Below are 56,094 nucleotides of genomic sequence, written 5' to 3' on the forward strand. Positions count from 1 at the left end.
CGTTGCTGATCTTTTTCATAATGCAACTTTACGAAGTAATCACCGGCCAGGAAATATGGGGTTTATCGGATGGATACAAAACATTGGCCCTGGACTTGCCAAGATTTAGAAAATACCTTGCACTTACATCCAACCTATGGTATGCCGGCAATCTTTCGCCATTCCGTTCAGGAATCTGGATCTGAATTATCTGAGGCCCATTCTGGGAATTTGATGGCCTGGTGACAACCTCCTCAAAGGAGGAAAACGGCTTTCCGGAACCATAAATCCAAGTAGCCGAAAACTCAAAATTCTTGAATGCATATACCCCAAACCAGTTGATCTCGTGACGCTGATCGTGGTCTGCAAAAAAGGCCCTGCCCTGATTAATCCTTGGAAAGGTATATTTTACCTGAGACAGGGTATAAGTCACCCAACTTGAAAAATTTCCCAAATCTCTTTTGACCATCATTTCCACCCCTTTGGCTATCCCATCTCCTGAAGTGAAGACCCTGTTTTGGTCCTCAAATTGGGTTATCAGACTCCCATTTCTAAACGCGTATTCCATCAATCCTTCAAAGTTTTTTTGGAATAAGCTCAAAGTGAAAAGGTTTTTGTTTACCGCATATTCAATCCCCAACAAGCCATGCCAAGCCATCTGAACCGGAACATTCTTGCCATTGGCCAAAATCCAGAAATCACGGCTTCCCTCCAGGACATTCTTGGTATTGGATTGGTTGATAAACTGGTTATAAATCCCTGTCGCTCCCTTTAATTGAAGTGACTCATTTAGTTTATGGATAAATGAAAATCTGGGCTCAAAATAAATTTTCCCGGTGGAAGAAAAATAACTGCTACGAAGTCCCGGTGAGATAGAGAAGCTAGGACTCAGGACAAAAGTCCCTTGTAAATAATGTGCGAATAGGTATTCGTTTAGCTCGGATTTGTCCACCAGCAAAGAATCATTTGCCACGTATTGCAGCTGATTGTTATACAGAGAGCCTGATATTCCTGTTTCGATGGTGCTTGAATTTCCAAGGGTCCATTCATGATCGAGTTTGATGGTAAGATCCTCGATATTATTGAGCTGATCCTGTGATGCTACAGTCTGGAAATTTCCATGACTGGATGATTTGACGTCAGAAGTTGCTATTTCCTGAAAAGTGCTTTCGTAAAATGAATAAGAAATAAGGGCGCTTGAATGATTGGTGCTATTCCATTGCCTGGAAAAATTCAGGGAGGTTCCCACGTTTCCCCAGTTTATTACCCCCAGCTTTTTTGTTGACACTAAAAGGGTATCTCTAAAATTTACCTGTGAATTTTCCGTATAGTTCAGCAAATCATTGCTGTCATAAAAGCTAAATGAAATTTGATTTTTGGCGCCTACTTTGGAAGATATTTTGAAGTTGATATCTGAATAGTAAAAATCAGGTTTTACCTCAGTTTGGATATTCCGCGGGAATAAAGTACCCCGCGCGCCTTCGGTTATGCTGCTCTCGAAGATGGAAAAAATATCCTCAAACAACGAAGAAGACCACACATCAGTGTAAGACCTTCTACCCGAAAAGAATAAAGTGGCGCCTTTGTCAGACAAGGGGACTTCCAGGGACGTATTGACGCTGAGCAAATTAAATCCCAAGGAACCTTTTGTCTCATTTCGGTTCCCATCCTTTCCCGAAATATCGACAACACTTGACGCCCTGCCCCCATACTTTGCTTCAAAACCGCCTTTGTAAAGTCTCAAAGACTTGATAGCATAAGGATTAAAAGCGCTGAAGTACCCAAAAAAATGGTCAACGTGATACACGGTGAATCCATCGAATAAAAACAGATTCTGGTTGTTGGTCCCGCCATTGATATTGAGTCCGGAAGAAATTTCATTGGTCGCATTTACCCCCGGTAATAACTGAAGGGATCTCAATACATCCACCTCTCCCACGGAAGGAGTCTGCCTGGTATTGATGGGGTTGTAAGTGATTTTGCCCGCCTGACCTCCTGTGCTGAAATGGTCAATTTCCTGATCTGCAATAATGTATTCTGCCAGCTCTGTCAGCTTGGCTTTCAGCCCAATCCTTATTCTTTTATGTTGGTTTTGTTCACTGAGTACGATGACAGTATCCTGATACCCAAGATAGGAAACACGGATCTTGTTGATTTTTCCGGTATCTGAAATGAAAAAATAGCCTTCCTCATTTGACAGAAAGTTTCTTTGGTTTTCCTCATTCCAAACCGTCGCGTAAGGTAAGTTTTCACCTGTAAGGGCATCACTGATGACTCCTGAAAATTCAGAAAATGCAAGCGGTTCATTTTGCCGTTGCTTCTGCTTTTTGATGATGATGGTATTCTCATCTATCAGTTCAAAGCTGAGGTTTGTATTTTCCAAAATCTTCACAAAGGCTTCCTCAATCGAAAGATTCTGTATGCTTACATTGACCAAAACATCCCGGACATTTTTTTCACTGAAAGCGACCTTGAGTCGGTAGTTTCTTTTCAAAACCTGAATGACTTCTTTGAGGGGAACATTTCTAAACTCCTCATTGACCACAGTTGCCCTATTTGCCAACGTGACATTGGCAATTAGAAGAAAAAAAAGTACAGGAAAGAGGGTTCTCAGCATGCGGGTTTTCGATGATTGAAACTCATTTTGTTGTGGAAACAACAAGCTCTATGGGGAAGCGGCCATCAGTATTTTGGATTTAGATGATATTTTGATCTGTAGGTTTATTTGGTAAATGTAAACTCCAATAAATTGCCGTTGCGGACGTATTGTAAACCCAGGGGTTCACAAATCAATTTGAGCGCTTTGTCCAGGTCCTTATTGTCGAAGTATCCTGTATATTTTTGATTTCTTAATTCCTTAGGAAACGAGATTTCAAGGTCAAATTGTCTTTCTAATTCTGAGATGACATCTTCTACATTCTCCTCTTCAAAATAATATTCACCCATCAGCCAAGTGGGGCTGCTTGAAGTAGAAAGGGAATAAGACTGCAGATCAGATTGGACAATAGCCACCCCATCACCCGGTAAGAGTACCACTTTTTTCTGTGTGGCATTGGAAGTGACTGCTACTTTGCCGCTGAGGCATTCCACCTCATATTTTCCCGGCCGGGAATAAATGTTAAAACTCGTGCCCAGGATTTGAGTCAATCCTAAAGTGGAATGGATTTCAAATTTTTCACCTTTTTGGATTTCAAAGAATCCTTCCCCCTCAAAGGTCACTTTTCTTCTGAAATTCCATAAAAATTTATTGTACACGATTCGGGAATCAGCATTCATATTGACGACCGATCGGTCAGGCAATTCTACTTTTTCAAATGCCATTTTGCCCACTTCGACAGTTATTTCATTGAATACGATCAGGGCATAAAGGGAAATGACGATCAAGGTCAATGAGGCTGCTATTTTATAGACAATGTGAATTGGTTTTTTGGCGTCAGCTATGGGGTGAAAGACCCGGGTTTTGGACTCCAAAGGAAGCTCCTGATCAAGCAAATCCATCATGTTTGAAACGGCATCCTCATTTGGCTTTTCCACAGTAGGAAAGGATAATAGCTTGTCTTTAATTATTTTATCAAACTTTTCCATTTTTCTTTAATTGGATTTTTCCAAAAGTGCCCGCTTTAATTTTGCCCTTGCGATAGACAGATTGGATTTAGATGCCCCTTCAGAAATCCCGAGTTTCTCTGCGATTTCATGATGTTTGTACCCTTCCATGACATAGAGGTTGAAGGTGATTTTGTAAGAAGGTGAAAGACCTTGGACCAGCACCATTATTTCCTCTGCCGAAAGGGCTTCCAATGCATCTTCGGATCCGCTTGACACATCGTATGCCTGATCGATATCATCCTGGAAGTAATGTTTTTTATTCTTTCTGAAATGATCTATGGCTGTATTGACAAAAATCCTGCTCATCCATGCTTTGATTTCAAGTTCAGGATTGTAGGTTTCTATGTTGGTAAATACCTTCAAAAAGCCATCATTGATCATTTCTTCGGCTTCGGCCTTGGAGTGGGAATACCTCAGACAAATACTCATGGCAAAGCCATAATACTTCCTATAAAACGCTGCCTGTGCATTTCTTTGGTTGGACTTGCATCCCAAAATCAAGTGCTTTTCCTCTTCTGTCATTCGAAATGTTGAAATGACTCCGGAAATATTTCGATCCCCGGAGTCAAAGCCAAACCAAATATATACTTATCCTTTATGCATTCCACAGGTTTTCAATTCAATAAACTCTCCGCTTTCGTCAAAAATCAAAGCGCCTATGCCGGCCACCAAGACATGAATCTCCACTTCTCCTTTTCTCGTACCCTTGCGTGCTCTCAAAATTTCATTGTCGGGATAATTCTCGGCGACGTAGGAGGCAATGGTTTCAGGAAGGTCTTCAATTTCAATTTTTTGGAAATTTGCGCAGATTCTTACCGGTCTTTCCCTCAATTTCAAAAACTCTCCGTCTGCATCGAAAATCACGATCCCTATTTCCTTGACAAGGACATGGTATTGATTCAATGCCCCCCTCTCAATGAAAATGACCTTAATTATTACATTTTCTGAATAGTTTTCCCTCAAGTATTCTTTAGCAGCATCCGGCAAATCAGCAGGGTCGATAACATTTGGCTTAGGTCCATCTTCTCCCGGCCTTCTCGGAGGACGGCCAAAGCCACCTCTTTTTCTGTGTCTTCCTTCACAATCCACTTCCGCGCCATCTTCTCCGAAAGCCTGGATCCTGCCATTTTCGGAAAACACCAAATTCATCTGATTGGTGAGATTTGCTTCAAATGAAACTTCCCTACCGTCGGTAATCCGAAAAGCGGAAGTTACCACCTCTCCTTCAAAATTGTCAGAAATAAATGTTACCGCCGATTGGGGAAGATCAACGTCGGTTATTTCTGTGACAGATATATCCTCTCCCGGCAATCCTTCTTCCTGTTGGCATCCACTGATAATTCCCATAAAAATGGAAGCCATTAAAATTTTCTTTAACATGTTGTTTTCAGTTTTTGTGGAACATAAAATTTTTGAATTTGAACCAATACGGAGGCTGTTGTAGAAATGGTTGGTAGGGTGATGAAAAATATTTTTCACTAGTATAACTTTAAATCAACCGGAGTTTTAATCAGACTTCATACTTTCATTCGAAAACGCTTTCAGGTTAATTGGAATCTGAATTTTGATTTTTTCTATTACTTAGTTCTCTCTGACTAAAGTAGGTTCCCAATAACTCAAGAATTCCTACCTTGGGGAAATTTTACAATATGACCTCACCATCCACGCTTACTTATGCTGAGCAAATTGATTTTGCTTTTGACTATATCAAAAGATTATATCCCAAAACTCCTCAAGTGGGTATTATTCTAGGCACCGGTTTGGGACAATTGATCCAAAATATTGAGATTGAATTGGAAGTGTCCTACGACACTATTCCATTTTTCCCCATTTCCACGGTAGAAAGCCATAAAGGAAAATTGATTTTTGGGAAGTTGTCGGGTAAATCTGTCGTCGCCATGCAGGGAAGATTTCATTATTATGAAGGTTATTCCATGAAGGAAGTGACCTTTCCGGTGCGTGTGATGAAAAAATTGGGTATCGGACATCTTTTTGTCTCCAATGCGGCAGGAGGTTTAAATCCTGATTACAACATCGGCGAACTCATGATCATCAATGACCATATTGATCTCTTTCCTGAAAATCCCCTAAGAGGCAAAAACCTCGATGCATATGGGGTGAGGTTTCCGGATATGTCCGAACCCTATGACCTGTCTTTAGTCAAAAAAGGTTTGGATATCGCTACCTCCAACGGGCTGAAAGTCCATCAGGGAGTTTATGCCGCTGTGCAGGGTCCAAACCTCGAAACCAAAGCCGAATACAAATACCTCAGAACGATAGGCGGCGATGCGATAGGAATGAGCACAATCCCTGAAGTCATCGTGGCGAGACATATGGAATTGCCTGTTTTTGCGATATCCGCAATCACAGACCTTTGCTCTCCCGGAAAGGTCAGGAAAATCAGCCTTGCGGAAGTCTTGGCAGGAGCTGCCAAAGCCGAACCGGGCATGAGTCTGATCATACGGGAATTGGTAAAATCACTTTGAAATTGACTATCTGATTCACTCAATGCTATGATAAAGGAACAGGCTGCAGTTGATTTTTTGAAATCACAGATTATCGAATTCCCCGAGACTGCTATCATCTTGGGTTCAGGTCTTGGAGGATTGGTGGATGAAATCGACATTAAGAAAAGGATTCCTTACTCGCAGGTTCCTCACTTTCCTGTTGCGACCGTCGAAGGTCATGGTGGGGATTTGATTTTTGGAGATTTGGAAGGTGTGGCCATTTTGGCAATGAACGGCCGCTTTCATTATTATGAGGGCTACGACATGGCAGATGTGGTTTTTCCCTTGCGGGTGATGAAATTGGTTGGGATCAAAAGATTGGTCATCACCAATGCTGCCGGGGGATTAAATGAAGAATTTGAGGTTGGGGATTTGATGCTGATAGAAGATATCATCAGTCTGCTTCCTGAAAATCCCCTGCGTGGAAAAAACACTGAAGAGTTTGGCCCAAGGTTTCCCGATATGAGCCAACCATTTGATCTAAGCTGGTTGGAAAAGGCCAAGTCCGCTGCCATAAGAGTGGGGATCAAGCTGAAAACGGGAACCTATATCGGATTGCCGGGGCCAAAGCTGGAGACCAAAGCTGAAATCAGGTATTGCAGGATTATAGGGGGAGATGCTGTCGGGATGAGTACTATTCCCGAAGTGATCGCCGCCAACCACATGGGCATAAAAGTTTTGGGGATATCTGTGATTACCAATGAAAGTATTCCAAAAGTTGCCAAAGAATTTACCCATGCTGACGTTGTGGCTACTGCAAATAAAGCGGGAAAGAAGTTGGTGGAGTTGGTTAAGGCTGTTTTATAGGATGAGATTTCAAAGTGATCGGATATTGATTGATATTAGATATTAATGGATATTAGTTTGTACACCAACCCATTAACAGGTTTTGACACCAACTCACATTATTTCGCTCCTGTCCAAAAAGAAATAATTAAAAAAGGCTCCCACGGTATAATGGAAGCCTTTTATAGATTTTGCAATCTTCAAATTAACTTGAATAAACAATAATCACGTTTGAATCTGAACCAATATCAATCAATATCCAGTATCAATTAATATCGATGATATTGATCAAACCGTCATAATCTCATGTTCTTTCTTCACAAGAAGTTCATCGATTTTGGCAGAATAGCCATCAGTGAATTTTTGGACGGAATCTTCTGCTCTTTTGATTTCATCCTCAGATGCTCCTTCTTTTTGGAGTTTCCGGAGTGATTCGTTTGTTTCTTTTCTCACGGTTCTGATGGAGATTTTCCCTGATTCACATTCGTTTTTGGCTTGTTTTACTAAGTTTCTTCTCCTTTCCTCGGTCATAGGCGGAATCGTCAGGATGATGATTTCCCCGTTGTTTTGAGGAGCAAGGCCAAGGTCAGAGTTGATGATAGATCTTTCGATTTCGTTGATCAGGTTTCTTTCCCATGGCTTTATGGTGAGGGTTCTCGCATCCGGTGTGGTCACTGAAGCTACTTGCTGAAGTGGAGTAGGAGAGCCGTAATAGGCGACCATGATTCCATCCAACAGGTTGGGCATGGCTTTACCGGCCCTGATTTTCAACAGTTCAGCAATTGTGTGGTTGACCGCTTTTTGCATCAATTCTTTGGCTTCTTCCAGGTACAGTTGAATTTCTTCCATAGTTTTGTCTGTATTAGTTTGAAGTGATTAATGTTCCGATATCTTCTCCTATGACAATTTTGTCAAGATTGCCAGGTTTGTTCATGTCAAAAACGATGATAGGCAAGTTGTTTTCCTGACAAAGGGTAAAGGCCGTCATATCCATGATATTCAGGTTTTTTTCGTAGGCTTCTTGGTAAGAAAGTGAACTGTACTTGGTTGCGCTTTTGTCTTTTTCAGGATCTGCTGTATATACTCCATCTACCCGCGTTCCTTTCAGGACCACATCAGCTTCGATTTCTATTGCCCTCAAAGCTGCGGTGGAGTCAGTAGTGAAATAGGGGTTGCCTATGCCTGCTCCGAAGATGACGATTCTGCCTTTTTCTAGGTGACGGATAGCCCTTCTCCTGATAAATGGCTCGCATACACTTTCAACTTTGATTCCTGACATCAATCTGGTGTACATGCCTCCCTGCTCAAGTGCGCTTTGAAGAGCCATTGCATTGATCAATGTGGCAAGCATTCCCATGTAATCACCTTGAACCCGGTCAATTCCGGCATTTTCTGCCTGAACTCCTCTAAAAATATTGCCTCCTCCGATGACAATGGCGATTTCTACTCCTAAGTCCTTTACTCGTCGGATTTCTTGGGCATATTGTTCAAGTCTTTTGGAGTCAATTCCGTAGTTTTTTTCTCCCATCAGCGCCTCTCCGCTAAGTTTCAGCAATATCCTTTTATACTTCATTGTTGGTTTTTAAATGTGAAAAAGAGCTAACTCAATCAGGTTGGTAAATTGATAAATCCGACAAATATAAAGCCTTACTTTAGAAATCTAAACCCATGGCTTCTTAAAATTGGATCAGAACCTGATTTTTCTCCACACTTTGTCCTTTTTTTATTTTGATGGCTTTGACGGTTCCGTCTCCAGGGGATTTCAAGATGTTCTCCATTTTCATGGCTTCCAGAATCAGTACCGCCTCTCCTTTTTTTACCTCATCGCCTTCTTTGACTTTGATATCAAATATCAGCCCCGGCATGGGTGCTTTTATTTCCTTGGCAGTTTGACTCTTGAGGTTGTTCATTCCAAGTTTTTCCAACAACAGGTCAAATTTGTCTTTTATCGTTATCTCACAAGGTTTATTGTTGAGTTTGAGTTTTACTGTTTTGGTTTCTACATCCAGACTGACCAATTCCAGGTTGAATGATTGGCTGTTGTAAAGGACATGGTAGTGTCCGGTTCGAATTTCAGAAATATCCCAATCAAGGATATTTCCGTTTACACTTACCGTTTCTTTTGATTTTTCTACCTCAAAAACCGAATTCTTGATACTAACTGAATACATTTCCTTTATTTTGCGATAAATATACAATTAATCTTTAAAAAGCATTTTCATGGTATTCAATAAACCCAAGGCACTTTTTGCCATTTCTGTTTTCTTGATTTGGTCATGTCAAAGTTCAAAACCCGTGGCGGACCAGGAGGTCCAAAAGGCAATAGAAGCCTCCAATGAGGCAATTGAAGATCCTGTATCCATCGACTCTTCCTCAATCAAGGCTTTGATTCCGGCATTAGAATATAAGATTGCTGCCTATAGAGGTTCTGACACAAGGCATTTTGACTTGTTGCATACAGCTTTGGATTTGTCATTTGACTATCAGAAAGAGTGGGTGAATGGTGTCGCTGTCCTTACATTGAAACCTTACTTTTATCCACAAAGGGAGCTAGTCCTTGACGCACAGGATTTTGATATCCATGTTTTCTCCTTGATAAATAAAGGAAAGGAAACTGAGTTGAATTTCCGATATGACAGTCAAATAGTGACTGCTTATTTGCCCCAAACATATACTTCAAAAGATACCCTTACTGTCAGAATAAAGTATACAGCCAAGCCAAATGAAAATCCCCAACTTGGAAGCGCGGCCATTACCGATACCAAAGGGCTGTACTTTATCAATCCACGGGGAGAGGAACCCAATAAACCTACGCTTATTTGGACGCAGGGGGAGACCGAACATAATTCCAAGTGGTTTCCTACCATAGATTCTCCGAATGAAAGAATGACCCAGGATATCAGAATGACGGTTGATAAAAAATACAGGACAATCAGTAACGGTATTTTGAAATCAAGTAAAGAAAATGGAGATGGTACAAGAACGGACCATTGGGTGATGGACTTGCCCCATGCCCCCTATTTGGCAGCGGTGATTGTCGGGGACTATGTGGAGATCCAGGACGAGTGGGAAGGAATGCCTGTAAGGTACTATGTTGAAAAAGAATTTGAAGAAGGAGCAAAAACGGTATTCCAAAATACACCTGAGATGATCGGTTTTTTCTCCAAAGTCCTTGGAGTCAGGTATCCTTGGCAAAAATATGATCAGGTTGTTGTCCGCGATTTTGTATCAGGAGCGATGGAGAATACCACGATCTCGGTATTCATGGAGGAACTAAACCTGGACGCCAGGGGAGCGATTGATTCGGAGTGGGACGGTATCATTGCGCATGAATTATTTCATCAATGGATTGGAAATTATGTTACCAATGAATCTTGGGCAAACCTGACATTGAATGAAGCTTTTGCTAACTATTCCGAATACTTGTGGTATGAATATAAAAACGGAAAGGATGATGCAGACATGCACCATATTTCTGAAATGGAACAATATTTTGAGGAATCACAAGAAAAACAGGTTGATCTGATCCGTTTTTACCATGAAGATTCTGAAGATATGTTTGACAGCCATTCCTATGCAAAAGGAGGAAGGATTCTTCACATGCTTAGAAGACATATTGGAGATGAGGCTTTTTTTGAAGCTATAAAGCAATACCTGACCAAGCATGCATTTTCGAGTGTTGAAGTTCACGACCTAAGGCTGGCTTTTGAACAGGTTACAGGACAAGACTTCAATTGGTATTTCAACCAATGGTTCCTTGGTTCAGGGCATCCCATTCTAGCATATGAGGTGGATTACAGCCAACCTGAAAACCTTCTGCTGACTGTGTCCCAAAGGCAGGATTTGACCAAGACTCCTTTGTATAGGATTCCGTTTAAAGTAAGTTGGTACCATGAGGGCAAGAGATATGAAAAAGAATTGGTCTTGGACAAAGCTTGGCAACAATTTGCAATAGAAAACAAAGTTCCTTTGACTGAATTGTATGTGGATGAAGCCTTGGAGTTGTTGGCGCAAAAAAGATCCTCTAGGGGCGCTGACCATTTCAAAAAACAGTTCAACATTTCAACTTTGGGAGTTTCAAGATTCGAAGCATTGGACAGTTTGGCTAATTCATTTGCAGATGATCCGGAAGTTGCTTCCTTGGTTGGAAAGGCATTGAATGACCCTTTTTGGGCGATCAGGGAAGCTGCTATCATGCATGTAGCCCAGCATCCGGATTGGTTATTGGAAATTTCAGGTCTTGAAGAGAGATTATTTGAAATGGCGGAAACAGATCCCAAGAATACAGTGAAGCAAGGCGCCATTGAAATGCTGAGTTTGTTAGACCCGGATAAATATGCTCCTTATTTCATGAAATGGTTGGATCATCCTTCCTATTATGTGTCAGGGGCTGCATTGGCGGCGTATTTGGAAAATGAAAACAATGCACAAAGAGGAGAATTGGCAACAAAATTTGAATCCGAAAAAAACATCAGGTTATTGGTGCCAGTGGCGGAATACTATATCACAAATCTTGTTGCGGGTAAATCGGATTGGTTTCACGACAAATTAAGTGTGCAAAGTGGCCAATCACTTTATTATTTCCTCGGATATTACAGCGAATATTTTGTACAGAATCCTGGTGAAGGAACCGAGAAAGCAATTAATAATTTATATGCCATTGCAAAAGATAACACCTCCAATTACGTCAGGATTGGGGCCTTTATGGGACTGTTTGGATTCATAGATGAGCCGGGAGTATTGGAAAAAGCAAAAGAATTATTCTCACTCGAAAAGGATGAATTAGCCAAAAGATATGAGGAATTTTTCCTCTCTCAATACCTTGAAAAAAATTAAATCATTGATTTTTATGTGATTAATGCAGGCATTTAAAAAATACCTTGAAATTTTCAGGCATAATTTTGAATGTTTAGGAAAAGGGTATAATTTTGCCATCCGTTAAGAATACAAAAACTCGATTTGGGTTAAATTCTTAGCAAAAAGTCAGTTGGGGGAATACCAAAGCGGCCAACTGGGACGGACTGTAAATCCGTTGACTTATGTCTTCACAGGTTCGAATCCTGTTTCCCCCACAAAGTGTGAATTGCAAAATAATTTATTACTTTTGCACAGCATTTCAAAAGCGGGAGTAGCTCAGTTGGTAGAGCGGCAGCCTTCCAAGCTGCAGGTCGCGGGTTCGAGCCTCGTCTCCCGCTCTATGCTTTTATAAGCAGAGCGAATGTTATCAGCCGACGTAGCTCAGGGGTAGAGTACTTCCTTGGTAAGGAAGGGGTCACGGGTTCAATTCCCGTCGTTGGCTCTGAAACATTTAAAAAAACTTAAATAAATTATAACCTTAACTAAAACAGAGGATTTTCACGCATGGCAAAAGCAACCTTTGACCGTTCAAAACCGCACGTTAACATCGGTACGATTGGTCACGTAGACCATGGAAAGACAACTTTGACTGCTGCCATTACTACAGTTTTGGCGAAAAAGGGTCTTTCTGAATTAAGAGATTTTTCTTCTATCGACAACGCGCCGGAAGAAAAAGAAAGAGGTATTACAATCAATACTTCTCACGTAGAATACTCTACAGAGAAAAGACACTACGCTCACGTAGATTGTCCTGGACACGCTGATTATGTGAAAAACATGGTTACAGGTGCTGCTCAGATGGACGGTGCTATTCTAGTAGTAGCTGCCACTGATGGACCTATGCCTCAGACAAGAGAGCACATCCTTCTTGCACGTCAGGTAGGTGTTCCTGCGCTTGTTGTATTTATGAACAAAGTTGATATGGTGGACGATCCTGAGCTTCTTGAGCTTGTGGAAATGGAAATCAGAGAACTTCTTTCATTCTACGATTTTGATGGAGATAACATCCCTGTAATAGCGGGTTCTGCTCTTGGTGCACTTAACGGTGAAGCTAAGTGGGAAGATACAGTTATGCAGTTGATGAATGCTGTTGATGATTATATTCCAATTCCTGAGCGTTTGATCGACAAAGATTTCTTGATGCCTGTGGAAGACGTATTCTCAATCACCGGACGTGGTACTGTTGCTACTGGTAGAATTGAAAGAGGTGTAATCAACTCTGGAGATCCTGTAGATATCATCGGTATGGGTGCTGAGGGACTTAAGTCTACAGTAACTGGTGTGGAGATGTTCCGTAAAATCCTTGACAGAGGTGAAGCAGGTGATAACGTAGGTCTTTTGTTGAGAGGTATAGAAAAATCTCAAATCAGAAGAGGTATGATTATCTGTAAGCCAAACTCTGTGAAGCCTCATGCTCACTTCAAGGCCGAAGTTTATGTTCTTTCCAAAGAAGAAGGTGGACGTCATACACCATTCTTCAACAAATACCGTCCACAGTTCTATTTGAGAACGACTGACGTTACCGGAGAAATCATGCTTCCTGAAAACGTCGAAATGGTTATGCCAGGTGATAACGTTACAATTGAAGTTAACTTATTGAACAAAGTAGCACTTGAGAAAGGTCTTCGTTTCGCTATCCGTGAAGGTGGTAGAACAGTAGGTGCCGGTCAGGTGACTGAAATTCTTGACTAACAAGTTTTAGAATTTATATAATTTCAAATGCGATCCTGAATAAAATTTTAGGATCGCATTTGTATCTCATCCCATTTCTGACTACCTTTGCGTTCCTTTTGGGGACTTAAAATTCTACGGGCATAGTTCAATGGCAGAATAGCGGTCTCCAAAACCGTTGATGGGAGTTCGAATCTCTCTGCCCGTGCACAAAATGTAGTAAACCATGAATATTAAGAGTTTTGTTATCGAATCAATCGACGAAATGAAAAATAAGGTCACATGGCCTTCGTATTCGTTTTTGCAAAACAGTGCTGTTTTGGTAATAGTCGCATCTCTCATTTTTGCCCTTGTAATCGGGGCGATAGACTTGGGATTCGAAAAGTTAATGAAATGGTTTTACGATCTATTCTAATTGAATAATACTGATGGCTGAACATAAGTGGTACGTACTTAGGGTGGTAGCCGGACAAGAGAAAAAAACCAAGTCTTACTTGGATAATGAAATTGTCCGTCAAAAACTTGAGGAATTTATTCCTGAGGTTTTGATACCCTCCGAAAAAGTTTACGAAATGCGTAATGGCAAAAAGAGAGTCCGAGAGAGAAATTTCTTCCCCGGCTACGTTTTGATCAATGCGGATTTGACTCACGGTGAAGCCAATCACGTTATTACAAGTATCCCGGGTGTCATCGGTTTCTTAGGATCAAACCAGGGGGGAGCTTCCAAAACCCCTGAGCCATTACGCCAGTCTGAAATCAACAGAATCTTAGGACGAGTTGAGGAGATTGATGAGTTTGCCGTGAAGCTCGATACACCATTTATAGTTGGAGAGACAGTCAAAGTAATGGACGGTCCTTTCAGTGGTTTCTCGGGAGTTATTGAAGAGGTGTTTGAAGACAAGAAGAAATTGAATGTTATGGTCAAGATCTTCGGTCGAAATACACCGGTAGAATTAAACTTTATACAAGTAGAAAAACAAGATTAAGAAATGGCTAAGGAAATCACAGGTTATGTGAAATTACAGGTGAAAGGTGGCCAGGCAAATCCATCACCTCCGGTTGGTCCGGCTCTTGGTTCCAAGGGTTTGAACATCATGGAGTTCTGTAAGCAATACAATGCCCGAACCCAAGATAAAATGGGTCAGGTATTGCCTGTTTTGATTACTGTTTTCTCTGACAAAACATTTGAATTCGTAGTAAAAACTCCTCCTGCTGCAAACATGCTGCTTGAGGCTGCGAAGGTCAAAAGTGGTTCCGCAGAGCCTAACAGGAAAAAAGTAGGTTCCGTTACTTGGGATCAGGTAAAGGAAATTGCTCAGGTGAAAATGCCTGACTTAAACGCTTTCAAAGTGGAATCTGCCATGAAAATGATTGCAGGTACTGCTAGAAGTATGGGTATCACTGTTTCGGGTAAAGCCCCTTGGGAGATATAATAATACAATTATGGCTAAGTTAACAAAAAAGCAAAAAGAAGCTCTTTCTAAGTACGACTCAAGCCAGCTGTACTCCCTAGAGGAAGCTTCTTCTATCGTTAAAGAAATTACCAGTGCAAAGTTTGATGCTTCTGTAGATATCGATGTCCGTTTGGGTGTTGATCCTAGAAAAGCCGATCAGATGGTGAGAGGTGTGGTGGCATTGCCACATGGCACAGGTAAAGACGTTAAAGTGTTGGTGCTATGTACACCTGACAAAGTAGAGGAGGCTAAAGAAGCTGGTGCTGATTATGTAGGTCTTGATGACTACATAGCTAAAATTGAAGGCGGTTGGACTGACATTGATGTCATCATAACAATGCCCAACGTGATGGCTAAAGTAGGTAGACTTGGTAGGGTTTTGGGACCTAGAGGCTTGATGCCTAACCCAAAATCTGGTACAGTTACTTTGGAAGTTGGAAAAGCTGTCAGAGAGGTTAAAGCTGGTAAAATCGATTTTAAAGTAGACAAATTCGGTATTATCCATGCAAGTGTTGGAAAAGTATCTTTTGAACCTGAAAAAATTCAGGATAATGTAAAAGAACTTATCAACACCATCTCCAAGCTGAAACCATCTTCTTCTAAAGGAACATATTTCAGGAGCATTCATTTGTCAAGTACACAATCTCCGGGAGTGAAAGTAGATAAAGGAAGTTTTCAAGGTATTTAATCATGACTAGAGAAGAAAAATTAGAAATAATCGAAGGTCTTACCGAGAAGTTTAAGGAAAATCCCTACTTCTATATCACTGATGCTTCAGGTTTTACAGTGGCACAGGTAAATGCCTTCAGAAGAGCTTGTTTTGATAAAGGTGTAGAGTACAAGGTTTACAAGAATACGCTGATCAAAAAAGCGTTGGAAAACCTTGATGCAGACTATACTGAATTTTCAGAAGTAGCTTTAAAAGGATTCACAGGTATTATCTTCTCAAAAGAGACCGGTAATCTTCCTGCAAAAGTAATCCTAGATTTCAGAAAGAAACTTGGTAAAAAAGAAGTGAGACCTTTGTTTAAAGGTGCTTCAATAGACTCAGGAATTTTCTTAGGCGAAGATCAGTTGGATGTATTATCCAACCTCAAGTCCAAGCAAGAGCTTATTGGAGATGTTATTGCGCTTCTTCAATCTCCTGCCAAAAACCTTATTTCTGCCCTTCAAAGTGGTCAGAATACGTTGGCAGGTCTTGTCAAGACCCTTTCCGAAAAAGAGTAAAATATTATAGTTATCAAATCAGTTAAAAAAAAATCAACAATTTAAATATTAATACAATGGCAGATCTTAAACAACTTGCTGATCAGTTAGTAAACTTGACTGTAAAAGAAGTAAAAGAATTGGCTGATATATTGAAGGATGAATATGGCATTGAGCCTGCAGCTGCTGCTGTTGCTGTTGCCGGTCCTGTTGGTGGTGCCGGTGCCGGTGCTGCTGAAGTGGAAGAAAAAACCTCTTTTGATGTAATCTTGAAAGCTGCTGGCGGTCAGAAATTGGCTGTTGTGAAGCTAGTGAAAGAATTGACCGGTCTTGGCTTGAAAGAAGCTAAGGAATTGGTTGACGGAGCTCCTAAAGCTGTTAAAGAAGGTATCGCTAAAGATGAAGCTGATGCTTTGAAGAAGTCTCTTGAAGAAGCTGGTGCCGAAGTAGAGATTAAATAATTTGAATAACCTTTCCTTCTAGGCAAAGGTTATAAATTAGGACCTGACTGAATAGTCAGGTCTTTTCCTGTTTGTGCACAGGTAATAAATTGCATTATTCTAAGCGAAAATTGTCGCATTTAGTTATTCATTATCACTAAAACATATACTGCCTTGGCTATCCAGAATCAAACCGTAAGGAAAAGTTTCTCATCTATTAAGGTAGTCAAAGACTATCCGGATTTCTTAGATATCCAATTACAATCTTTCAAAGACTTTTTCCAATTGGATACTCCCGCTGAAAAAAGAAGGCAAGATGGTCTGTTTAAGGTATTTTCAGAGAATTTTCCAATTTCGGATTCCCGTGAAAATTTCACCCTTGAATTTATTGACTACGCAGTTGATCCTCCAAAATATAGCGTTGAGGAGTGCATCGATAGAGGCCTGACTTATTCTGTTCCTCTCAAAGCAAAATTACGTCTTCTCTGTCACGATGAAGACAATGAAGATTTTGAAACCATTGAGCAAGAAGTATTCCTTGGTAATCTTCCTTACATGACCGAAAAAGGGTCATTTGTGATCAATGGTGCAGAAAGGGTAATTGTATCTCAGTTACATAGATCACCGGGTGTATTCTTTGCACAAAGCAAACATACCAACGGTACCAAGCTTTACTCTGCCAGAATTATTCCTTTCAAGGGTAGTTGGATCGAATTTGCTACTGACATCAATAATGTCATGTATGCTTACATTGACAGAAAGAAAAAATTCCCTGTTACAACCTTGCTAAGAGCCATTGGTTTTGGATCAGATAAGGAGATTCTTGATTTGTTTGGCCTTTCCGAAGAAATCGATGCTACAAAAAACAACCTTAAAAAAGTGTCAGGTAGAAAACTTGCAGCAAGGGTACTCCGCACTTGGGTTGAGGATTTTGTGGATGAGGATACAGGTGAAGTAGTGTCGATCGATAGAAATGAAGTCTTGTTGGAGCGGGATTCTATTCTAACAGATGAAGATATATCCTTGATATTGGAATCAGGCGCTAAGTCAATTATTCTTCATAGAGAAGATGTGAATGTAGCTGATTTCTCTATTATTTATAATACCCTACAGAAAGACAACTCCAACTCCGAAAAAGAAGCAGTTGAAGTTATCTACCGTCAACTAAGGAACACGGAAGCCCCTGATGAGGCAACTGCCCGTGAAGTTATTCACGGCCTTTTCTTCTCTGATAAAAGATACGATCTAGGTGAAGTCGGTAGATACAGAATCAATAAAAAATTAGGATTACAGATTGATCCTGAGAAAATTGTTTTGACAACTGAAGATATCATTAGCATTGTGAAGTATTTGATCGGCTTGATCAATTCCAAAGCAGTTGTAGATGATATCGATCACTTGAGCAATAGAAGGGTTCGTACAGTAGGAGAACAGTTGTACAGTCAATTCGGAGTTGGTCTTGCACGTATGGCAAGAACAATCAGAGAAAGGATGAACGTCCGTGACAATGAAGATTTCAAGCCTGTTGACTTGATCAATGCCCGTACATTATCTTCTGTAATCAATTCCTTCTTTGGTACCAACCAACTTTCTCAGTTCATGGACCAGACCAATCCACTTGCGGAACTTACTCACAAGAGAAGATTATCAGCATTGGGTCCGGGTGGACTTTCAAGGGAAAGAGCAGGATTTGAAGTCCGAGATGTTCACTATACGCACTATGGGCGTTTGTGTACGATCGAAACTCCGGAAGGTCCAAACATTGGTTTGATATCCTCGCTTTGTGTTCATGCTAAAGTGAACTCAATGGGTTTCCTCGAAACTCCATATAGAAAAGTGAAAGAAGGTAAAGTAAGCATGAATGCCAATGATATTGTTTTCTTGACTGCAGAAGAAGAAGATGACAACAACATTGCACAGGCAAATGCGCCATTGGATGCCAATGGAATCTTTATCAACGAAAAAGTAAAAGCAAGATTTGAAGGTGATTTCCCGGTTTTAGAACCAAAAGAAATCAGCTATATGGATGTTGCTCCCAATCAAATTGTATCAGTGGCAGCATCTTTGATTCCCTTCTTGGAGCATGATGATGCCAACCGTGCCTTGATGGGATCTAACATGCAGCGTCAGGCTGTTCCATTATTGAAGCCTGAGGCTCCAATTGTTGGAACTGGCCTGGAAGCAAAAGCCGCAACCGATTCTAGATCTTTGGTATTGGCTGAAGCAGACGGCGTAGTAAGATATGTCGATGCAAGCAAAATTACCATCAAGTATGCCCTTACTGAAGATGATCTTTTGGTCAACTTCAGTGATGAGTATAAGACTTATGAATTGGTTAAATTCCGAAGAACCAACCAAGATACTACCATCAACATTACCCCATTAGTACTGAAGGGAGAAAAAGTAACCAAAGGACAGGTACTCGTTGAAGGTTATTCTACAAACAATGGTGAGTTGGCTTTAGGTAAAAACCTGATGGTGGCTTATATGCCTTGGCAAGGATATAACTTCGAAGATGCGATCGTAATTTCTGAAAGAGTAGTAAGAGAAGATGTGTTTACTTCTATTCACATAGAAGAATTCCAACTTGAAGTAAGAGATACCAAAAGGGGAGAAGAAGAATTGACTTCTGAGATCCCTAACGTTTCTGAAGAGGCTGTTAAAAACCTTGACGAAAACGGTATCATCAGAGTTGGAGCAGAGGTGAAAGAAGGTGATATCATTATCGGTAAAATCACTCCAAAAGGCGAAACTGATCCGACTCCGGAAGAGAAGTTGTTGAGAGCAATCTTTGGAGATAAAGCCGGTGATGTTAAGGATGCTTCCTTGAAAGCTTCTCCATCATTGAATGGTGTTGTAATCGAGACCAAACTATTCTCAAGACCTAAGAAAGACAAAGACCTTAGGGCCAAGTCAAAAGCTGAGGTTGAAAAATTGAAGGGTAAATATGCCAAGGATCTTTTGGGAATCCGTGCTAAAATGATCAACAAATTGGTCACGCTTCTTGACGGTAAGACGTCTCAAGGTGTAAGACATAAATTCGGTGATGAGATTATCAGCAAAGGGGTTAAGTTCAATTTGAAAAATATTGAACAAAACCTTTTCCCTGCAAAAAATCCATACAGAGATGAGTCCAATTACAATGTTCCTGAGGAGGCTAATTTGATTTCTGATATCATCCTTGATGATTGGACTGAAGATGCGCATACCAATGTTTTGATCCAGAAATTGGTTAAGAACTATGTGAACTCCAGAAACGAAATCTCAGGTAGATTCAAGAGAGATAAATTTACCCTTGAAGTGGGAGATGAACTTCCTGCGGGTATCGTTCAGCTTGCCAAAGTTTATGTTGCCAAAAAACGTAAATTGAAAGTAGGGGATAAGATGGCAGGGCGTCACGGTAACAAAGGTATTGTGGCCAGAATCGTAAGAGAGGAAGATATGCCTTTCTTGGAAGATGGTTCTCCAATGGATATCGTACTCAACCCACTTGGTGTACCTTCTAGGATGAACATCGGTCAGATCTATGAGACAGTTCTTGCCTGGGCAGGTATGAAGCTTGGCAAGAAGTATTCTACGCCAATCTTTGACGGTGCCACTATGGAAGAAGTATCTCATGAACTTGACCTTGCAGGATTGCCTTCTTATGGTAGGACATACCTATACGATGGTCTTTCAGGTAAGAGATTTGATCAGCCGGTAACTGTAGGGATTACCTACATGTTGAAACTCGGTCACTTGGTGGATGACAAGATGCACGCAAGGTCTATCGGACCATATTCTTTGATCACGCAGCAGCCTTTGGGCGGTAAAGCCCAGTTTGGTGGTCAGCGTTTTGGAGAAATGGAGGTTTGGGCGCTTGAAGCATTTGGAGCATCCCATGTGTTGCAGGAAATCTTGACTGTGAAATCTGATGACGTGGTGGGTAGAGCCAAGGCATATGAGGCTATAGTAAAAGGTGAAAACCTTCCTAAGCCAAATATCCCTGAATCATTCAACGTATTGGTTCACGAGCTAAGAGGTCTTGCACTAGAAATTACCCTTGATTAATAAAATTTCAATGGGCCGTAAGGCCCTTCACATACTCTTCGACAATTATGGCGTTCAGAAAAAACAAAAAACTAAACAACGACTTTTCCAGAGTCACTATTAGTTTGGCCTCTCCAGAATCCATTCTGGATAGTTCACATGGTGAAGTAACGCAGCCCGAAACAATCAACTACAGAACCTACAAGCCTGAAATGGGTGGTTTGTTCTGTGAGAGGATTTTCGGTCCTGTAAAAGACTGGGAATGTCATTGTGGAAAATATAAGCGCATAAGATATAAAGGTATCATCTGTGACAGATGTGGTGTTGAAGTTACTGAAAAGAAAGTAAGAAGAGAGAGAATGGGACACATCGAATTGGTGGTGCCTGTTGCTCACATCTGGTACTTCAAATCCCTGCCAAACAAAATCGGGTACCTATTGGGTCTTCCAACCAAAAAACTGGATCAAATTGTCTATTACGAAAGATATGCGGTCGTTCAAGCTGGTCTAAAGGCTGAAGACGGTGTGCAATATCTTGACTTCTTGACTGAAGACGAGTACCTGGACATCATGGATAAGCTTCCAAAAGAAAACCAGATGCTTGATGATGATGATCCAAATAAATTTATTGCCAAAATGGGTGCCGAAGCAATCGAAATGCTTCTGTCCAGATTGGATTTGGATGACTTGTCCTATAGTTTGAGACATCAAGCAGCTACAGATACTTCTCAGCAGAGAAAAGCTGAAGCCTTGAAAAGACTTAAAGTTGTAGAAGCTTTCAGAGAAGCTAGAACCAGAATCGAGAACCGTCCTGAGTGGATGGTCGTAAGGATGGTCCCTGTTATTCCACCAGAATTGCGTCCATTGGTTCCTTTGGATGGTGGTAGGTTTGCCACTTCTGATTTGAATGACCTTTACAGAAGGGTAATTATCAGAAATAACCGTCTGAAGAGATTGATAGATATCAAAGCCCCTGAAGTCATTTTGAGAAATGAAAAAAGGATGCTTCAAGAAGCTGTCGATTCTTTGTTTGACAATTCAAGAAAAGTAAATGCTGTAAGATCGGATGGCAACCGTGCTTTGAAATCTCTTTCAGATATGTTGAAAGGTAAGCAAGGCCGTTTCCGTCAAAACTTACTCGGTAAAAGGGTTGATTATTCAGGCCGTTCGGTTATTGTCGTTGGACCTGAATTGAAACTTCACGAGTGCGGTCTCCCCAAAAATATGGCTGCTGAGCTTTTCAAACCATTTATCATCAGGAAACTGATCGAAAGAGGTATTGTAAAGACAGTAAAATCTGCCAAGAAAATTGTTGACAGAAAAGATCCTGTAGTATGGGATATCCTTGAAAACGTATTGAAGGGACACCCCGTATTGCTAAACCGTGCTCCAACTTTGCACAGGTTAGGTATACAGGCTTTCCAACCAAAATTGATCGAAGGAAAAGCGATTCAGCTTCACCCACTTGTATGTACTGCATTCAACGCCGATTTTGACGGTGATCAGATGGCTGTTCACGTACCACTTGGACATGAAGCGATATTGGAAGCATCGACTTTGATGCTTTCTTCGCACAACATCCTTAACCCTGCCAATGGAGCACCTATTACGGTTCCCTCCCAAGACATGGTTCTTGGATTGTATTATGTGACCAAAGGAAAGAGATCCACTCCTGAAGAAATTGTCCTTGGAGAGGGTATGACTTTCTATGGAGAAGAAGAGGTAATCATAGCTTTGAATGAAGGTAGAATTTCTCAACATGCATTTATCAAGTGTAAAGTGCATGTAAGGGATGAAAATGGTCAATTGGTTGAAAAAGTCATTGAAACTGTTGCAGGTAGATTGATCTTCAATCAGTTTGTTCCTGAGGTTGTAGGCTTTGTCAATGAGTTGTTGACCAAGAAAAAACTGCAGCAAATCATTTCAGAAGTTGTGAAGATTTGTGGAGTTTCCAGAACAGCACAATTCCTAGATGATATCAAGCACCTTGGATTCCAAATGGCATATGCTGGTGGACTGTCCATGGGATTGAATGATGTTATTATTCCTGCTGAAAAAGATCCTTTGATCGCTAAAGCGAAAGATGAGGTCGATCAGGTTTGGAATAACTACCTCATGGGTCTGATCACAGACAATGAGAGATACAACCAAGTAATTGATATTTGGACCAGAACGAATTCCTTCCTGACCAACATCCTGATGAAACAGATGGAAGAGGATAAGCAAGGATTTAATGCCATCTACATGATGATGCACTCCGGAGCCAGAGGTTCTAGAGAGCAGATCCGTCAGTTGGGTGGTATGAGAGGCTTGATGGCCAAGCCACAGAAAAACCTTCAAGGTTCTGTAGGTGAAATCATCGAAAACCCAATTCTTTCGAACTTCAAAGAAGGTCTTGATGTATTGGAATACTTCATCTCTACTCACGGTGCACGTAAAGGTCTAGCCGATACTGCATTGAAAACTGCGGATGCTGGTTACCTGACAAGAAGATTGGTTGATGTCGCTCAGGACATGATTATATCTGAAGAGGATTGTGGTACTTTGAGAGGCCTGGTTGTTCAGGCTTTGAAAGACAATGACGAAATCGTCGAACCACTTTCTGAAAGAATCCTGGGTCGAGTATCTGTACACGATGTGTATGATGCTGTGACTGAAGAACTTGTTGTTCCTGCAGGAATTGAAATCACTGAAGAAATCGCTAGAAAAGTAGACGAATCTACCATAGAGGAAGTCGAAATCAGGTCAGTACTTACTTGTGAAACCAGAAGAGGTGTCTGTGCAAAATGCTACGGACGTAACCTTGCCACAGGTAGAATGGTACAAAACGGTGAATCTGTCGGTGTAATTGCCGCACAGTCCATCGGTGAACCGGGTACGCAGTTGACGTTGAGAACATTCCACGTAGGTGGTACAGCCTCCAACATTTCCGTTGAAGCAAGCATCACTGCCAAGTTTGAAGGTGTTGTAGAATTTGACGAGGAATTGAGATGGATTGATACTACCACCAAAGAAGGTGAACCAGTATCAATGGTAATGGGTAGATCAGGTGAGATTAAAATCAACGATGCTAAGACCGGAAAAACTTTGGTTTCAAACCACGTGCCATATGGCGCTACTTTGAACGTAAAGGATGGTCAAAAAATCGGCAAAGGAGATGCACTTTGTAAGTGGGATCCATACAATGCCGTAATCCTTTCTGAATTTGACGGAGAGATTGAATTCGACTCCATCATTGAAGGTGTTACTTTCAAAGAAGTGGCCGATGACCAGACGGGTTACAGAGAGAAAGTTATCATTGATACCAAGGATAAAACCAAAAACCCTGCTGTCGTAGTAAACTACGGTTCCGAAGAAAGCAAATCTTACAATATTCCTGTGGGTGCCCACTTGGCAGTAGAAGCTGGTGAAATGGTAAAATCAGGTCAAATCTTAGTGAAAATCCCAAGATCTGTTGGAAAAACCAGAGACATTACCGGTGGTCTTCCAAGAGTTACTGAATTGTTTGAAGCAAGAAATCCTTCCAACCCGGCAGTAGTTTCTGAAATCGATGGTGTGGTAACTTACGGTGGTATCAAAAGAGGTAACCGTGAAATCTTCATCGAATCTAAAGATGGCGTGAAGAAAAGATACATGGTTTCTCTTTCCAAGCATATCCTTGTTCAGGAAAACGACTTTATCCGTGCAGGTGAGGCATTGTCAGACGGAGCTATCACGCCAAGTGATATCCTTTCTATCAAGGGTCCAACAGCAGTACAGGAGTATTTGGTGAATGAAATCCAGGAAGTTTACCGACTTCAAGGTGTAAAAATCAATGACAAGCACATCGAGGTTATTGTAAGCCAGATGATGCAGAAAGTTGAAATCCTTGACGCAGGTGACACAGGATTCCTTCAAAACCAAGTGGTCGACAAATGGGCATTCAGGGAAGAAAACGACAACATTCTGGACAAGAAAGTTGTCATGGATGCGGGAGATTCTTCGACTTTGAAGCCAGGTATGATCATCACTTCAAGAAGACTGAGAGACGAAAACTCAAGCTTGAAGCGTAAGGATTTGAAACTTGTACAGGTAAGAGATGCAGAAACAGCAGTTTCTCAGCCAACCTTGCAAGGTATCACCGCCGCTTCTTTGGGAACTGAAAGTTTTATCTCGGCTGCTTCCTTCCAGGAGACGACCAAGGTATTGAGCGAAGCTGCCATCAGAGGCAAGCGTGATGAGTTGTTGGGCTTGAAAGAAAACGTAATTGTAGGACATTTGATTCCTGCAGGTACCGGACAGAGAGGTTTCGCAGAAATTATCGTTGGTTCTCAGGAGGATTATGACAGACTTTCTGCAGAAAAAGAAAGGTCATTCAACAAATCCAGAGAAACAGTTAAATAGTAATTGATTTATCCAAATATGAAAGGCCTGTATCCCATACAGGCCTTTTTTCATCAAACCAAAATCACCATGGAAGACGGTAAAGGACAAAAACCAATAATCGATCAACAGATCAATGTTGAACTTTCAGAAGAAGTTGCAGAAGGTATTTATAGCAACCTTGCTATGATAGCCCATTCTAATTCAGAGTTTGTGATTGATTTTATCAGGCTGATGCCGGGTGTGCCGAAGGCAAAAGTGAAATCAAGGATCATTATGACCCCTGATCATGCTAAAAGACTTTTGGCTGCTTTAAAAGATAATATCAGTAAATATGAACAGGCTTTCGGAAAAATAGAGGGCGGTTCAGAAGGTCCGAGTTTTCCTTTAAATTTTGGGGGGAACTTTGGCGAAGCTTGACAAAAATATAACAGCTTAATTTTGTTTGTTTTACCTATTTGCATACCTTTGCAGTCCAAAATTCACAAGTTAAAGGAAGAAAAATAAATTTTATCAGTTAATGCCTACTATACAACAGTTAGTAAGAAAAGGTAGAACCACCCTTGAGACCACATCCAAATCGAGAGCTTTGGATTCATGTCCTCAACGGAGAGGTGTTTGTACCAGGGTGTACACTACCACGCCTAAGAAGCCTAACTCAGCGATGAGGAAAGTGGCCAGGGTAAGATTGACGAATGGTAAAGAGGTAAACGCCTACATTCCGGGTGAAGGTCATAATTTGCAAGAACACTCTATCGTATTGATCAGAGGTGGTCGTGTGAAGGATCTTCCAGGTGTACGTTACCACATTATCAGAGGTGCATTGGATACAGCAGGAGTAAAAGACCGTAAGCAAGGTCGCTCCAAGTACGGTGCTAAGAGACCTAAGCCAGGTCAAGCTGCTAAAGGTGCCCCAGCAAAAGGTGCTCCAGCAAAAAAGAAATAATAAAAACTAGTTAAAGAAATGAGAAAAGCGAAACCAAAGAAGAGATATATTCTTCCTGACCCGAAGTTCGGCGACACCTTGGTAACCAAGTTCGTGAACTGTCTGATGGTAGATGGTAAGAAGAGTATTGCTTACAAAATCTTCTACGACGCAGTCGAGAAGGTAGAATCAAAAGTAGGTGAGAACGGTCTTGAGGTTTGGAAAAAAGCGCTTAACAATATAACTCCAGCTGTAGAGGTGAAGAGTCGTAGAGTTGGTGGTGCTACATTCCAGGTTCCAATGGAAGTTAGACCTGAAAGAAAAACGTCCCTAGGTATTAAGTGGATGATCACTTACGCCAGAAAAAGAGGTGAGAAGACAATGATGGACAGACTTGCAGGTGAGATCATTTCTGCTTCAAAAGGCGAAGGTGCTGCAGTGAAGAAGAAGGATGATACACACAGAATGGCTGAAGCAAACAAAGCATTCTCACATTTTAGATTTTAATCAGTAATGGCAAGAGATTTAAAATACACTAGGAACATTGGCATTGCCGCGCATATCGATGCCGGTAAAACAACTACTACAGAACGCATACTCTACTATTCAGGTGTCAGCCACAAAATCGGTGAAGTTCACGATGGGGCGGCTACAATGGACTGGATGGCACAAGAGCAGGAAAGAGGTATCACCATTACTTCCGCTGCGACCACTGTGTTTTGGAATTACAGAAAAAACAAATACCAAGTTAACATTATCGATACTCCGGGCCACGTTGATTTTACCGTAGAGGTAAACCGTTCCTTGAGAGTTTTGGATGGGCTTGTTTTCCTTTTTAGTGCTGTTGATGGTGTTGAGCCTCAATCAGAAACTAACTGGAGACTTGCCGATAACTACAAAGTAGCCCGTATCGGTTTTGTTAACAAAATGGATCGCTCAGGTGCGAACTTTCTTGAAGTGTGTAAGCAGGTCAAAGAAATGTTGGGAAGCTATGCGGTTCCATTACAGCTTCCAATTGGAGCTGAGGATAACTTCAAAGGTGTTGTGGATTTGATCAACAACAGAGGTATTGTTTGGAACGAAGAAGACAAAGGAATGACTTTTACAGAAGTTCCAATCCCAGAGGACATGCTTGAGGAAGTTGCTGAATATAGAGAGCATTTACTTGAAGCAGTGGCTGATTACGATGAGTCATTGATGGAGAAATTTTTCGATGATCCGGATTCAATCACAGAAGCTGAAATTTTGTCTGCTTTGAGAAGAGCTACCATTGATATGAAAATTGTTCCGATGGTTTGTGGTTCTTCATTCAAGAACAAAGGTGTGCAAACCATGCTAGACCTTGTTATGGAATTGCTACCTTCTCCTTTGGATAAAGATGATATTGTGGCTACAGGACTTGATTCTGAAGAGGAAGTTGTCATCAGACCTGACGAAAAAGAACCATTTACAGGATTGGCTTTCAAAATCGCAACTGACCCCTTTGTCGGACGTCTTTGCTTTGTAAGAGCCTATTCAGGTATTTTGGAATCCGGTTCATATATCTTTAATAGCCGTTCAGGAAATAAAGAGAGGATTTCAAGGGTTTTTCAAATGCACGCCAACAAGCAAAACCAAATCGAAAGATTGGTAGCCGGTGATATCGGCGCTGTCGTTGGTTTCAAAGACATCAAAACAGGAGATACTCTTTGCGACGAAAAGCGAAAAGTTGTCCTTGAATCTATGGTGTTCCCAGAACCTGTTATTGGATATGCCATCGAGCCAAAAACTCAGGCAGATGTTGATAAATTGGGTATGGCAATCTCCAAATTGGTAGAAGAAGATCCTACACTTCAGGTAAATACTGATCAAGAAACTGGTCAGACTATCCTAAGAGGTATGGGAGAGCTTCACCTTGAAATCATCATTGACCGACTTAAGAGGGAATTTAAGGTTGAAATCAACCAAGGTGCTCCTCAGGTCGCTTATAAAGAAGCTCTTTTTGGTTCAGTTGAGCACAAAGAAGTTTACAAGAAGCAAACAGGTGGTAAAGGAAAATTTGCCGACATCGTGTTTGAACTTGGCCCTAAGGATGCAGATCCTGTTACAAATGAAATCAAGCCGGGACTTGACTTTGTAAATGGTATAGTTGGTGGTGTGGTTCCAAGAGAATTCATTCCTGCTATCCAAAAAGGATTTGCTGAAGCAATGAAAAACGGACCTTTGGCTGGATATCCAATCGAATCTATGAAGGTTAGGTTATTTCATGGTTCATACCATGATGTTGACTCTGATGCACTTTCATTCGAATTAGCTGCCAGAATAGGATTTAAGGAAGCGGCTAAAAAATGTAAGCCTCAATTACTTGAGCCTATAATGGCTGTAGAAGTGGTTACTCCGGATGAATATACTGGTCCTATTACAGGTGACTTAAACAGAAGAAGGGGAATGATGAAAGGAATGGATACCAAAGGTACCTCTACCGTTATCAAAGCCAATGTTCCTTTGTCCGAGTTGTTTGGTTATGTTACCGACTTGAGAACAAATTCTTCAGGTAGAGCTTCTGCTTCTTTGACATTCTCTCATTATGAGCCGGTGCCAAATAATATTGCAGAGGGTGTGATTGCAAAAGTAAAAGGTGAAAAAGCCTAAATTTTGACAGAAAATGAATCAGAAAATCAGAATAAAATTGAAATCATACGATCATAGCCTGGTGGATAAGTCATCTGAGAAGATCGTAAAGGCGGTAAAAGCAACCGGAGCAATTGTAGTTGGGCCCATTCCTTTGCCTACAAAGAAAGAGAAGTTTACTGTGTTGAAATCGCCACACGTAAATAAGAAAGCGAGAGATCAATACCAGCTTTGTACCTACAAAAGATTGGTTGATATCTACAGTAATAGCTCAAAGACTGTTGACGCATTGATGAAGATAGAACTTCCAAGTGGAGTTGATGTTGAAATCAAAGTCTGACGGACAAAGCACATATTGATGAAAAACCTGTACCTAATTGGTGCGGGTTTTTCTTTTGCCCACTTGAGTTTGAAATTAAATTTGAGTTAAAATCCTGTTTTGCTCATGTCGCTCAATTTATTTTCGTAAATAATTGAAAATATTAAAGTTCGGGTTTGTAAGCTGGGGGAAAAACCCTAACTTTGCAGTCCTTAAAAAAGCGCCTAAGTACTTAAATGCTTAGGTTTAAAGATTATTATACAACGGAAGATGTCTGGAATAATAGGTAAAAAAGTAGGAATGACTAGCATTTTCAGTGCCGATGGACGAAACGTCGCATGCACGCTAATAGAAGCTGGTCCTTGCGTAGTGACGCAAGTAAAAAATGTAGAAACAGACGGGTACAACGCTGTTCAATTGGCATATGGTGAGCGTAAAGAAAAAAATACGCCGAAACCGTTGATGGGCCACTTCAAAAAGGCTGGCACAACGCCAAAACAGAAAGTTGTAGAATTCAGAGACTTCAGAGTAGAATTTGAAGGTCAGGTTGATCTTGGCAAGACTGTTAAAGCAGACGAAGTGTTCATTGAAGGTGACTTTATTGATGCTATCGGTACTTCCAAAGGTAAAGGTTTCCAAGGTGTGGTTAAGCGTCATGGTTTTGCTGGTGTTGGTGGTCAAACCCACGGTCAGCATAACAGGGCAAGACATCCTGGTTCAATTGGTGCTTGTTCTTGGCCATCCAGAGTATTCAAAGGAATGAGAATGGCTGGTAGAACTGGAGGAGATAGAGTAAAGGTGATCAATTTGAGAGTCCTTAGAATCTATCCTGAAAAGAATCTATTACTTGTAAGCGGTTCTGTCCCAGGTCCAAAAAATTCTTTCGTTATTCTAGAGAAGTAAGAAAATGGAATTAGCAGTATTAAAATATAACGGTGAAGACACAGGTAGGAAAGTCAATCTTTCTGATGATATTTTCGCAATCGAACCTAACGATCACGCGATTTACCTGGACGTAAAGCAATATTTGGCAAACCAAAGACAAGGTACACATAAAGCCAAACAAAGGAATGAAATTGCAGGATCTACCAAGAAGATCAAGAAGCAAAAAGGTACCGGCGGTGCTAGGGCTGGTTCTATCAAATCCCCTTTATTTAGAGGTGGAGGTAGAGTTTTCGGTCCGGTTCCAAGGGATTATTCCTTCAAGCTGAATAAAAAATTGAAGCAATTAGCCAGAAAGTCTGCATTGTCATACAAAGCAAAAGAGAATAGCGTAATGGTTCTGGAAAACTTCAGTTTTGAGGCTCCAAAAACCAAAAATTATATCGCTATGTTGAATGGACTTTCTTTGTCAGATAAGAAAACATTATTGGTCCTTCCTGAAGTAAACAAGAATGTTTATTTGTCAAGCAGAAACTTGAAAAAGGCAAAGGTTGTCACTGTAGACAGTGTAAACACTTACGAATTGTTAAATGCTGACAATTTGGTTTTGTGCGAAGGTTCAGTAAGTATGTTAGAAACCCTTTTATTGAAGTAAGAAGATGGCAACACTTAAAAAACCTTTGATTACCGAGAAGATTTCAGCAATGAATGAACGTGGTGTTTACGGATTTGCAGTAGAAAAAACTGCTACTAAGCCTGAAATCAAAAGAGCCGTAGAAAAAATGTATGGTGTAAAAGTTTTGGATGTCCGTACCATGAGGTATGCAGGCAAACCGAAAACCCGATATACCAAAACAAAAATCGTTTCTGGCTTTAGCGCAGCTTATAAAAAAGCGATCGTGAAAGTGGCGGAAGGTGAAATAATTGATTTTTACGGAGAAATTTAATTGAATCAGAATCATGGCAGTTAGAAAATTAAAACCTGTAACACCAGGAACCAGATTCAGAGTAGCACCGGCATTTGATGAGATCACTACATCAAAGCCTGAGAAATCTCTTTTGGCTCCGAAACCAAAGTCAGGTGGTAGAAATAACACTGGTAAGATGACCAACAGATATATCGGTGGTGGTCATAAGCAAAGACTTAGAATTATTGATTTCAAAAGAAACAAATTCGGTGTAGTGGCTGAAGTAGTTTCTGTAGAATATGATCCTAACAGAACCGCTCGTATTGCTCTACTGCAATATGAGGATGGAGAAAAATCATACATCATCGCTCCTAACGGAATTAAGGTTGGTCAGAAAATTATTTCTGGTGAAACCGTAGCGCCTGAGATTGGGAATGCTATGCACCTTGTTAACGTTCCTTTGGGTACTATTGTCCACAACATTGAACTAAAACCGGGTAAAGGTGGTGCTATGGCACGAAGTGCAGGTGGTTATGGGCAGGTGGTAGCAAGGGATGGTAAATATGTTACCATTAAATTGCCTTCAGGAGAAATGAGACTTGTTCTCGGAACCTGTATGGCTACTGTTGGTACTGTTTCCAACGCTGACCATATGAATGTGGTGCTTGGCAAAGCTGGTAGAAACCGTTGGTTAGGAAGAAGGCCAAGAACAAGAGGGGTTGCAATGAACCCTGTAGATCACCCTATGGGAGGTGGTGAAGGTAGATCTTCAGGAGGTCACCCTAGGTCAAGGAAAGGTTTGCTTGCTAAAGGCAAGAAAACCAGAAGTCCTAAAAAGTATTCTAACAAATTCATTATCAGCAAAAGAACCAAATAGATATGGCACGTTCATTAAAAAAAGGTCCTTATATAGAGCACCACTTATTGAAGAAAGTGGATGTAATGAACGAGACCGGGAAAAAATCTGTAATCAAGACTTGGTCAAGAAGATCAATGATTTCTCCGGATTTCGTGGGCCATACATTCGCTGTGCATAACGGCAATAAGTTTATACCTGTATTTGTAACAGACAACATGGTAGGACATAAACTTGGAGAATTTGCACCTACTAGGAACTTTAGAGGTCACATTGCCAAGAAAGATAAAGGAAAGAGATAATCATGGAAGCAATAGCAAGATTAAACAACGTTCCTACTTCTCCTCGCAAAATGCGATTGGTAGCTGATCTCGTAAGAGGTAAAAGAGTAGGTCAGGCATTAAGCATTTTGAAGTTCACTCCTAACAGTGGAGCCGCAAAACTTGAAAAACTCCTGCTTTCTGCTATAGCCAACTGGCAGGCGAAAAATCCTGATGAGAAGATTGAAGAAGCAGATTTGTTTCTAAAAACAATCTTCGTAGATGAAGGCCGGATGCTTAAAAGACTCAGACCTGCACCTCAGGGAAGAGCCCACAGAATCCGCAAAAGATCAAATCATGTAACTTTGATTGTAGATTCCTACAGTTCAAATGTTACCGCTGATAATGTAGAAACAACTGAAAAATCTAATTAAAATCAGACTATGGGACAAAAGATAAACCCAATTGGTTTTAGACTCGGTGTAATCAAAGGTTGGGATTCCAACTGGTATGGCGGAAAAGATTTCGCTGAAAAGCTGTATGAAGATCAGCAAATCAGGAAATATGTAAACGCTAGGATTCCAAAAGGAGGAATATCAAAAGTTGTCATCGAGAGAACTTTGAAGAGAATCACTCTTACCATCCACACAGCCCGGCCAGGTGTTGTTATTGGAAAAGGTGGAGCCGAAGTTGACAAGCTTAAAGAGGAATTGAAAAAATTGACCAACAAAGATGTTCAAATTAACATTTTTGAAATTAAGCGTCCTGAATTGGATGCGAAGTTGGTCGGTGAATCAATCGCACAACAACTTCAAGCACGTATTTCTTTTAGAAGGGCAATGAAGCAATCCATTGCAGCTACTATGAGAGTCGGTGCTGAAGGTATAAAAGTAAAACTTTCAGGTAGATTGGGAGGAGCCGAAATGGCCAGATCTGAGATGTATAAGGAAGGAAGAATTCCTTTGCATACACTAAGAGCTGACATCGACTATGCTGTTTCTGAGGCAAATACTGTTTATGGTATCATCGGTATTAAGGTTTGGATTTTCAAAGGTGAAGTTTATGGAAAAAGAGATTTATCTCCTAACGTAGGTGCAGCCAGTGAGCCAAAGACTAATGCTTCTGCTGCAGCAAGAGGAAAGCGAAGAGAAGGTGGTCCAAAAAGAAGAAAGAGAAATAACTAATTTTCACCCATAAGTGAGAAATCATGTTACAGCCGAAAAGAACGAAATTTAGAAAAATGCATAAGGGTAGAGTCAAAGGACTTGCTCAAAGAGGTCACGAACTTTCTTTTGGCAACTTTGGCATCAAATCCCTTGAGCCAGGATGGATAACCTCCCGTCAGATTGAGGCAGCCCGTATTGCCATGACGAGAGCTATGAAAAGAGAAGGTCAGGTTTGGATCAGGATTTTTCCTGACAAGCCTATTACCAAGAAGCCTGCAGAGGTTCGAATGGGTAAGGGTAAAGGAGCTCCTGAATATTGGGTAGCAGTCATAAAGCCTGGTACTATCCTTTTCGAAGCAACAGGTGTCACCCTTGAAGTTGCCAATGAAGCTTTGAGATTGGCACAACAGAAACTTCCAGTAAGTACAAGATTCGTAGTACGTAGAGATTACGTTGGATAAAAGAAACTATGAAAAACGCAGAAATAAGATCACTTTCCGAAAGTGAAATAATGGAACGCATAGCCTCTGAGCAGACCAATTTATCAAAATTGAGTTTTGCGCATGCTATCTCTCCAATTGAAAATCCCAATAAAATAAAGGAATCAAGGAAATTAATCGCGAGATTAAAAACAACCTTGAAGGCAAAACAACTAGCTAAATAATACAAATATGGCTACTGCTGAGAGAAATCTTCGTAAAGAAAGAACAGGTAAGGTAGTGAGCAACAAGATGGATAAATCCATCACTGTTGCCGTAGAAAGGAAAGTTAAGCATTCCATCTACGGCAAGTTTGTTGCGAAGACTACAAAATTTATGGTTCATGACGAGAAAAATGAGGCTAATGAGGGCGATACAGTCCGAATCAGCGAAACTCGTCCGCTGAGTAAGAATAAGCGTTGGAGATTGGTTGAAATAATAGAAAGGGCTAAGTAATCATGATACAACAAGAATCCAGACTAGGTGTAGCGGATAATTCAGGTGCCAAAGAGGTACTTGTAATCCGTGTTTTGGGAGGTACCAAAAAGAGGTATGCGACCATCGGTGATAAAGTTGTCGTAACTGTTAAATCTGCGCTCTCTTCCAGCAATATGAAAAAAGGTACCGTTTCAAAAGCGGTTATCGTGAGAACGAAGAAAGAAATCAGAAGGAAAGACGGCTCATATATCAGATTTGAAGATAATGCAGCTGTTCTTTTAAACAACAATGATGAGCCAAGAGGTACCCGTATTTTCGGTCCTGTTGCCAGAGAGTTGAGAGAGAAGCAATTTATGAAGATTGTGTCCTTAGCCCCAGAAGTATTGTAATCATGGAAAGAAAATTCAACAAACAACCAAAATTGCATGTCAAGACCGGGGATACCGTCAAGGTATTGTCAGGCGATGATAAAGGCAAATCAGGTAAAATACTTTCTGTCGATCCTACCAAAAGAAGAGCGATAGTAGAAGGTATTAATATGGTGACCAAGCACGTTAAGCCAACCGCTTCAAATCCTCAGGGAGGAATTGAGAAAAAAGAGGCTTCCCTACATCTGAGTAAACTTATGCTGATAGACCCAAAAACGGGAGAAGCTACCAGGACAGGAAGAAAAGAAAATGAAAAAGGTAAACTAGTTAGGTATTCTAAGAAAACTGGGGAGGTGATCAATGGCTAATCCAAGAGTAAAAGATAGATATATGGCTGAGATTGTTCCTGCAATGAAGGAAAAATTTCAGTACAGTTCAGTAATGGAGGTCCCGAAATTGACCAAAATTGTGATCAACAAAGGTATAGGTGCTGCTGTAGCTGATAAAAAGCTTGTAGACCAAGGTGTTGAAGAACTCTCCTTGATAGCAGGACAGAAGGCAGTAGCAACAAAAGCAAAGACTTCTGTATCGAACTTTAAGTTGAGAGAAGGAATGCCTATCGGTGCTAAAGTAACCTTAAGAGGTAACAGGATGTACGAATTCCTTGATCGTCTTATGACTATTGCCCTTCCTAGGGTGAGGGACTTCAAAGGTGTCAATGATAAGGGGTTTGATGGAAGAGGAAATTACACTTTGGGTGTGACTGAGCAGATTATTTTCCCTGAAATTAGCATTGAAAAAGTGAACAAAATTTCAGGTATGGATATCACTTTTGTGACCTCTGCCAAAACAGATGAAGAAAGCTTTGCATTGTTGAAAGCTTTCGGTATGCCTTTTATAAACAAAAATAATTAAGAAATATCATGGCAAGAGAGTCACTTAAAGCTCGTGAACGTAAAAGAGAAAGCCTTGTAGCGAAATATGCTAAAAAACGCGCTCTTTTGAAAGCAGCCGGAGATTTTGCAGGGTTGGATAAATTACCTAAAAATTCATCAGCTGTTAGACTACATAACAGATGTAAATTGACAGGTCGTCCAAAAGGGTACATGAGGAAGTTTGGAATCAACAGGGTAACCTTTAGAGAAATGGCTTCCGCAGGAAAAATCCCTGGAATTACTAAGTCTAGCTGGTAAAATTCAAACAAGAGTTTTTATTCTAAAAATCATTGTGTAACTTTGCACTCCCTTAGCGGGAAAGTGCAGTTAGACTTATATAATTATGACTGATCCAATAGCTGATTATCTGACAAGATTGAGAAACGCCATCAAGGCGACTCATAGAATCGTTGAGATGCCTGCTTCTAACATAAAGAAGGAGATCACGAAGGTGCTTCATGATAAAGGTTATATTCAAAACTATAAATTTGAAGAGAACGGCCCTCAAGGGGTTATCAAAATAGCTTTGAAATATAATCCTTCAACAAAGCAAAATGCCATCGTTAGCCTGAGTAGAGTTAGTAAGCCGGGTCTTAGAAAATATGTAAAACATGAAGATCTTCCAAGAGTCATCAATGGCCTGGGAATCGCTATCCTTTCTACTTCTAAGGGTGTAATGACCGATAAAGAAGCTCGCACTGAAGGTGTGGGAGGAGAAGTACTTTGCTACGTTTATTAATATACCGTCATGTCTAGAATAGGTAAAAAACCAATAAATATACCAGCGGGTGTTACTGTAGACGTAACTGCAATCAATGCAGTTACTGTTAAAGGTCCCAAAGGTACTCTAAGTAGGGATGTGAATCCCGACATTGCTGTGAAGGTTGAGGGTAAAGAAATTATCCTCGAAAGGCCCACAGATTCTAAAAGACATAAGTCTCTCCACGGACTTTATAGGTCTCTTATCAACAATATGGTAGTTGGCGTATCTGAAGGATACAAAAAGGACCTAGAACTTGTTGGGGTGGGTTATAAGGCGTCTAATCAAGGTCAAGTTTTAGAGCTTTCTCTTGGCTATTCACACAATATCTTTTTTGCGCTTCCTGAGTCCGTTTCCTTAAAAACTGAAACTCCCAAAGGAAAAAACCCACTAATTACCTTAGAGGGTATAGATAAGGAACTTGTGGGGCAAATAGCTGCAAAAATCAAGTCCTTGCGTAAAGTTGAGCCTTATAAAGGTAAAGGTGTACGCTTTGTCGGTGAAATTGTTAGACGTAAGGCTGGTAAAACTGCCGGTAAAAAATAATTAATATGGCCTTTAATAAGAATTTGAGAAGACTTAGAATCAAGAAAAGTATCAGGAGGAAAATCTCCGGTACTGATTCTAGACCTCGTTTGTCTGTATTCAAAAGTAATACTGGAATTTATGCCCAACTTGTGGATGACCTCAAAGGTCATACTCTCGCTCAGGCTTCTTCCAAAGAACTAGGTTCAGTAAAAAATGCAAATATTACCGTTTCCAAAGAAGTAGGTAAAAAACTTGCAGAAAGAGCTGTAGCCAACGGAGTCACTGATGTTGTTTTTGACAGAAGTGGTTACTTATATCATGGTAATGTTAAAGCTCTTGCTGATGGTGCGAGAGAAGGTGGCCTTAAATTTTAATAGATATTATGTCTCAGGTAAAAAGAAAACCAATTAGGGCAACAGATACTGAATTAAAGGAGAAAGTTGTTGCTATCAACCGAGTTGCTAAAGTAGTAAAGGGTGGTAGGAGATTTTCGTTCTCTGCTATAGTTGTTGTAGGTGATGGTGCTGGTGTTGTAGGTTATGGATTAGGTAAAGCTAATGAAGTAACTGACGCGATAACTAAAGGCATTGAAGATGCCAAGAAAAATCTTGTAAGAGTCCCAGTTTTGAAAGGTACTATCCCTCATGATCAGTTAGGTAAGTTTGGAGGAGGCTTTGTACTTATCAAACCTGCAGCGGCTGGTACAGGTGTAATTGCCGGTGGAGCGATGAGAGCAGTTTTGGAAAGTGCAGGTGTAACCGATGTATTGGCCAAATCTAAAGGCTCTTCCAATCCACACAACGTGGTGAAAGCTACGATTGATGCCTTGGTACAATTAAGAGATGCTATTGCTGTTTCCCAGCAAAGAGGAGTTAAAATGTCAAAAGTCTTTAACGGTTAATCAAGATGGGGAAAATTAAAATAACTCAGGTAAAAAGTACCATAAAAAGACCAAAAGATCAAAAAGCTACAATTGTTGCCCTAGGTCTTGGTAAAATTAACAAGGCGGTGGAGATTGAAAACAATCCTGCAATAGCCGGTATGGTAAGAAAAGTTAGTCACCTTGTTAAAGTAGAGGAAGCTTAATTATGAAACTACATACATTAAAACCTGCAGAAGGTTCGGTTAAATCAAGCAAAAGAATTGGTAGAGGAACTGGTTCGGGAAGAGGCGGGACTTCTACTAGGGGTCATAAAGGTGCGAAATCCAGATCAGGTTATAAGTCCAAACTCGGATTTGAAGGTGGACAGATGCCTTTACAGAGAAGGGTTCCTAAGTTTGGTTTTAAGAGCCTCAATACCACAGTTCATAAGCCTATCAACCTAGACGCTTTGCAAACTTTAGCAAGTGAGTTTAATTTAGATACCATTTCATTCGATACTTTGGTCGAACATGGCTTAGTTTCTAAAAAAGATGTTGTAAAAGTGTTGGGTAGAGGCGAACTTACAGCCAAATTAAATGTAAGTGCACACTTATTCTCTGCTTCTGCTGTAGAAGCTATTGAAAAAGTAGGCGGAACAGTAAACAAGCTTTAAATAAATGAAAAAGTTTATCTCAACAGTTAAGAATATCTTTTCTATTGAAGATCTTAGGATCCGTATATTAAATACAATAGGTTTTCTTGTTGTTTTTAGATTAGGTTCCTTTATAGTATTGCCAGGCGTAGATCCTTCTAAGCTTGGTGATGCCCCTGAAGGTATTTTTGGTTTGATAGATACATTCCTAGGTGGAGCATTCAGCAATGCCTCCATATTTGGTCTTGGTATCATGCCATATATCTCCGCTTCAATTGTGCTACAGTTATTGACTGTTGGAGTTCCGTATTTCCAAAAACTTCAAAAAGAGGGAGAATCCGGTAGAAAGAGAATCAATCAGTTCACTAGGGTTCTTACAATATTGATTACCATTGCTCAAGGTGTGGGTTATATTACTGCCACCATTCTCCCAACAGGAGCAGTTATGGTAGGCACTACCCTCTTTATGTTTAGTTCTCTTGTGCTTCTTACTGCCGGTACGATGTTTTGTATGTGGCTAGGTGAGAAAATTACAGAGAAAGGGATCGGAAATGGTATTTCAATGCTGATTATGATCGGCATCATTTCTAGATTTCCGGGTGCCATTATTGCTGAAGTACTCTCTAAGGGAACCTCCGGAATGTTACTGTTACTAATTGAAGCTGCAGTACTATTCTTTGTGGTTCTCGGGGTTGTAGCAATGACTGAGGCGACTAGGAGAATACCTGTGCAGTATGCAAAACAGGTTGTCGGTGGTAAAGTTTATGGCGGTCAAAGACAGTATATTCCTATTAAGGTAAATGCATCAGGTGTAATGCCGATTATCTTTGCGCAATCATTGATGTTTTTACCTGCTCTAATTGCTCAAATATGGTCTTCTGAGAGTGACATCGCCAATTATATTGGAAGTACATTCAGTGATTTCACATCCTGGCAGTATAACTTGGTTTTTGCTACAATGATCATTCTTTTCACGTTCTTCTACACTGCCATTACGGTTAATCCTGAGCAGATTGCTGAAGACTTGAAAAGGAATGGGGGATTTGTACCGGGAATCAAACCTGGTGCTCCAACTTCAGACTTCATTGACAATATCATATCAAGAATAACGCTCCCGGGTTCCATCTTACTTTCTTTGATTGCAATCTTACCTGCCTTTGCAATCATTGCAGGCGTAGGAGGAGAGTTCGCCCAGTTCTATGGAGGGACTTCTCTATTGATCATGGTCGGTGTAATCATGGACACTTTGAGACAAATTGAAAGTTATTTGTTGATGAGGCACTACGAGGGAATGATGAAGAGTGGAAACATGAAAAATAACCCTACTAATTACGCTGCCGCAGTATGATTCATTACAAAACTTCCGAGGAAGTTCAAATAATCAAACAAGGTGCTCAAATTTTAGGAAAGGCTCACGGAGAAGTGGCCAAACATATTAAAGAAGGGGTAAAGACCTCTTTTCTTGACAAAATAGCAGAGGAGTACATTCGCGATAACAACGGTGTCCCTTCCTTTAAAGGCTACAATGGTTTTCCATCGTCCCTTTGTATTTCAGTAAATGAAGTCGTGGTTCATGGTTTTCCAAATAGTTATATTTTGAAAGATGGCGATATAATCTCAGTAGATTGTGGAGTCTTTCACCAAGGTTTTCATAGCGATAGCGCTTATACTTACCCTGTCGGTGAAGTTTCTCCCCAAGTATTGTCATTGCTCAAAGCAACAAAGGATTCTCTTTATTTAGGTATTGAAAAAGCCGTATTTGGTAACCGAATTGGTGATATAGGTTTTACAATTCAAAAGTTTGTAGAAGCCAAAGGTTATACAGTTGTCAGAGAATTGGTTGGTCATGGGATAGGAAAAAATCTCCATGAATCACCTGAAGTTCCAAACTACGGGAAGAGAGGGAGTGGTCCTCTTCTTAAGTCGGGTATGGTTTTAGCAATTGAACCAATGGTAAATTTGGGTACGAGAAATATTGTTCAAGAAAGAGATGGTTGGACTATCAGAACAGCAGATAGGAAGCAGTCTGCGCATTACGAGCATACTGTAGCGATATTTGAGGATAGAACCGAAATTTTGACTACGCATCATTATATAGAAGAAAATTTCAAATTCTAAGTATGGCTAAACAGACATCGATAGAGCAAGATGGTACAATAGTAGAGGCATTGTCTAACGCAATGTTTAAGGTTGAGCTTGAAAATGGGCATCAATTGATTGCGCATATTTCAGGTAAAATGAGAATGAATTATATCAAGATACTTCCGGGTGACAAAGTTAAGTTAGAACTTTCTCCGTATGATCTTTCAAAAGGTAGAATCGTTTACAGATACAAATAAAATGTCATGAAAGTAAAGGCATCAATCAAAAAAAGAAGCGTTGATTGTAAGGTTATCAGGAGAAATGGAAAACTTTACGTTATCAACAAGAAGAATCCTAAGTTTAAACAAAGACAAGGTTAATCATTATGGCAAGAATTGCAGGTGTTGACATACCAGACAACAAGCGCGGTGAGATCGGCTTGACCTACATCTTCGGAATCGGTAGGAGTTCAGCGAGATCAATCCTGAACAAAGCGGGAATTTCTTTCGATAAGAAAGCAGGTGAGTGGGATGATGATGAATCTACCGCTATCAGAACTATCATAGCCGAGGAATTCAGAACCGAAGGTGCACTGAAGTCTGAGATCCAATTGAATATTAAGAGATTGATGGATATTGGATGTTATAGAGGTTTGAGACATAGAAAGGGTCTTCCTGTCCGTGGTCAAAAAACCAAAAATAACGCTAGAACAAGAAAAGGTAAGAGAAAGACTGTTGCTAACAAGAAAAAGGCAACTAAATAAATCTTGAATTAGATTATGGCTCAGAAAAGAAACGATAAAGCTAAAGGTAAAAAAAGAGTAGTTAAAGTAGAGGCTGTTGGGCAAGTCCACATTAAAGCTTCATTTAACAATATCATCATCTCTATTACCAATAATTCTGGTCAAGTGATCTCTTGGGCTTCTGCCGGTAAAATGGGATTCAGAGGCTCCAAAAAGAACACTCCTTATGCTGCACAAATGGCCGCTCAAAACTGCGGACAAGTGGCTTATGACTTGGGATTGAGAAAAATTGAGGTTTTTGTAAAAGGACCTGGCGCAGGACGTGAGTCTGCTATCAGAACATTACAAAATGTAGGACTTGACGTAACCACCATCGTGGATGTGACCCCACTTCCGCATAATGGATGTCGCCCTCCAAAACGTAGAAGAGTATAATTTCTTAAAGAAGATATATAATGGCAAGATATACAGGTCCAAAGGCAAAAATCGCCAGAAGATTCGGAGAGGCTATCGAAGGATACAGCAAAGCTCTTCAAAAGAAAAATTACCCTCCCGGAATGCACGGAAGAGGTAGAAGGAAAAAACAGTCTGAATATGCTATTCAGCTTGCTGAGAAGCAGAAGGCAAAATACATCTATGGTGTATTAGAAAGACAGTTTGCTAAAATGTTTGATATTGCATCTAGAAAACAAGGGATTACAGGTGAAAACCTTCTTCAGTTGCTGGAATCAAGATTGGACAATACAGTTTATAGATTAGGTATTTCCCCTACAAGAAGAGGCGCAAGGCAACTTGTATCCCACAAACATATTCTCGTAAACGGTGAACTAGTCAATATTCCATCTTATACCTTGAAGCCTGGTGATGTTGTTTCTGTAAGAGAGAGATCAAAATCTCTTGAGGCAATCACCAATAGCCTTGCAGGTAAAAGTACTCGTTATTCATGGTTAGAGTGGGATAACACCTCTTTAGCAGGTAAGTTTGTATCGATTCCAAGTAGAGATGATATTCCTGAGAATATCAAGGAACAGTTGATCGTCGAACTTTACTCTAAATAATTACTTTCAGACTTAAACAGAACTATTGATATGTCCATATTAGCATTTCAAATGCCCGAGAAAGTGGTAATGGAAAAAGCCGATGATTTTCACGGTCTATTCACCTTTAAGCCTCTTGAAAAGGGCTACGGGGTCACCATCGGTAATGCCTTGAGGAGAATACTTTTATCCTCATTGGAAGGTTATGCGATCACTTCTGTGAAGCTTCCTGGGGTAGTACATGAGTTTTCTACAATCGAGGGCGTTGTTGAAGATGTGACTGATATCATTCTGAACCTCAAACAAGTTAGATTTAAAAAAGTCCATGATTCAATTGATGGAAAAATAACAGTTGAGGTTAAAAATCAGCCTGTTTTCACTGCCGGAGATATCGCCAAATTCACTTCTTCATTTGAAGTTTTGAATCCTGAGTTGATAATCTGCCATCTTGACGACACCAAAAGTTTTGAAATTGAACTGACAGTAGAAAAAGGCAGGGGATATCTTCCTGCCGAAGAATCCAAACCAAAAGAGCAGATTTTTGGTGTAATTCCAATCGATGCCATTTTCACTCCTATTAAAAATGTGAAATACAGCGTGGAGAATACTAGGGTTGAACAAAAGACTGACTTTGAAAAGTTAATCTTGGAGGTTACAACAGATGGTTCTATTCACCCTGAGAAAGCGTTGCAGGAATCAGCCAAAATTTTGATCCAGCATTTCATGTTGTTTTCAGACCAGACCATGGTATTGGATTCTACAGGAGTGTCTGAACCTGAACCAATCGACGAAGAATTCTTGCACATGAGAAAACTACTTAAGACTCCATTGAGTGATTTGGATCTTTCCGTAAGGGCTTTCAACTGTCTTAAGGCAGCAGATGTGAGAACGCTTGGAGACCTTGCCAAATTGGAAATTTCAGATATGATGAAATTTAGAAATTTCGGTAAAAAATCCCTAGCTGAATTGGAGCAATTGATTCAGGAAAAAAGCCTGACCTTTGGAATGGATTTGTCTAAGTATAAACTTGATGAAGAATAATTTAAAATGAGACACGGTAAGAAATTCAACCACCTTGGCAGGACAGCCAGTCATAGGAAAGCAATGCTTTCTAACATGGCAACTTCCCTGATTCTTCATAAGCGTATTTCTACGACGCTTGCCAAGGCAAAGGAGCTAAGAAAATATGTAGAGCCTCTGATTACCAGAGCCAAAGAAGATACAACTCACAATAGAAGGATAGTATTCTCTTACCTTCAAAACAAAGAAGGAATCAAAGCCTTGTTTGGCGATGTGGTTGAGAAAGTCGGAACAAGAACAGGTGGTTACACTAGAATCATCAAAACAAACTTCAGGCTTGGTGATAATGCAGAAATGTGTATCATCGAATTGGTAGATTTCAATGAATTGATGTTGAAAGACGCCCAGCCAGCTAAAAAGACTACAAGAAGAAGCAGAAGAAGTGCTCCTAAAGCTACTGATTCCGCAGATGCTCCTGCTGCAAAAGCTGAAGAAAATAAAGAAGAAAACACTGGTGAGTAATTCATGTCAGTTGATTCTAAATATAAAGGGATTGGACTTTGGTTCAATCCCTTTTTTTATTTCCGAATCAAATTACCAAGGCTAATACTCCAAAAATTCTTAACTTTGGCAAGTCCAAAAAATAACGATGAATAAACAAAAAGCAACCCTTTTATTGGCTGACGGTACCATCTTCCACGGTACTTTGATTGGAAGCCACGGTACTAACGGTGGAGAAATTTGTTTTAATACTGGTATGACTGGATACCAAGAAATCTACACTGACCCCTCCTACACAGGGCAAATTGTTGTCACTACAACTTCTCATATTGGGAATTATGGTGTCATCGACTCTGAGGTTGAATCAGACCATCCGACCATTGCAGGTATTGTGGTGAACAGTTTCTCTGAAGTATACAGCAGACTTGATGCAAGTGGTTCTCTTCAGGATTATTTGGTCAGATACGGTATTACAGGAATTGCCGATATTGATACCAGAAAGCTTGTAAGACATCTCCGCTCCAAAGGAGCCATGAATGCCATCATCAGCTCCGAATTTGGAAATGATTTAGCAGGTTTAAAGGCAGAATTGAACAAAATCCCTGACATGAACGGACTGGAACTTTCCTCACAAGTGTCTACTGAGCTTCCTTATTTCTTTGGAGATGAATCTTCTGCTATCAAAGTAGCATGCCTTGATTTTGGGATTAAACGAAATATATTGAGAAATCTAGCTGACCGTGGGGTTTATTGTAAAATTTTCCCTGCAAAGACCACTTTGGCAGAAATGGAATCATGGAATCCTGACGGTTATTTTCTCTCAAATGGCCCGGGTGACCCTGCAGTTATGGAATATGCAGTGAATACGACTAAAGAAATTTTGGCTACAAATAAACCGCTTTTTGGTATTTGTCTTGGGCATCAAATTCTGGCTGAAGCATGTGGTATTTCTACCTATAAGATGCACCATGGTCACCGGGGGCTAAACCACCCTATCAAAAACCTCAAGACCGGGAAAAGCGAAATAACATCACAAAATCATGGGTTTGTTGTCAATAGAGAAGATGTTGAGAAAAGTAACATCGTTGAAATGACTCATGTCCATCTTAATGATAATACTGTAGCAGGGATAAAACTTATTAACAGTCCTGCTTTTTCAGTACAATACCATCCTGAGTCCTCTCCAGGACCACATGACTCAAGGTATTTGTTTGATGATTTTATCTCCTTAATTAATAAAAATTAAAACTCTTAAACCTTAAACATTATGACATTGATTCAATCGATTCATGCAAGACAAATTTTAGATTCCAGGGGCAACCCAACAGTTGAAGTGGATGTTTATACCGAAAATGGTGCTTTTGGAAGAGCCGCTGTTCCGAGTGGTGCATCTACCGGAATTAGCGAGGCCGTTGAGCTCCGTGATGGAGATAAAACAAAATATCTTGGAAAAGGAGTTTTAAAGGCTGTTTCCAATGTGAATGATATCATTGCACCTGAGCTGGTCGGAATGGATGTTTTCGAACAAAACCTAATTGATGAAATCATGATTGGTCTTGATGGAACTCCAAACAAAGGTAAACTAGGCGCTAATGCAATCCTTGGTGTGTCTTTGGCAGTTGCCAAAGCAGCAGCCATGGAGTCCGGTCAACCACTTTACAGATACGTCGGTGGGGTTAATGCCAATACGCTGCCTGTCCCAATGTTAAACATCATCAATGGGGGTTCACACTCTGATGCACCTATTGCTTTTCAAGAATTCATGGTAAGGCCTGTTGGTGCTTCAAGTTTTTCTGAAGCGATCAGGATGGGTGCTGAAATTTTTCATCACTTGAAAAAAATCCTTCATGATAAAGGACTCAGCACAGCGGTAGGAGATGAAGGCGGTTTTGCTCCCAATTTTTCAGGAGGTACTGAAGAGGCCTTAGCCTGTGTTTTGGACGCAATCAAAAATGCCGGCTACAAAGCGGGTGATGATGTCACCATAGCCCTTGATTGTGCTGCAACAGAATTTTACAAAGACGGAAAATACGACTATACCAAATTTGAAGGTCCAAACGGAAAAATCAGATCTAGAGAGGAGCAAGTTGAATATTTGGCTGAATTGACCCAAAAGTATCCAATCGATTCTATAGAAGATGGTTTCGCTGAGGATGATTGGGAAGGTTGGGCGATGCTTACCGCCAAAATTGGAGACAAAGTTCAATTGGTCGGTGATGATGTTTTCGTAACCAATGTCAAATTTCTGGAAAGAGGGATCAAGGAAAAATCAGCTAACTCCATCTTGGTGAAGGTTAACCAAATCGGAACTTTGACAGAAACCTTGAAAGCTGTTGCGATGGCCCATAAAGCAGGATTTACAGCTGTAATGTCTCATAGATCGGGTGAAACTGAAGATTCGACAATTGCTGACTTAGCAGTAGCGACCAACTGCGGACAGATCAAAACCGGTTCTGCATCCAGATCCGATAGAATGGCCAAATACAACCAATTGCTAAGAATTGAAGAGCAATTGGGTGAATCAGCTATTTTTTCCGGAAAAAGAAAATGATTGATTTTTAAAAATGAACATTAAAAAAGCAGCTGAAAAGCTGCTTTTTTGTTTTATCTAAATTTCTGCCGGATGAAAGAAAGTCATTCTACCCAATCAGATTCCCTTCATCGTCCCAAACAGCCACCGTAGCTCTTTCTTCAGGTTTTAAGTAAAGCGGGATGTATTTTTCCTCATAGGCAAATCCATGCTTTTTCATAACTTCTTCAGGAACTCCATCCCACACATTTGGTCTGTTTCCTACATAACCCAAATAGTTGAACCCAATTTCTGAAGTGAAATAACCTGTAGAGGTAAGGTTTCTGAGCATGTTGAAAAACTTAACACCGCCTTCCATTTCAGGTTTGGCTTTCTCCGGCCAAGCGATCATTTCAATGATTTCCATTCTTTCGGATTCAGAAAGTTCCAGGAATTTTTTACCATAATTGTCATCGCTGTAGTGATCAAGCCACATGAGTCCTCCCCGCATCGGTGTTTGATAAGCAGTATAATCTTTCATCATAAATTCAATGAAATCAGGAACACCTGCATCAGTTGCACTTCCTGAATCCTCACCCGCGGGCATGATTATATTCACCAAGACATCCAGTTTTTTTCTTTCTTCTTCGGTAAAGAATGTTTCGGAAAGTAGTTTTTGGTCTCTGATGTTTTCTGCTTCGATCCTCCCACCCATCGTCCCGCCTGAGATTTTTGGGCTCATATCAGCTGCTTTATCCTCTGGCTTGCAATTAGTCAAAAGGAATCCGGATGCCAATGACCCGGCAAAAAGGAGTTTGAGATTGTCTCTTCTGTTCATAGCTCCTGAATTATATATTTTTCTTTTTCAATTCACTGATGATAAAATCTGAAGTTCTCCAAGACAAGGCCAAAATCGTCCAAGTTGGATTCTTATCGGCTTGAGATACAAATGGCCCTGCATCTACCACAAAAAGGTTTTTGCAGTCATGGGCTTGGCTGTTACTGTTCAAAACAGAAGTGGCAGGATTATTTCCCATTCTTGTGGTCCCCACTTCATGGATAATCCTTCCTGGCGTAGCTAGTCCATACATGGTATCCGCCCCTGGTTTTTGGCCCAATAAGACAGCCCCGGAATTAGTGAGGATTTCCTCAAAAGTATCTTGCATGTGTTTTGCCTGCTTGATTTCTTGGTCTGACCATTTATAGTGGAACCTGAGTACAGGAATACCAAACTTGTCGACCACATTCGGATCGATTTCACAATAATTGGTTTCTCTAGGTATACTTTCGCCTCTTCCTGACATACCTACCATAGAGCCATAAGACCTACGGATATCTTTTTTCAATCCTTCACCATATCCGCCGTTTGGACTCGGATTACCAAATTCATCCTTCAGATATTTTCTCATGGTATCCATAGAAAAACCTATACCATAAGACGGCATTGACATTCCTCCCCAATATTCGATGTGATAGCCACGGGCAAAGTCAAGTTTTTTGTTGTCAAGCCACCAAGGTGTATAGACGTGCATACCACCGACTCCATCTTCGTTGTACCTTTCTCTATCAATAAGATCGGGGAGAATTCCCATTCTGTCTGCACCTGTCGAGTCATGTAGGTATTTTCCTACCACCCCACTACTGTTGCCAATCCCATTTGGATGAGTTTTTGATTTGGAGTTGAGCATAATCCTCGATGATTCGCATGCGGATGCTCCTAGAACGACCACTCTTGATTTGAGCTTATATTCTTTCATATCTACTTTGCTGATGTAGGATACGCCTGTAGCTTTTCCAGACTCATCGGTAGTGACAGTCCTCACCATGGCATTGGTGTATAATTCAACTTTACCTTTTTTCATGGCAGGCTTGATCAAAACCGTTCCTGAAGAAAAATCTGCATATGCCTGACAGGCCCTGTTGCATTGGTTACAAAAGAAGCAAACTCCCCTTTCATTGTTGATCGGACGGGTAAGCATGGAAAGCCTTCCCGGAATTACCGGCATATTGGCTTTTTTGGCTCCTCTCATTATAAACATTTCGTGTAATCTCGGCTTTGGAGGAGGAAGGAAAAAGCCGTCAGGTTCATTATACATGCCTTCTTTAGAACCAAATACCCCAATGAGTTTGTCTACTTTGTCATAGTAGGGCTTGACATCATCATAGCCAATCGGCCAATCATCCCCCATTCCATCTATACTGCTCCTTTTGAAATCATTGGGTCCAAAACGTAGAGAAATCCTGCCCCAATGGTTGGTCCTACCACCGAGCATTCTCGACCTAAACCAATCAAATTGTGTTCCTTTCACGTTGGTATAGGGCTCACCTTCAATATCCCAACCGCCAATAGCCTGGTCAAAATCTCCAAAGGGTCTGATCCTTGTTCCACTTCCTCTTCGAGGTGATTCCCAAGGTGGTCTCAATTGCGTCCTATCTTCCTCTTTTGCAGGATCAAAATCGCCTCCTGCTTCCAAAACAGCCACTGATAGTCCTGCCTCAGAAAGGATTTTGGAAGCCATACCGCCACCTGCACCGGACCCTACGATAATCACATCATAGGCTTCTCCGGATGATTTGATTTCAAAACTCATGTTTTATAAAATTTTTATGTTTGTTTTACAAGTTAAATAAAAAAATCTAAAATTTACAAACAGTTTATTTGTGTAATTTCAGAAACTTGTACTTCCAAAATTAGAAATTTTGAGTATCTCACATTGGATAATGGGAGAGATTTGACATTTTAATTTTTGACAAGGTTAAGATGGTCAAGACAAGAGGCAATAGACTCAAATTTTAACGTTTGCTTACCAAGGCTTAAATAAAAGTATGTTTGTTTTCCTTCAGTTTTTATTGAAATGGACTTTCCTTCAGGATTGATTTTATTTTTTCTCAAAGCGAGCTTCACCCACTTCACCATATATTCAGGACCATCTATGTGGGGATATTGAAATTCTTCCGAATCCTGCACTTTGCCATCAGATTTGTCAAAATAGAGTCGATCATTGGGAAGTAAGAGATCAATTTTTCCTTGAAGAATCAGGTCTTCCGGACTTCCACAAACCAAAGGTAAGCCGCATTGCATCAGCCAAAATTCATCTGCTGTATCAATGGCAATATCAAGATCATGGGTTACCACGAGCACGGCTTTATTTTTATTCCTAGCGATATCCCGCAGGAGGTGCATGATCTCAAACCTGTTGATGAGGTCTAAATGTGCCGTCGGTTCGTCCAAAATCAAAATTTCACAATCCTGGGCCAAAGCCCTTGCGATCATGACTTTCTGCAATTGCCCGTCGCTGAGTTCACTCATGGGCCTGTTCTCTATGTAATTGATATGCGTTGATTGGATAGCCACATCAATTTTTTGCTGATCTGCTACAGATAAATTCCCCAACCAACCTGTGTGTGGGATTCTTCCCAAAGATACAACTTGCTTCACGGTAAGGTTTGCACTGTTGATTTTTTCGGTGAGAACTACAGCGATTTTTTTGGATAAATCCTTAATTGAAATGGAATTGGTAGGTTTTTTATCCAAATAGACCTGATATTTTAAAGCAGGAATCTGTCCCAAGATTGTCTTGATCAAGGTGGACTTACCAACACCATTTGGGCCAAGCAGACAGGTGAGTTTTCCTTTTTCTAAAGAAAAGGAAATATGCGCTGCAATCACATTGGATCTGCTGCCTTTTTGATAACCTAATGAAAGATTGGTTGCCTGCAATATGGAATTTTGAATTGACAAGGTTAATTATGTTAGTTACGTTTTTTTAAATCTCAAGTCTCCCATCTACTTAAAACTCCTTACTGAAATTCCTCCTCAGAATCAGCCAGATGACCATAGGAGCACCTACCAAAGAAGTGACTGCATTGATTGGTAAAGTCTGTGCGCTGCCGGGTAATTGACTGATCGTATCGCAAGCCAATAGCACTGCGGCACCGATCAAAGCAGAAGCAGGAAAAAGAACCCGGTGATCACCTGTTTTGAAAACAAGCCTCGCCATATGTGGAACAGCAATGCCTATAAAGGCGATAGGTCCACAGAAGGCAGTCACTGACCCCGCCAAAATCCCGGTGCTGACTATCATCGCCCAACGCAGCCGGTGAACATTGACTCCCATACTTTCCGCATAAGCCTCCCCTAGCAGCATGGCGTTGAAGGATTTGAGATTGACCAAAAGCGGAACCAAACCAAGCAAAACAGCAACAAGAAATGCTATTAACTGATCAGGTTGGGTACCTCCAAGACTTCCCATAGACCAAATGGTAAACATCTTCAGTTGGTCAGCCCCCGAAAAGTACGACAATACTGAAATCAAAGCTGAAACTGCCGAGCCAAACATCAAGCCCACGATCAGCAATGTCATGCTGTCTTTTACTTTCCACGCTGTGAGACTCATCAGCAAAAGAACCAGAACAGATCCTAAAGTGGCAGAAAACACAACAGCCCATATCCCCAACCCACCTGAATACATGGACCAACCAAAAGCCGATCCTGCCATAATCAACAACGCTACCCCCAACCCTGCTCCGGAACTGATCCCCAACACATAAGGACCTGCCAGAGGATTTCTGAAAAATGTCTGCATTTGAAGCCCACTCAATGAAAGCCCGATTCCGGCCAAAATGGCGGTAAAGGCTTTGGGAATTCGGTATCCGATCACAATTGTCTCCCAAGAGCTTTTTGAAAATTCTCCCCCGATAAATCTCCCGGCCACTTCCTGAATAGGAATCAAAACGGATCCACTAGCCAGATTGACTGCGAAAAGCAGTAAGCATACCAACATGCCTGTAAGAAAAAGAAAGTACGTGTGTTTATTTTTCATCCAGTTTGGTGTAAAAATATAGGGAATATTCCGGCAAAAGGTCCGGGTGTAGGATTTTGATCAAATCTTTAAGGATCAAATCAGGCCTTAAATATCCAAGCTCAAAGTATTCCAACCCACCGGTTGGCCCCTTTTTTTGTGTGTAAGTATAGACATTACCCTGTTTGAACGCTTCGAAATGGGTATATCTCGGGTCTGCATTTTCCATTTCTTCCAATGTTTTGAAATCAGCCGCTCCCAACCAAAAGTCTGCTTGATAAGCATTTTCCAAAACATACTCAAAACTCAACTCTGCACTTCCTGTTCCCTTTTGGTCTTCAAAAAGGTAATTACCTCCAGCCACCTCCAGCAGTCTTGCTCCCCAAGAATCCGCACCCGGAACATACCAGATATCCTTATACATGACTCCTGCCATTACCTTTGGTTTGTTTTCCGGCAACTCCCTTATCAAATCCGATGCTTGATTGTAATCGGATTCGATTTGAGAAAATACAGTTTTGGCTTCTTCGAATTTTCCCAACAATACTCCCGTAAATTTGATCCATTCTGCTCTTCCCAAGGGATGATTCTCAACATATTCCCCGTTTAGTATGGTAGAAATCTTAGCTGATTTGAGAATTTCAAGGTTCTTGAGGTCTTCTCCCAAAGTAGAAATCATCACCCAATCAGGATCGAGTTCGATGATCTTCTCGATATTGGCCTGCGCACCGGAACCTAGATCCGTAACTTTGCCGGCATCAATCCATTTCCTTGTCTGTGGAGAGGAAATCAAATCCAGGTTAGGAAATCCAATCAAAACTTCCGAGATCTCCAGATAATCCAGATGGGGAACATGTGTCGTAGATGTCAGCACCGCCTTCGATATTGGCAGTGAGATAACGGCATCAAACTCGGTCTCATCCAATTTCAAATCTGGCATTTCTTTGACCAAATAATGAAAAGTTGGATGCGCGTCAGGAAATGCCTGTCGCACCTCAACCACTTTAAAGCCTTTACCTTGAAAAACAGCAAAGCCCGTTGCATATGAATTTGGGATTTCGACCAAGTCAAGTTCTTCGATTTCTTTTGGAGATTGACAGGAAAGCAGGATTATAAAAATGGGAAAGATCCACAGGGGAATGGAAGAAAAAGAGTGAAGTAGGGGAATTTTCATCTTGTTAGTGTCAACAAATGTTTCCCAAATATAACACCCAAAGCCAAAGTCTATTTTCTATTGTGGATTTTGAACAAAAAATAAAATCAATATGTGCAATGTTGCACGACGGGCTTAACGAGGCTTTATTGGATGCGGATACTTGTCCACTGACGACGGTCCGCTATCCACTGAGCCTGCTAATCGTTCCCCATCCATTAATTGTTTGGCTAAGTGCAACAAGGCGGATACATATAAAAAATATTCTACCAGATAGCCAGTCAAAAAATTTCTTTGGCTATGTTTGTGACAGAATTATGGTTCCCGAACCTGCATCAGGCTCTCGGGATGAAAAGGGAATTCGGTGAAATACCGAAGCTGTCCCCGCAACTGTAACCCCATCCCGATCAACTCGGGATAGCGATTTGCCCACCTCCATTGCCATTGTGCGCTGCGGCGTGCGAGAAGGCCGGTAAATTCAGGGAAGCCAGGAGACCTGCCATTTTTCATCATATTCAAAGCTTTCGGGTGAAAGGTTGAGTTAAAAGACAGTTGGTTTATCACAAAAATGATTTGGATGAAAGGGGCTATCATTGATGGATTCCTTATGTAGGATTTTGAATTTTTTATTCAGAATTATTCATTCTTGATTGTTTGCTTAAACCATTCAGGCTTTCTTCTCAATCATTTTCCACAAAAGGCTTTGTATTAAATAGGTGTTGATCTTCATTTAATTCAAAATATTTTGATATTCTTGGTGGTTTTTATGTTTCAAGCAATTCTGAATCAGGAGCTTAATCCTGTAAAGGAAAGTAAGATTTCTCTTGAAACAGAAATGACAAGTCAAGACACGATTGCTTTATCTTCCGTGGAGGTTTTTTCTCCTTCTCTCGACAAATATACTTTTGGAAGTACCATTAAATACATTTCCGAAAAAGACCTTGAAATCTTCCAAGGATTGCCTTTGTCGGATTTTCTACAACAAAGAACCGGATTGTTTCTTCGTCAATATGGATCAGGAATGCTTTCCTCCCTTACCATGCGTGGGACATCTGCAGGACACAATGCTGTCTTTTGGAATGGACTTCCTATCAACAGCCCCTCGCTTGGCCAGTCGGATTTTTCGATTTTGCCGGTAGGAGGCTTTGACCATGCTGCCATCTACTTTGGAAGTGGGGGAGCGCTTTATGGCACGGATGCCATCGGTGGGGCTGTCCATTTGATCAATAAACTTAATTTTGACGAAGGTCATCAGGTCAAGATTGCTTCGGTATTTGGGAGTTTTGGGAGATGGAACCAACAAGTAGAATATTCCTTTTCGGGAAAAAAACTATCCACAAGAACAAGAATCTACCGTAATTTTTCTGAAAATGATTTCCTTTTTCGAAACATTACCAAAATGGGTACTCCGATAGAAAGACAAAATCAAGTCCGACTAGAACAGGTAGGAGTAATGCAGGACTTGGCATGGAGTGTCAACCCCAAAAATCTCATTAGCACGTCTATATGGTGGAATGAAACCAATCGGGAAATTCAACCAATTATGGGTTCAAATACCAATGATTTTCAATCAGACCGAAACCTGAGGTGGGTTTTGGATTATTTTCTTTTTGGGAAAAATAAAATCTGGAATGTAAAAAGTGGCTTGGTCAGGGATGATCAGACTTTCAATGGATCATTCAATCAGACCATCCAGTATTTTCTATCAGGGGACATGGATTGGGAGATCAATAGCTTGTGGAATTCTAAATCCGGTATCAGAATAACAGAAATCCAAGGTAATTTGAGTACTTATCAAGCAAAAGAATCCCGTATAGAATTATATCAATCCACCAATTTTCGTCCTTCAGAAAGATTGAGTTTTTCTGTCAATCTCAGGCAACTGGTTTTTGAGGGAAACCTGGCCCCATTTACACCAAGTATCGGAGGGGAATGGGAAGTATGGAGAAATGACTCTCACCAAATACATTTCACTTCCAATTTGGCTAGAAGCTTCAAAGTTCCGACATTGAATGACCGTTTTTGGATTCCGGGTGGCAATCCCGAATTGCAATCTGAAAAAAGCTGGAGTGGGGAATCAAGCCTAAATTACCTTTTCAAAAAAGGGGATTTTGAACTTTCCCAAAAAATTACGGTATACAGAATGAAGGTGGACAATTGGATTATTTGGCTTCCCAAAGGAAATGTATGGAGCCCAGAAAATATCCGCGAAGTTCATAATTCCGGGTTGGAATATGGATTGGGAGCAAACCAAAAAGCCGGAGAATGGGATCTCAATATGAATGTTAATTATGCCAAAACCCGAGCCATCAATCAGACGGTTATTTCGAAAAATGACCGGAGCAAAGGAAATCAACTTCCCTTTACCCCTTTGCATAAATTCCAGTCAATAATTATGGTTGGGAAAGGGACATTCAGTACATTTCTGAATTACCAGAGGGTAGGAGAGCGGTTTTCGGGAACTGATGGATCGGGGAGATTAGAACCATACCAGCTTTGGGACGTGGGGGGCAATTACAATTGGTCAATCCGGAATCTGGATGTAAACCTTGGATTTCAAATCAACAACTTATTCAATACCGACTATATGGTAATGCCATTGCGTGCTATGCCTGGAAGAAATTATCAACTCAATTTAAATGTAAAATTATGAAGAATTTACGCTTACTTCTGCCCCTTTTCTGGCTTACTTTTTTTGTTGCTTCCTGTAGTAATGATACTACAGACCCTATAGATGTCCCTGCAGGGGAATTTGAAAAGGGTGTTTTGATCATGAATGAAGGAGCTTTTGGTGTCAACGATGGGGAGGTTTTTCATTATGATCCATCTACAGGAGTGATCAAAAAAGATATTTTTCGAGCAAAGAACTTCAGGCCCTTTGGGGGATTAATTCAGGATATGGTGGAAGCAGAGGGGAGAATTTACCTTGTTGCCAATACCGGAAAGGTGGAAATTGTAGCTCCAAATGACTTCGATCTTCTTGGAGGAATAAGTTTAGGATTAAATATCTCTAGGTCTTTGGTTGCCGTTAACCAAAAGCTATTCATCAGCGATTGGGGTCCATATGACGCCGATTTCAACAATCCTGATTCTTTTGTCGCCATAGTAAATAGCCTCAATGGGGGAGAAATCGCTAAAAAGATAGCTGTTTCCAGCCGTCCTGAGGGAATGATTGCGGCAGGAAATTTCATTTATGTAGCTTGCACGGCAGCCAAGAAATATGATGTCATCTCTGTTTCTTCGGAAACGGTGGCAGCTAGTATCGCTGTAGAGGGAAATCCAACGGAGTTTTTGGAAATAGAAGGGAGGTTATTTCTTTATGCCCAAGATGATAACCATGCGATTTTTCACGAAATCAATCCTGGAAATTATGCCCTTGTGAGAACAGTTAAAATCCCTTTGGCCAACTCCACACCAATAATTGCATTGGGAGAAGGAAGTGAGGTTCTGATAGTCACTTCTACAGGTTGGCCGGATTACAATGATGCTGTGGCAAAAGTTTCGGTAAATTCCGGGCAGGTGATCAATCCTTCTTTCTATGTAGGCAATGGCATTTATGGTTTGGGATTCAAAATCGAAGGGAAGGAAATCTATGTGGCGGAACACAATGGATTCCAAGGAAATGGATCTGTGTTTATTCTGAGTGCAGCCGGTCTGCTTGTCAAAACCTTGGAAGTTGGGAAAGCCCCATCAGGATTTATATTTAAGTGATTCTAGAGAATTGTGTTTGGGGTTTGAAGAAAACCTCAGGCACATTTTTGAGAGCATTTTTTCAAACTAATCCTGATGCTCATTCTTTGTCTATAGGAAGTCGGGAGGAGTAAAATTCTTTCCCTATTCTGAGGATGTGATCTGTTAAATTTTCGTTTTCAATTTTATGAAATATCGAAATATCTATCTTATAAGGAAGCATAAGATCATCTAATTCGTTTTCAATTTTCAATAATTCTGACAAGGTTAATTTATCCCCAAAAAGTGTCAAGTCGATATCTGAACCCGTTCTGAAATTGCCTTTTGCCCTGCTGCCATAAATCAAGGTTCTTTCAATATTCGGGTGATTCTCGAATACAGAATTAATCGAATGAATTGTGGTTTTATTTAGGCCAAACTTTTCCATGGACTCATTTTTCCTTTATGCTTTTCATTTTTTGCTCGAAATCGAGAAATAACTCAAAGTACCAATTTTTGATCTTATTAGCTATATCGGAAGCTGTTTCTTGATTATAGGTATGTGAAGTTTTGTTTCGGCTTTTAAGCATTTCCATCCATCCTTCTCCATCAGTCACCAAACCAACTTTAAATGCCTCTCTTGTGGCATCGCGTGAACCTGTGATTTGGCTATTTCCTTGATAGTAAAAGTAATCCTTCATCACATTCCACGCCAATTCATGGGTAAATTCGAAT

General features: G+C 40.6%; 64 protein-coding genes, 4 tRNA genes and 1 riboswitch (1 of these 69 only partly in view). Of the genes, 54 read left to right on the plus strand and 14 right to left on the minus strand.

The genetic code is table 11. The annotated features are described in order from the left end of the window. Nucleotides 1-28: 28 nt before the first annotated feature. From MMU07_RS16455 to MMU07_RS16470, 4 genes are all read right to left on the minus strand, one after another. The gene (locus MMU07_RS16455; RefSeq protein WP_241127382.1) at nt 29-2,596 is read right to left on the minus strand and encodes a carboxypeptidase-like regulatory domain-containing protein; all 2,568 of its coding nucleotides are present in this window, start codon (nt 2,594-2,596) and stop codon (nt 29-31) included. Nucleotides 2,597-2,700: 104 nt separating this feature from the next. Beyond that, nucleotides 2,701-3,564, minus strand: coding sequence for a FecR family protein (locus MMU07_RS16460; RefSeq protein WP_241127392.1), 864 nt, complete (start codon nt 3,562-3,564; stop codon nt 2,701-2,703). A gap of 6 nt (nt 3,565-3,570) precedes the next feature. Then, nucleotides 3,571-4,107, minus strand: a complete 537-nt coding sequence (locus MMU07_RS16465; RefSeq protein ID WP_241127395.1) for an RNA polymerase sigma factor — start codon at nt 4,105-4,107, stop codon at nt 3,571-3,573. Between the two features lie 66 nt (nt 4,108-4,173). Beyond that, nucleotides 4,174-4,965 (minus strand): PepSY-like domain-containing protein, encoded by a 792-nt coding sequence (locus MMU07_RS16470; protein WP_241127397.1) that lies wholly within the window; start codon nt 4,963-4,965, stop codon nt 4,174-4,176. 269 nt (nt 4,966-5,234) lie between these two features. On the opposite strand from MMU07_RS16470, the gene MMU07_RS16475 reads away from it, so the two are divergent. Further along, a complete protein-coding gene (locus tag MMU07_RS16475; RefSeq protein WP_241127399.1) occupies nt 5,235-6,071 on the plus strand; it encodes a purine-nucleoside phosphorylase in 837 nt (278 codons plus the stop codon). A gap of 27 nt (nt 6,072-6,098) precedes the next feature. Then, nucleotides 6,099-6,899 carry a purine-nucleoside phosphorylase gene (locus MMU07_RS16480; protein WP_241127401.1) on the plus strand — a complete coding sequence of 267 codons (801 nt, stop codon included), beginning with the start codon at nt 6,099-6,101 and terminating at the stop codon, nt 6,897-6,899. Nucleotides 6,900-7,166: 267 nt separating this feature from the next. On the opposite strand, the gene frr is transcribed toward MMU07_RS16480, so the two are convergent. From frr to MMU07_RS16495, 3 genes are all read right to left on the minus strand, one after another. Then, entirely contained in the window at nt 7,167-7,727 is a 561-nt protein-coding gene (gene frr, locus MMU07_RS16485) for a ribosome recycling factor (protein WP_241127403.1), read from the minus strand. 13 nt (nt 7,728-7,740) lie between these two features. Further along, the gene (gene pyrH, locus MMU07_RS16490; RefSeq protein WP_241127406.1) at nt 7,741-8,451 is read right to left on the minus strand and encodes a UMP kinase; all 711 of its coding nucleotides are present in this window, start codon (nt 8,449-8,451) and stop codon (nt 7,741-7,743) included. Nucleotides 8,452-8,554: 103 nt separating this feature from the next. Further along, entirely contained in the window at nt 8,555-9,049 is a 495-nt protein-coding gene (locus MMU07_RS16495) for an acyl-CoA carboxylase biotin carboxyl carrier protein subunit (protein ID WP_241127408.1), read from the minus strand. Between the two features lie 49 nt (nt 9,050-9,098). On the opposite strand from MMU07_RS16495, the gene MMU07_RS16500 reads away from it, so the two are divergent. From MMU07_RS16500 to eno, 50 genes are all read left to right on the plus strand, one after another. After that, entirely contained in the window at nt 9,099-11,714 is a 2,616-nt protein-coding gene (locus MMU07_RS16500; RefSeq protein WP_241127410.1) for a M1 family metallopeptidase, read from the plus strand. Between the two features lie 153 nt (nt 11,715-11,867). Beyond that, nucleotides 11,868-11,950, plus strand: a tRNA-Tyr gene (locus tag MMU07_RS16505). 50 nt (nt 11,951-12,000) lie between these two features. Further along, nucleotides 12,001-12,073: transfer RNA gene (locus MMU07_RS16510), tRNA-Gly, on the plus strand. A gap of 32 nt (nt 12,074-12,105) precedes the next feature. After that, a tRNA-Thr gene (locus tag MMU07_RS16515) sits at nt 12,106-12,177 on the plus strand. 62 nt (nt 12,178-12,239) lie between these two features. Further along, nucleotides 12,240-13,427 carry an elongation factor Tu gene (tuf, locus tag MMU07_RS16520; RefSeq protein ID WP_241127412.1) on the plus strand — a complete coding sequence of 396 codons (1,188 nt, stop codon included), beginning with the start codon at nt 12,240-12,242 and terminating at the stop codon, nt 13,425-13,427. Nucleotides 13,428-13,543: 116 nt separating this feature from the next. Continuing rightward, a tRNA-Trp gene (locus MMU07_RS16525) sits at nt 13,544-13,614 on the plus strand. A gap of 18 nt (nt 13,615-13,632) precedes the next feature. After that, nucleotides 13,633-13,821 (plus strand): preprotein translocase subunit SecE, encoded by a 189-nt coding sequence (gene secE / locus MMU07_RS16530; RefSeq protein WP_241127414.1) that lies wholly within the window; start codon nt 13,633-13,635, stop codon nt 13,819-13,821. 13 nt (nt 13,822-13,834) lie between these two features. Continuing rightward, on the plus strand, nt 13,835-14,392 hold the full coding sequence (nusG, locus tag MMU07_RS16535) for a transcription termination/antitermination protein NusG (protein ID WP_241127416.1): 558 nt from the start codon (nt 13,835-13,837) through the stop codon (nt 14,390-14,392). A gap of 3 nt (nt 14,393-14,395) precedes the next feature. Further along, nucleotides 14,396-14,839 (plus strand): 50S ribosomal protein L11, encoded by a 444-nt coding sequence (gene rplK, locus MMU07_RS16540; RefSeq protein WP_241127418.1) that lies wholly within the window; start codon nt 14,396-14,398, stop codon nt 14,837-14,839. A 10-nt stretch (nt 14,840-14,849) separates the two neighbouring features. Then, the gene (gene rplA, locus MMU07_RS16545; RefSeq protein ID WP_241127419.1) at nt 14,850-15,548 is read left to right on the plus strand and encodes a 50S ribosomal protein L1; all 699 of its coding nucleotides are present in this window, start codon (nt 14,850-14,852) and stop codon (nt 15,546-15,548) included. A 2-nt stretch (nt 15,549-15,550) separates the two neighbouring features. Then, entirely contained in the window at nt 15,551-16,087 is a 537-nt protein-coding gene (gene rplJ / locus MMU07_RS16550) for a 50S ribosomal protein L10 (RefSeq protein ID WP_241127420.1), read from the plus strand. Between the two features lie 56 nt (nt 16,088-16,143). Continuing rightward, complete coding sequence (gene rplL, locus MMU07_RS16555) at nt 16,144-16,527, plus strand: 50S ribosomal protein L7/L12 (protein ID WP_241127421.1); 384 nt, start codon at nt 16,144-16,146, stop codon at nt 16,525-16,527. Nucleotides 16,528-16,680: 153 nt separating this feature from the next. Next, entirely contained in the window at nt 16,681-20,556 is a 3,876-nt protein-coding gene (gene rpoB / locus MMU07_RS16560) for a DNA-directed RNA polymerase subunit beta (RefSeq protein WP_241127422.1), read from the plus strand. A gap of 47 nt (nt 20,557-20,603) precedes the next feature. Further along, nucleotides 20,604-24,917, plus strand: coding sequence for a DNA-directed RNA polymerase subunit beta' (rpoC, locus tag MMU07_RS16565; RefSeq protein WP_241127423.1), 4,314 nt, complete (start codon nt 20,604-20,606; stop codon nt 24,915-24,917). Between the two features lie 69 nt (nt 24,918-24,986). Further along, nucleotides 24,987-25,316, plus strand: coding sequence for a DUF3467 domain-containing protein (locus tag MMU07_RS16570; protein ID WP_241127424.1), 330 nt, complete (start codon nt 24,987-24,989; stop codon nt 25,314-25,316). A gap of 100 nt (nt 25,317-25,416) precedes the next feature. Then, complete coding sequence (rpsL, locus tag MMU07_RS16575; protein ID WP_113924099.1) at nt 25,417-25,842, plus strand: 30S ribosomal protein S12; 426 nt, start codon at nt 25,417-25,419, stop codon at nt 25,840-25,842. A gap of 18 nt (nt 25,843-25,860) precedes the next feature. Then, on the plus strand, nt 25,861-26,328 hold the full coding sequence (rpsG, locus tag MMU07_RS16580) for a 30S ribosomal protein S7 (RefSeq protein ID WP_113924100.1): 468 nt from the start codon (nt 25,861-25,863) through the stop codon (nt 26,326-26,328). A gap of 6 nt (nt 26,329-26,334) precedes the next feature. Beyond that, entirely contained in the window at nt 26,335-28,452 is a 2,118-nt protein-coding gene (gene fusA / locus MMU07_RS16585; RefSeq protein WP_241127425.1) for an elongation factor G, read from the plus strand. Between the two features lie 13 nt (nt 28,453-28,465). Continuing rightward, nucleotides 28,466-28,771, plus strand: coding sequence for a 30S ribosomal protein S10 (gene rpsJ / locus MMU07_RS16590; protein WP_009183381.1), 306 nt, complete (start codon nt 28,466-28,468; stop codon nt 28,769-28,771). Nucleotides 28,772-29,020: 249 nt separating this feature from the next. After that, nucleotides 29,021-29,653 (plus strand): 50S ribosomal protein L3, encoded by a 633-nt coding sequence (rplC, locus tag MMU07_RS16595; RefSeq protein WP_241127426.1) that lies wholly within the window; start codon nt 29,021-29,023, stop codon nt 29,651-29,653. A 4-nt stretch (nt 29,654-29,657) separates the two neighbouring features. After that, nucleotides 29,658-30,287, plus strand: coding sequence for a 50S ribosomal protein L4 (gene rplD / locus MMU07_RS16600; protein ID WP_241127427.1), 630 nt, complete (start codon nt 29,658-29,660; stop codon nt 30,285-30,287). Between the two features lie 4 nt (nt 30,288-30,291). Continuing rightward, complete coding sequence (gene rplW, locus MMU07_RS16605; RefSeq protein ID WP_241127428.1) at nt 30,292-30,579, plus strand: 50S ribosomal protein L23; 288 nt, start codon at nt 30,292-30,294, stop codon at nt 30,577-30,579. A gap of 13 nt (nt 30,580-30,592) precedes the next feature. Beyond that, complete coding sequence (rplB, locus tag MMU07_RS16610) at nt 30,593-31,417, plus strand: 50S ribosomal protein L2 (RefSeq protein WP_241127429.1); 825 nt, start codon at nt 30,593-30,595, stop codon at nt 31,415-31,417. A gap of 2 nt (nt 31,418-31,419) precedes the next feature. Then, nucleotides 31,420-31,698: a 30S ribosomal protein S19 gene (gene rpsS / locus MMU07_RS16615; protein ID WP_113924105.1), complete on the plus strand. Its 279-nt coding sequence runs from the start codon at nt 31,420-31,422 to the stop codon at nt 31,696-31,698. Nucleotides 31,699-31,700: 2 nt separating this feature from the next. Beyond that, nucleotides 31,701-32,090, plus strand: a complete 390-nt coding sequence (rplV, locus tag MMU07_RS16620) for a 50S ribosomal protein L22 (RefSeq protein WP_241127430.1) — start codon at nt 31,701-31,703, stop codon at nt 32,088-32,090. 9 nt (nt 32,091-32,099) lie between these two features. Then, the gene (gene rpsC / locus MMU07_RS16625) at nt 32,100-32,840 is read left to right on the plus strand and encodes a 30S ribosomal protein S3 (protein WP_241127431.1); all 741 of its coding nucleotides are present in this window, start codon (nt 32,100-32,102) and stop codon (nt 32,838-32,840) included. 23 nt (nt 32,841-32,863) lie between these two features. Next, nucleotides 32,864-33,283, plus strand: coding sequence for a 50S ribosomal protein L16 (rplP, locus tag MMU07_RS16630; RefSeq protein WP_113924108.1), 420 nt, complete (start codon nt 32,864-32,866; stop codon nt 33,281-33,283). Between the two features lie 8 nt (nt 33,284-33,291). Further along, nucleotides 33,292-33,486, plus strand: coding sequence for a 50S ribosomal protein L29 (rpmC, locus tag MMU07_RS16635; protein WP_241127432.1), 195 nt, complete (start codon nt 33,292-33,294; stop codon nt 33,484-33,486). A 7-nt stretch (nt 33,487-33,493) separates the two neighbouring features. After that, entirely contained in the window at nt 33,494-33,757 is a 264-nt protein-coding gene (gene rpsQ, locus MMU07_RS16640) for a 30S ribosomal protein S17 (protein ID WP_241127433.1), read from the plus strand. 2 nt (nt 33,758-33,759) lie between these two features. Continuing rightward, entirely contained in the window at nt 33,760-34,128 is a 369-nt protein-coding gene (rplN, locus tag MMU07_RS16645; RefSeq protein ID WP_241127434.1) for a 50S ribosomal protein L14, read from the plus strand. Between the two features lie 2 nt (nt 34,129-34,130). Continuing rightward, on the plus strand, nt 34,131-34,475 hold the full coding sequence (gene rplX / locus MMU07_RS16650; protein WP_241127436.1) for a 50S ribosomal protein L24: 345 nt from the start codon (nt 34,131-34,133) through the stop codon (nt 34,473-34,475). After that, nucleotides 34,468-35,022 (plus strand): 50S ribosomal protein L5, encoded by a 555-nt coding sequence (gene rplE / locus MMU07_RS16655; protein WP_241127438.1) that lies wholly within the window; start codon nt 34,468-34,470, stop codon nt 35,020-35,022. The genes rplX and rplE overlap by 8 nt, the downstream gene beginning before the upstream one ends. Nucleotides 35,023-35,030: 8 nt before the next feature. Next, nucleotides 35,031-35,300, plus strand: coding sequence for a 30S ribosomal protein S14 (gene rpsN / locus MMU07_RS16660; RefSeq protein WP_241127440.1), 270 nt, complete (start codon nt 35,031-35,033; stop codon nt 35,298-35,300). Between the two features lie 85 nt (nt 35,301-35,385). Then, nucleotides 35,386-35,781: a 30S ribosomal protein S8 gene (rpsH, locus tag MMU07_RS16665; RefSeq protein ID WP_241127442.1), complete on the plus strand. Its 396-nt coding sequence runs from the start codon at nt 35,386-35,388 to the stop codon at nt 35,779-35,781. Nucleotides 35,782-35,790: 9 nt separating this feature from the next. Then, the gene (gene rplF / locus MMU07_RS16670) at nt 35,791-36,348 is read left to right on the plus strand and encodes a 50S ribosomal protein L6 (RefSeq protein WP_241127444.1); all 558 of its coding nucleotides are present in this window, start codon (nt 35,791-35,793) and stop codon (nt 36,346-36,348) included. Nucleotides 36,349-36,353: 5 nt separating this feature from the next. Continuing rightward, nucleotides 36,354-36,704: a 50S ribosomal protein L18 gene (gene rplR, locus MMU07_RS16675; RefSeq protein WP_241127445.1), complete on the plus strand. Its 351-nt coding sequence runs from the start codon at nt 36,354-36,356 to the stop codon at nt 36,702-36,704. 8 nt (nt 36,705-36,712) lie between these two features. Continuing rightward, entirely contained in the window at nt 36,713-37,231 is a 519-nt protein-coding gene (rpsE, locus tag MMU07_RS16680) for a 30S ribosomal protein S5 (RefSeq protein ID WP_241127447.1), read from the plus strand. Between the two features lie 5 nt (nt 37,232-37,236). Continuing rightward, entirely contained in the window at nt 37,237-37,416 is a 180-nt protein-coding gene (gene rpmD, locus MMU07_RS16685) for a 50S ribosomal protein L30 (protein ID WP_241127449.1), read from the plus strand. A gap of 2 nt (nt 37,417-37,418) precedes the next feature. Beyond that, entirely contained in the window at nt 37,419-37,865 is a 447-nt protein-coding gene (gene rplO, locus MMU07_RS16690) for a 50S ribosomal protein L15 (RefSeq protein WP_241127451.1), read from the plus strand. Nucleotides 37,866-37,869: 4 nt separating this feature from the next. Continuing rightward, complete coding sequence (gene secY, locus MMU07_RS16695; RefSeq protein WP_241127453.1) at nt 37,870-39,192, plus strand: preprotein translocase subunit SecY; 1,323 nt, start codon at nt 37,870-37,872, stop codon at nt 39,190-39,192. Next, complete coding sequence (gene map, locus MMU07_RS16700) at nt 39,189-39,962, plus strand: type I methionyl aminopeptidase (RefSeq protein WP_241127455.1); 774 nt, start codon at nt 39,189-39,191, stop codon at nt 39,960-39,962. The genes secY and map overlap by 4 nt, the downstream gene beginning before the upstream one ends. A gap of 2 nt (nt 39,963-39,964) precedes the next feature. After that, nucleotides 39,965-40,183, plus strand: a complete 219-nt coding sequence (gene infA, locus MMU07_RS16705; RefSeq protein WP_009034195.1) for a translation initiation factor IF-1 — start codon at nt 39,965-39,967, stop codon at nt 40,181-40,183. A 6-nt stretch (nt 40,184-40,189) separates the two neighbouring features. Next, a complete protein-coding gene (gene rpmJ / locus MMU07_RS16710) occupies nt 40,190-40,306 on the plus strand; it encodes a 50S ribosomal protein L36 (RefSeq protein ID WP_014772314.1) in 117 nt (38 codons plus the stop codon). 5 nt (nt 40,307-40,311) lie between these two features. Further along, the gene (gene rpsM / locus MMU07_RS16715) at nt 40,312-40,689 is read left to right on the plus strand and encodes a 30S ribosomal protein S13 (RefSeq protein ID WP_241127457.1); all 378 of its coding nucleotides are present in this window, start codon (nt 40,312-40,314) and stop codon (nt 40,687-40,689) included. A 15-nt stretch (nt 40,690-40,704) separates the two neighbouring features. Beyond that, nucleotides 40,705-41,103: a 30S ribosomal protein S11 gene (rpsK, locus tag MMU07_RS16720; protein ID WP_084118500.1), complete on the plus strand. Its 399-nt coding sequence runs from the start codon at nt 40,705-40,707 to the stop codon at nt 41,101-41,103. Between the two features lie 20 nt (nt 41,104-41,123). Further along, the gene (gene rpsD / locus MMU07_RS16725; RefSeq protein WP_241127459.1) at nt 41,124-41,726 is read left to right on the plus strand and encodes a 30S ribosomal protein S4; all 603 of its coding nucleotides are present in this window, start codon (nt 41,124-41,126) and stop codon (nt 41,724-41,726) included. Between the two features lie 30 nt (nt 41,727-41,756). After that, the gene (locus MMU07_RS16730) at nt 41,757-42,746 is read left to right on the plus strand and encodes a DNA-directed RNA polymerase subunit alpha (RefSeq protein WP_241127461.1); all 990 of its coding nucleotides are present in this window, start codon (nt 41,757-41,759) and stop codon (nt 42,744-42,746) included. Nucleotides 42,747-42,752: 6 nt separating this feature from the next. Further along, nucleotides 42,753-43,247 carry a 50S ribosomal protein L17 gene (gene rplQ, locus MMU07_RS16735; RefSeq protein ID WP_241127463.1) on the plus strand — a complete coding sequence of 165 codons (495 nt, stop codon included), beginning with the start codon at nt 42,753-42,755 and terminating at the stop codon, nt 43,245-43,247. Between the two features lie 127 nt (nt 43,248-43,374). After that, on the plus strand, nt 43,375-44,472 hold the full coding sequence (gene carA, locus MMU07_RS16740) for a glutamine-hydrolyzing carbamoyl-phosphate synthase small subunit (protein WP_241127466.1): 1,098 nt from the start codon (nt 43,375-43,377) through the stop codon (nt 44,470-44,472). A gap of 21 nt (nt 44,473-44,493) precedes the next feature. Further along, the gene (gene eno / locus MMU07_RS16745; protein ID WP_241127474.1) at nt 44,494-45,777 is read left to right on the plus strand and encodes a phosphopyruvate hydratase; all 1,284 of its coding nucleotides are present in this window, start codon (nt 44,494-44,496) and stop codon (nt 45,775-45,777) included. 88 nt (nt 45,778-45,865) lie between these two features. On the opposite strand, the gene MMU07_RS16750 is transcribed toward eno, so the two are convergent. From MMU07_RS16750 to MMU07_RS16770, 5 genes are all read right to left on the minus strand, one after another. Then, the gene (locus MMU07_RS16750; protein WP_241127476.1) at nt 45,866-46,573 is read right to left on the minus strand and encodes a gluconate 2-dehydrogenase subunit 3 family protein; all 708 of its coding nucleotides are present in this window, start codon (nt 46,571-46,573) and stop codon (nt 45,866-45,868) included. 10 nt (nt 46,574-46,583) lie between these two features. Then, on the minus strand, nt 46,584-48,326 hold the full coding sequence (locus tag MMU07_RS16755) for a GMC oxidoreductase (RefSeq protein WP_241127478.1): 1,743 nt from the start codon (nt 48,324-48,326) through the stop codon (nt 46,584-46,586). 149 nt (nt 48,327-48,475) lie between these two features. Further along, nucleotides 48,476-49,477: an ABC transporter ATP-binding protein gene (locus MMU07_RS16760; protein ID WP_241127481.1), complete on the minus strand. Its 1,002-nt coding sequence runs from the start codon at nt 49,475-49,477 to the stop codon at nt 48,476-48,478. Nucleotides 49,478-49,526: 49 nt separating this feature from the next. After that, complete coding sequence (locus MMU07_RS16765; RefSeq protein ID WP_241127483.1) at nt 49,527-50,558, minus strand: iron ABC transporter permease; 1,032 nt, start codon at nt 50,556-50,558, stop codon at nt 49,527-49,529. Beyond that, nucleotides 50,548-51,711, minus strand: a complete 1,164-nt coding sequence (locus tag MMU07_RS16770; RefSeq protein WP_241127485.1) for an ABC transporter substrate-binding protein — start codon at nt 51,709-51,711, stop codon at nt 50,548-50,550. The genes MMU07_RS16765 and MMU07_RS16770 overlap by 11 nt, the downstream gene beginning before the upstream one ends. Nucleotides 51,712-51,991: 280 nt before the next feature. Next, nucleotides 51,992-52,208: riboswitch (cobalamin riboswitch) on the plus strand. 248 nt (nt 52,209-52,456) lie between these two features. On the opposite strand from MMU07_RS16770, the gene MMU07_RS16775 reads away from it, so the two are divergent. Further along, entirely contained in the window at nt 52,457-54,343 is a 1,887-nt protein-coding gene (locus MMU07_RS16775; protein ID WP_241127488.1) for a TonB-dependent receptor, read from the plus strand. Beyond that, the gene (locus MMU07_RS16780; RefSeq protein ID WP_241127490.1) at nt 54,340-55,401 is read left to right on the plus strand and encodes a YncE family protein; all 1,062 of its coding nucleotides are present in this window, start codon (nt 54,340-54,342) and stop codon (nt 55,399-55,401) included. The genes MMU07_RS16775 and MMU07_RS16780 overlap by 4 nt, the downstream gene beginning before the upstream one ends. A gap of 79 nt (nt 55,402-55,480) precedes the next feature. Here the strand turns inward: MMU07_RS16780 and MMU07_RS16785 are convergent, their stop codons facing one another. Both MMU07_RS16785 and MMU07_RS16790 read right to left on the minus strand, forming a co-directional pair. Further along, a complete protein-coding gene (locus MMU07_RS16785) occupies nt 55,481-55,807 on the minus strand; it encodes a nucleotidyltransferase domain-containing protein (RefSeq protein ID WP_241127492.1) in 327 nt (108 codons plus the stop codon). Nucleotides 55,808-55,811: 4 nt separating this feature from the next. Then, a protein-coding gene (locus tag MMU07_RS16790; protein ID WP_241127493.1) for a nucleotidyltransferase substrate binding protein crosses the window boundary here: on the minus strand, nt 55,812-56,094 show its 3' portion. 131 nt of this gene lie beyond the right edge of the window; only the last 283 of its 414 coding nucleotides appear in the window; its start codon lies off the right edge, out of view; its stop codon occupies nt 55,812-55,814.

This window comes from Cognataquiflexum nitidum (genome assembly GCF_022538055.1).
Classification (GTDB): domain Bacteria; phylum Bacteroidota; class Bacteroidia; order Cytophagales; family Cyclobacteriaceae; genus Cognataquiflexum; species Cognataquiflexum nitidum.

Bases quoted from the DNA above. Each gene is read 5' to 3' on its own strand.
- nusG (WP_241127416.1), top strand. From the start codon at position 13,835: ATGGCTGAACATAAGTGGTACGTACTTAGGGTGGTAGCCGGACAAGAG.
- rpsL (WP_113924099.1), top strand. From the start codon at position 25,417: ATGCCTACTATACAACAGTTAGTAAGAAAAGGTAGAACCACCCTTGAG.
- carA (WP_241127466.1), top strand. From the start codon at position 43,375: ATGAATAAACAAAAAGCAACCCTTTTATTGGCTGACGGTACCATCTTC.
- rplA (WP_241127419.1), top strand. From the start codon at position 14,850: ATGGCTAAGTTAACAAAAAAGCAAAAAGAAGCTCTTTCTAAGTACGAC.
- tuf (WP_241127412.1), top strand. From the start codon at position 12,240: ATGGCAAAAGCAACCTTTGACCGTTCAAAACCGCACGTTAACATCGGT.
- eno (WP_241127474.1), top strand. From the start codon at position 44,494: ATGACATTGATTCAATCGATTCATGCAAGACAAATTTTAGATTCCAGG.
- rpsQ (WP_241127433.1), top strand. From the start codon at position 33,494: ATGGCTACTGCTGAGAGAAATCTTCGTAAAGAAAGAACAGGTAAGGTA.
- secY (WP_241127453.1), top strand. From the start codon at position 37,870: ATGAAAAAGTTTATCTCAACAGTTAAGAATATCTTTTCTATTGAAGAT.
- MMU07_RS16480 (WP_241127401.1), top strand. From the start codon at position 6,099: ATGATAAAGGAACAGGCTGCAGTTGATTTTTTGAAATCACAGATTATC.
- MMU07_RS16770 (WP_241127485.1), bottom strand. From the start codon at position 51,711: ATGAAAATTCCCCTACTTCACTCTTTTTCTTCCATTCCCCTGTGGATC.
- MMU07_RS16780 (WP_241127490.1), top strand. From the start codon at position 54,340: ATGAAGAATTTACGCTTACTTCTGCCCCTTTTCTGGCTTACTTTTTTT.
- rplE (WP_241127438.1), top strand. From the start codon at position 34,468: ATGGCTAATCCAAGAGTAAAAGATAGATATATGGCTGAGATTGTTCCT.
- rplK (WP_241127418.1), top strand. From the start codon at position 14,396: ATGGCTAAGGAAATCACAGGTTATGTGAAATTACAGGTGAAAGGTGGC.
- MMU07_RS16730 (WP_241127461.1), top strand. From the start codon at position 41,757: ATGTCCATATTAGCATTTCAAATGCCCGAGAAAGTGGTAATGGAAAAA.
- rpoC (WP_241127423.1), top strand. From the start codon at position 20,604: ATGGCGTTCAGAAAAAACAAAAAACTAAACAACGACTTTTCCAGAGTC.
- rpsH (WP_241127442.1), top strand. From the start codon at position 35,386: ATGACTGATCCAATAGCTGATTATCTGACAAGATTGAGAAACGCCATC.
- rplD (WP_241127427.1), top strand. From the start codon at position 29,658: ATGGAATTAGCAGTATTAAAATATAACGGTGAAGACACAGGTAGGAAA.
- MMU07_RS16500 (WP_241127410.1), top strand. From the start codon at position 9,099: ATGGTATTCAATAAACCCAAGGCACTTTTTGCCATTTCTGTTTTCTTG.
- MMU07_RS16465 (WP_241127395.1), bottom strand. From the start codon at position 4,107: ATGACAGAAGAGGAAAAGCACTTGATTTTGGGATGCAAGTCCAACCAA.
- MMU07_RS16455 (WP_241127382.1), bottom strand. From the start codon at position 2,596: ATGCTGAGAACCCTCTTTCCTGTACTTTTTTTTCTTCTAATTGCCAAT.
- secE (WP_241127414.1), top strand. From the start codon at position 13,633: ATGAATATTAAGAGTTTTGTTATCGAATCAATCGACGAAATGAAAAAT.
- rplJ (WP_241127420.1), top strand. From the start codon at position 15,551: ATGACTAGAGAAGAAAAATTAGAAATAATCGAAGGTCTTACCGAGAAG.
- rplB (WP_241127429.1), top strand. From the start codon at position 30,593: ATGGCAGTTAGAAAATTAAAACCTGTAACACCAGGAACCAGATTCAGA.
- MMU07_RS16765 (WP_241127483.1), bottom strand. From the start codon at position 50,558: ATGAAAAATAAACACACGTACTTTCTTTTTCTTACAGGCATGTTGGTA.
- rpmD (WP_241127449.1), top strand. From the start codon at position 37,237: ATGGGGAAAATTAAAATAACTCAGGTAAAAAGTACCATAAAAAGACCA.
- rplC (WP_241127426.1), top strand. From the start codon at position 29,021: ATGTCTGGAATAATAGGTAAAAAAGTAGGAATGACTAGCATTTTCAGT.
- rplW (WP_241127428.1), top strand. From the start codon at position 30,292: ATGGCAACACTTAAAAAACCTTTGATTACCGAGAAGATTTCAGCAATG.
- rplP (WP_113924108.1), top strand. From the start codon at position 32,864: ATGTTACAGCCGAAAAGAACGAAATTTAGAAAAATGCATAAGGGTAGA.
- rplL (WP_241127421.1), top strand. From the start codon at position 16,144: ATGGCAGATCTTAAACAACTTGCTGATCAGTTAGTAAACTTGACTGTA.
- rplN (WP_241127434.1), top strand. From the start codon at position 33,760: ATGATACAACAAGAATCCAGACTAGGTGTAGCGGATAATTCAGGTGCC.
- rplQ (WP_241127463.1), top strand. From the start codon at position 42,753: ATGAGACACGGTAAGAAATTCAACCACCTTGGCAGGACAGCCAGTCAT.
- rplO (WP_241127451.1), top strand. From the start codon at position 37,419: ATGAAACTACATACATTAAAACCTGCAGAAGGTTCGGTTAAATCAAGC.
- MMU07_RS16775 (WP_241127488.1), top strand. From the start codon at position 52,457: ATGTTTCAAGCAATTCTGAATCAGGAGCTTAATCCTGTAAAGGAAAGT.
- MMU07_RS16755 (WP_241127478.1), bottom strand. From the start codon at position 48,326: ATGAGTTTTGAAATCAAATCATCCGGAGAAGCCTATGATGTGATTATC.
- MMU07_RS16470 (WP_241127397.1), bottom strand. From the start codon at position 4,965: ATGTTAAAGAAAATTTTAATGGCTTCCATTTTTATGGGAATTATCAGT.
- fusA (WP_241127425.1), top strand. From the start codon at position 26,335: ATGGCAAGAGATTTAAAATACACTAGGAACATTGGCATTGCCGCGCAT.
- MMU07_RS16570 (WP_241127424.1), top strand. From the start codon at position 24,987: ATGGAAGACGGTAAAGGACAAAAACCAATAATCGATCAACAGATCAAT.
- rpmC (WP_241127432.1), top strand. From the start codon at position 33,292: ATGAAAAACGCAGAAATAAGATCACTTTCCGAAAGTGAAATAATGGAA.
- rpsC (WP_241127431.1), top strand. From the start codon at position 32,100: ATGGGACAAAAGATAAACCCAATTGGTTTTAGACTCGGTGTAATCAAA.
- pyrH (WP_241127406.1), bottom strand. From the start codon at position 8,451: ATGAAGTATAAAAGGATATTGCTGAAACTTAGCGGAGAGGCGCTGATG.
- rplV (WP_241127430.1), top strand. From the start codon at position 31,701: ATGGAAGCAATAGCAAGATTAAACAACGTTCCTACTTCTCCTCGCAAA.
- MMU07_RS16460 (WP_241127392.1), bottom strand. From the start codon at position 3,564: ATGGAAAAGTTTGATAAAATAATTAAAGACAAGCTATTATCCTTTCCT.
- MMU07_RS16475 (WP_241127399.1), top strand. From the start codon at position 5,235: ATGACCTCACCATCCACGCTTACTTATGCTGAGCAAATTGATTTTGCT.
- rpsS (WP_113924105.1), top strand. From the start codon at position 31,420: ATGGCACGTTCATTAAAAAAAGGTCCTTATATAGAGCACCACTTATTG.
- rplR (WP_241127445.1), top strand. From the start codon at position 36,354: ATGGCCTTTAATAAGAATTTGAGAAGACTTAGAATCAAGAAAAGTATC.
- rpsN (WP_241127440.1), top strand. From the start codon at position 35,031: ATGGCAAGAGAGTCACTTAAAGCTCGTGAACGTAAAAGAGAAAGCCTT.
- MMU07_RS16495 (WP_241127408.1), bottom strand. From the start codon at position 9,049: ATGTATTCAGTTAGTATCAAGAATTCGGTTTTTGAGGTAGAAAAATCA.
- rpsD (WP_241127459.1), top strand. From the start codon at position 41,124: ATGGCAAGATATACAGGTCCAAAGGCAAAAATCGCCAGAAGATTCGGA.
- map (WP_241127455.1), top strand. From the start codon at position 39,189: ATGATTCATTACAAAACTTCCGAGGAAGTTCAAATAATCAAACAAGGT.
- rplX (WP_241127436.1), top strand. From the start codon at position 34,131: ATGGAAAGAAAATTCAACAAACAACCAAAATTGCATGTCAAGACCGGG.
- rplF (WP_241127444.1), top strand. From the start codon at position 35,791: ATGTCTAGAATAGGTAAAAAACCAATAAATATACCAGCGGGTGTTACT.
- infA (WP_009034195.1), top strand. From the start codon at position 39,965: ATGGCTAAACAGACATCGATAGAGCAAGATGGTACAATAGTAGAGGCA.
- MMU07_RS16750 (WP_241127476.1), bottom strand. From the start codon at position 46,573: ATGAACAGAAGAGACAATCTCAAACTCCTTTTTGCCGGGTCATTGGCA.
- rpsG (WP_113924100.1), top strand. From the start codon at position 25,861: ATGAGAAAAGCGAAACCAAAGAAGAGATATATTCTTCCTGACCCGAAG.
- rpmJ (WP_014772314.1), top strand. From the start codon at position 40,190: ATGAAAGTAAAGGCATCAATCAAAAAAAGAAGCGTTGATTGTAAGGTT.
- MMU07_RS16785 (WP_241127492.1), bottom strand. From the start codon at position 55,807: ATGGAAAAGTTTGGCCTAAATAAAACCACAATTCATTCGATTAATTCT.
- rpsE (WP_241127447.1), top strand. From the start codon at position 36,713: ATGTCTCAGGTAAAAAGAAAACCAATTAGGGCAACAGATACTGAATTA.
- rpsK (WP_084118500.1), top strand. From the start codon at position 40,705: ATGGCTCAGAAAAGAAACGATAAAGCTAAAGGTAAAAAAAGAGTAGTT.
- rpsM (WP_241127457.1), top strand. From the start codon at position 40,312: ATGGCAAGAATTGCAGGTGTTGACATACCAGACAACAAGCGCGGTGAG.
- frr (WP_241127403.1), bottom strand. From the start codon at position 7,727: ATGGAAGAAATTCAACTGTACCTGGAAGAAGCCAAAGAATTGATGCAA.
- rpsJ (WP_009183381.1), top strand. From the start codon at position 28,466: ATGAATCAGAAAATCAGAATAAAATTGAAATCATACGATCATAGCCTG.